Source organism: Patescibacteria group bacterium, assembly GCA_028692545.1.
Taxonomy (GTDB): Bacteria; Patescibacteriota; Patescibacteriia; order UBA1558; family S5-K13; genus STD2-204.
The window spans coordinates 1-57,671 of sequence record JAQUXC010000004.1 but is presented as its reverse complement, the minus strand read 5'-3'; the positions used below and the strand labels follow the sequence as shown (position 1 = coordinate 57,671).

Annotated in this window: 49 protein-coding genes and 3 tRNA genes (1 of these 52 running past the window's edge); 36 read left to right on the top strand and 16 right to left on the bottom strand. The window is 26.8% G+C overall.

Annotated features, from left to right (window positions below):
* From PHZ07_02525 to PHZ07_02490, 8 genes are all read left to right on the top strand, one after another.
* Positions 1-1,058: the 3' portion of a glycosyltransferase family 4 protein gene (locus PHZ07_02525; protein MDD3284445.1), read on the top strand. Its footprint begins 64 nt before the window's first position; 1,058 of the gene's 1,122 nt are visible here — the last part of the coding sequence; its start codon lies beyond the left edge, outside the window; its stop codon occupies positions 1,056-1,058.
* Positions 1,055-2,146: a glycosyltransferase gene (locus PHZ07_02520; GenBank protein MDD3284444.1), complete on the top strand. Its 1,092-nt coding sequence runs from the start codon at positions 1,055-1,057 to the stop codon at positions 2,144-2,146. The genes PHZ07_02525 and PHZ07_02520 overlap by 4 nt, the downstream gene beginning before the upstream one ends.
* Positions 2,147-2,242: 96 nt before the next feature.
* Entirely contained in the window at positions 2,243-3,292 is a 1,050-nt protein-coding gene (locus PHZ07_02515) for a glycosyltransferase family 4 protein (protein ID MDD3284443.1), read from the top strand.
* On the top strand, positions 3,289-3,897 hold the full coding sequence (locus PHZ07_02510) for a methyltransferase domain-containing protein (GenBank protein MDD3284442.1): 609 nt from the start codon (positions 3,289-3,291) through the stop codon (positions 3,895-3,897). The genes PHZ07_02515 and PHZ07_02510 overlap by 4 nt, the downstream gene beginning before the upstream one ends.
* A 3-nt stretch (positions 3,898-3,900) precedes the next feature.
* Positions 3,901-5,748 (top strand): asparagine synthase (glutamine-hydrolyzing), encoded by a 1,848-nt coding sequence (asnB, locus tag PHZ07_02505; GenBank protein MDD3284441.1) that lies wholly within the window; start codon positions 3,901-3,903, stop codon positions 5,746-5,748.
* Positions 5,749-5,764: 16 nt separating this feature from the next.
* A complete protein-coding gene (locus PHZ07_02500; protein MDD3284440.1) occupies positions 5,765-6,886 on the top strand; it encodes a glycosyltransferase in 1,122 nt (373 codons plus the stop codon).
* On the top strand, positions 6,879-7,688 hold the full coding sequence (locus PHZ07_02495) for an FkbM family methyltransferase (protein MDD3284439.1): 810 nt from the start codon (positions 6,879-6,881) through the stop codon (positions 7,686-7,688). The genes PHZ07_02500 and PHZ07_02495 overlap by 8 nt, the downstream gene beginning before the upstream one ends.
* A gap of 6 nt (positions 7,689-7,694) precedes the next feature.
* Entirely contained in the window at positions 7,695-8,189 is a 495-nt protein-coding gene (locus PHZ07_02490) for an acyltransferase (GenBank protein ID MDD3284438.1), read from the top strand.
* Here PHZ07_02490 and PHZ07_02485 read toward each other — a convergent pair.
* The 3 genes from PHZ07_02485 to PHZ07_02475 are packed head-to-tail and all read right to left on the bottom strand — an operon-like array spanning position 8,176 to position 11,762.
* Positions 8,176-9,438, bottom strand: a complete 1,263-nt coding sequence (locus tag PHZ07_02485) for an oligosaccharide flippase family protein (protein MDD3284437.1) — start codon at positions 9,436-9,438, stop codon at positions 8,176-8,178. The two genes, PHZ07_02490 and PHZ07_02485, sit on opposite strands and share 14 nt — an antisense overlap.
* Positions 9,428-10,384 (bottom strand): NAD-dependent epimerase/dehydratase family protein, encoded by a 957-nt coding sequence (locus tag PHZ07_02480; GenBank protein ID MDD3284436.1) that lies wholly within the window; start codon positions 10,382-10,384, stop codon positions 9,428-9,430. Before PHZ07_02480 ends, PHZ07_02485 begins: the two co-directional genes overlap by 11 nt.
* Before the next feature lies 1 nt (position 10,385).
* Positions 10,386-11,762: a sugar transferase gene (locus tag PHZ07_02475; GenBank protein ID MDD3284435.1), complete on the bottom strand. Its 1,377-nt coding sequence runs from the start codon at positions 11,760-11,762 to the stop codon at positions 10,386-10,388.
* A gap of 185 nt (positions 11,763-11,947) precedes the next feature.
* On the opposite strand from PHZ07_02475, the gene PHZ07_02470 reads away from it, so the two are divergent.
* From PHZ07_02470 to PHZ07_02460, 3 genes are all read left to right on the top strand, one after another.
* Entirely contained in the window at positions 11,948-13,261 is a 1,314-nt protein-coding gene (locus tag PHZ07_02470; GenBank protein MDD3284434.1) for a fibronectin type III domain-containing protein, read from the top strand.
* Positions 13,262-13,309: 48 nt separating this feature from the next.
* Positions 13,310-13,780 (top strand): septal ring lytic transglycosylase RlpA family protein, encoded by a 471-nt coding sequence (locus PHZ07_02465; protein ID MDD3284433.1) that lies wholly within the window; start codon positions 13,310-13,312, stop codon positions 13,778-13,780.
* A gap of 64 nt (positions 13,781-13,844) precedes the next feature.
* Positions 13,845-13,919, top strand: a tRNA-Glu gene (locus PHZ07_02460).
* Positions 13,920-13,927: 8 nt separating this feature from the next.
* On the opposite strand, the gene PHZ07_02455 is transcribed toward PHZ07_02460, so the two are convergent.
* The 4 genes from PHZ07_02455 to PHZ07_02440 form a co-directional block, all read right to left on the bottom strand.
* Positions 13,928-14,944 carry a tRNA-dihydrouridine synthase gene (locus PHZ07_02455; GenBank protein MDD3284432.1) on the bottom strand — a complete coding sequence of 339 codons (1,017 nt, stop codon included), beginning with the start codon at positions 14,942-14,944 and terminating at the stop codon, positions 13,928-13,930.
* A 93-nt stretch (positions 14,945-15,037) separates the two neighbouring features.
* Positions 15,038-16,150: a hypothetical protein gene (locus PHZ07_02450; protein MDD3284431.1), complete on the bottom strand. Its 1,113-nt coding sequence runs from the start codon at positions 16,148-16,150 to the stop codon at positions 15,038-15,040.
* Between the two features lie 5 nt (positions 16,151-16,155).
* Entirely contained in the window at positions 16,156-17,583 is a 1,428-nt protein-coding gene (gene cysS / locus PHZ07_02445; protein MDD3284430.1) for a cysteine--tRNA ligase, read from the bottom strand.
* 193 nt (positions 17,584-17,776) lie between these two features.
* Positions 17,777-18,700, bottom strand: coding sequence for a magnesium transporter CorA family protein (locus PHZ07_02440; GenBank protein MDD3284429.1), 924 nt, complete (start codon positions 18,698-18,700; stop codon positions 17,777-17,779).
* Between the two features lie 131 nt (positions 18,701-18,831).
* On the opposite strand from PHZ07_02440, the gene PHZ07_02435 reads away from it, so the two are divergent.
* The 7 genes from PHZ07_02435 to amrB all read left to right on the top strand — a co-directional run bounded on the left by PHZ07_02435 (position 18,832) and on the right by amrB (position 29,463).
* The gene (locus PHZ07_02435; protein ID MDD3284428.1) at positions 18,832-19,344 is read left to right on the top strand and encodes a hypothetical protein; all 513 of its coding nucleotides are present in this window, start codon (positions 18,832-18,834) and stop codon (positions 19,342-19,344) included.
* Positions 19,345-21,864, top strand: a complete 2,520-nt coding sequence (locus PHZ07_02430) for a type IV secretion system DNA-binding domain-containing protein (GenBank protein MDD3284427.1) — start codon at positions 19,345-19,347, stop codon at positions 21,862-21,864. It abuts the gene before it with no gap.
* 84 nt (positions 21,865-21,948) lie between these two features.
* Positions 21,949-22,611, top strand: a complete 663-nt coding sequence (locus PHZ07_02425) for a hypothetical protein (protein ID MDD3284426.1) — start codon at positions 21,949-21,951, stop codon at positions 22,609-22,611.
* Positions 22,612-22,675: 64 nt separating this feature from the next.
* On the top strand, positions 22,676-24,277 hold the full coding sequence (dnaX, locus tag PHZ07_02420; protein MDD3284425.1) for a DNA polymerase III subunit gamma/tau: 1,602 nt from the start codon (positions 22,676-22,678) through the stop codon (positions 24,275-24,277).
* 54 nt (positions 24,278-24,331) lie between these two features.
* Entirely contained in the window at positions 24,332-25,696 is a 1,365-nt protein-coding gene (locus PHZ07_02415; protein MDD3284424.1) for a hypothetical protein, read from the top strand.
* Between the two features lie 132 nt (positions 25,697-25,828).
* Positions 25,829-27,634 (top strand): hypothetical protein, encoded by a 1,806-nt coding sequence (locus tag PHZ07_02410; protein ID MDD3284423.1) that lies wholly within the window; start codon positions 25,829-25,831, stop codon positions 27,632-27,634.
* A 5-nt stretch (positions 27,635-27,639) separates the two neighbouring features.
* Complete coding sequence (amrB, locus tag PHZ07_02405; protein ID MDD3284422.1) at positions 27,640-29,463, top strand: AmmeMemoRadiSam system protein B; 1,824 nt, start codon at positions 27,640-27,642, stop codon at positions 29,461-29,463.
* Between the two features lie 67 nt (positions 29,464-29,530).
* Here amrB and PHZ07_02400 read toward each other — a convergent pair whose 3' ends face one another.
* Both PHZ07_02400 and trpB read right to left on the bottom strand, forming a co-directional pair.
* Positions 29,531-30,832, bottom strand: coding sequence for a DEAD/DEAH box helicase (locus PHZ07_02400; GenBank protein MDD3284421.1), 1,302 nt, complete (start codon positions 30,830-30,832; stop codon positions 29,531-29,533).
* Between the two features lie 257 nt (positions 30,833-31,089).
* Positions 31,090-32,310, bottom strand: a complete 1,221-nt coding sequence (gene trpB, locus PHZ07_02395; protein ID MDD3284420.1) for a tryptophan synthase subunit beta — start codon at positions 32,308-32,310, stop codon at positions 31,090-31,092.
* Positions 32,311-32,751: 441 nt separating this feature from the next.
* Here trpB and typA point away from each other — a divergent pair, with 441 nt between their 5' ends.
* Positions 32,752-34,548, top strand: coding sequence for a translational GTPase TypA (gene typA, locus PHZ07_02390; protein MDD3284419.1), 1,797 nt, complete (start codon positions 32,752-32,754; stop codon positions 34,546-34,548).
* A gap of 79 nt (positions 34,549-34,627) precedes the next feature.
* On the opposite strand, the gene PHZ07_02385 is transcribed toward typA, so the two are convergent.
* Positions 34,628-34,701, bottom strand: a tRNA-Gln gene (locus PHZ07_02385).
* 8 nt (positions 34,702-34,709) lie between these two features.
* Complete coding sequence (locus tag PHZ07_02380; protein MDD3284418.1) at positions 34,710-34,958, bottom strand: GIY-YIG nuclease family protein; 249 nt, start codon at positions 34,956-34,958, stop codon at positions 34,710-34,712.
* A gap of 253 nt (positions 34,959-35,211) precedes the next feature.
* Between PHZ07_02380 and PHZ07_02375 the strand changes: the two genes are divergently transcribed.
* From PHZ07_02375 to PHZ07_02365, 3 genes are all read left to right on the top strand, one after another.
* Positions 35,212-35,286: transfer RNA gene (locus tag PHZ07_02375), tRNA-Asn, on the top strand.
* Between the two features lie 200 nt (positions 35,287-35,486).
* The gene (locus tag PHZ07_02370) at positions 35,487-36,335 is read left to right on the top strand and encodes a hypothetical protein (GenBank protein ID MDD3284417.1); all 849 of its coding nucleotides are present in this window, start codon (positions 35,487-35,489) and stop codon (positions 36,333-36,335) included.
* Between the two features lie 258 nt (positions 36,336-36,593).
* Positions 36,594-39,110 (top strand): cation-transporting P-type ATPase, encoded by a 2,517-nt coding sequence (locus PHZ07_02365; protein MDD3284416.1) that lies wholly within the window; start codon positions 36,594-36,596, stop codon positions 39,108-39,110.
* Positions 39,111-39,151: 41 nt separating this feature from the next.
* Here the strand turns inward: PHZ07_02365 and PHZ07_02360 are convergent, their stop codons facing one another.
* Positions 39,152-39,796 (bottom strand): class I SAM-dependent methyltransferase, encoded by a 645-nt coding sequence (locus PHZ07_02360; GenBank protein MDD3284415.1) that lies wholly within the window; start codon positions 39,794-39,796, stop codon positions 39,152-39,154.
* A gap of 298 nt (positions 39,797-40,094) precedes the next feature.
* Here PHZ07_02360 and ppdK point away from each other — a divergent pair, with 298 nt between their 5' ends.
* From ppdK to PHZ07_02325, 7 genes are all read left to right on the top strand, one after another.
* Positions 40,095-42,758, top strand: coding sequence for a pyruvate, phosphate dikinase (gene ppdK, locus PHZ07_02355; GenBank protein MDD3284414.1), 2,664 nt, complete (start codon positions 40,095-40,097; stop codon positions 42,756-42,758).
* A 99-nt stretch (positions 42,759-42,857) separates the two neighbouring features.
* On the top strand, positions 42,858-43,400 hold the full coding sequence (locus PHZ07_02350; protein ID MDD3284413.1) for an NYN domain-containing protein: 543 nt from the start codon (positions 42,858-42,860) through the stop codon (positions 43,398-43,400).
* A 212-nt stretch (positions 43,401-43,612) separates the two neighbouring features.
* Complete coding sequence (locus PHZ07_02345) at positions 43,613-43,999, top strand: NUDIX domain-containing protein (GenBank protein ID MDD3284412.1); 387 nt, start codon at positions 43,613-43,615, stop codon at positions 43,997-43,999.
* Between the two features lie 248 nt (positions 44,000-44,247).
* On the top strand, positions 44,248-44,598 hold the full coding sequence (locus PHZ07_02340; protein ID MDD3284411.1) for a hypothetical protein: 351 nt from the start codon (positions 44,248-44,250) through the stop codon (positions 44,596-44,598).
* Between the two features lie 2 nt (positions 44,599-44,600).
* On the top strand, positions 44,601-45,080 hold the full coding sequence (locus PHZ07_02335; GenBank protein ID MDD3284410.1) for an NUDIX hydrolase: 480 nt from the start codon (positions 44,601-44,603) through the stop codon (positions 45,078-45,080).
* Between the two features lie 60 nt (positions 45,081-45,140).
* The gene (locus tag PHZ07_02330; protein ID MDD3284409.1) at positions 45,141-45,395 is read left to right on the top strand and encodes a hypothetical protein; all 255 of its coding nucleotides are present in this window, start codon (positions 45,141-45,143) and stop codon (positions 45,393-45,395) included.
* Positions 45,396-45,437: 42 nt separating this feature from the next.
* The gene (locus PHZ07_02325; GenBank protein ID MDD3284408.1) at positions 45,438-46,262 is read left to right on the top strand and encodes a hypothetical protein; all 825 of its coding nucleotides are present in this window, start codon (positions 45,438-45,440) and stop codon (positions 46,260-46,262) included.
* A gap of 130 nt (positions 46,263-46,392) precedes the next feature.
* Here PHZ07_02325 and PHZ07_02320 read toward each other — a convergent pair whose 3' ends face one another.
* On the bottom strand, positions 46,393-47,088 hold the full coding sequence (locus tag PHZ07_02320) for a class I SAM-dependent methyltransferase (GenBank protein ID MDD3284407.1): 696 nt from the start codon (positions 47,086-47,088) through the stop codon (positions 46,393-46,395).
* A gap of 127 nt (positions 47,089-47,215) precedes the next feature.
* On the opposite strand from PHZ07_02320, the gene PHZ07_02315 reads away from it, so the two are divergent.
* The gene (locus PHZ07_02315; protein ID MDD3284406.1) at positions 47,216-47,608 is read left to right on the top strand and encodes a hypothetical protein; all 393 of its coding nucleotides are present in this window, start codon (positions 47,216-47,218) and stop codon (positions 47,606-47,608) included.
* Between the two features lie 156 nt (positions 47,609-47,764).
* Here the strand turns inward: PHZ07_02315 and PHZ07_02310 are convergent, their stop codons facing one another.
* Positions 47,765-48,418 (bottom strand): hypothetical protein, encoded by a 654-nt coding sequence (locus PHZ07_02310; GenBank protein ID MDD3284405.1) that lies wholly within the window; start codon positions 48,416-48,418, stop codon positions 47,765-47,767.
* A gap of 485 nt (positions 48,419-48,903) precedes the next feature.
* Between PHZ07_02310 and uvrB the strand changes: the two genes are divergently transcribed.
* The 5 genes from uvrB to PHZ07_02285 all read left to right on the top strand — a co-directional run bounded on the left by uvrB (position 48,904) and on the right by PHZ07_02285 (position 55,215).
* The gene (gene uvrB, locus PHZ07_02305) at positions 48,904-50,745 is read left to right on the top strand and encodes an excinuclease ABC subunit UvrB (protein MDD3284404.1); all 1,842 of its coding nucleotides are present in this window, start codon (positions 48,904-48,906) and stop codon (positions 50,743-50,745) included.
* Between the two features lie 93 nt (positions 50,746-50,838).
* Positions 50,839-53,355, top strand: coding sequence for an excinuclease ABC subunit UvrA (uvrA, locus tag PHZ07_02300; protein ID MDD3284403.1), 2,517 nt, complete (start codon positions 50,839-50,841; stop codon positions 53,353-53,355).
* Between the two features lie 55 nt (positions 53,356-53,410).
* Positions 53,411-53,677 (top strand): P-loop NTPase fold protein, encoded by a 267-nt coding sequence (locus tag PHZ07_02295; GenBank protein ID MDD3284402.1) that lies wholly within the window; start codon positions 53,411-53,413, stop codon positions 53,675-53,677.
* Between the two features lie 184 nt (positions 53,678-53,861).
* Entirely contained in the window at positions 53,862-54,923 is a 1,062-nt protein-coding gene (locus tag PHZ07_02290) for a Fic family protein (GenBank protein ID MDD3284401.1), read from the top strand.
* A 100-nt stretch (positions 54,924-55,023) separates the two neighbouring features.
* Positions 55,024-55,215: a hypothetical protein gene (locus tag PHZ07_02285; protein ID MDD3284400.1), complete on the top strand. Its 192-nt coding sequence runs from the start codon at positions 55,024-55,026 to the stop codon at positions 55,213-55,215.
* A 1-nt stretch (position 55,216) separates the two neighbouring features.
* On the opposite strand, the gene PHZ07_02280 is transcribed toward PHZ07_02285, so the two are convergent.
* On the bottom strand, positions 55,217-55,831 hold the full coding sequence (locus PHZ07_02280) for a transposase (GenBank protein ID MDD3284399.1): 615 nt from the start codon (positions 55,829-55,831) through the stop codon (positions 55,217-55,219).
* 124 nt (positions 55,832-55,955) lie between these two features.
* Here PHZ07_02280 and PHZ07_02275 point away from each other — a divergent pair, with 124 nt between their 5' ends.
* Positions 55,956-57,116 (top strand): GIY-YIG nuclease family protein, encoded by a 1,161-nt coding sequence (locus tag PHZ07_02275; GenBank protein MDD3284398.1) that lies wholly within the window; start codon positions 55,956-55,958, stop codon positions 57,114-57,116.
* Between the two features lie 223 nt (positions 57,117-57,339).
* On the opposite strand, the gene PHZ07_02270 is transcribed toward PHZ07_02275, so the two are convergent.
* On the bottom strand, positions 57,340-57,495 hold the full coding sequence (locus PHZ07_02270; GenBank protein ID MDD3284397.1) for a hypothetical protein: 156 nt from the start codon (positions 57,493-57,495) through the stop codon (positions 57,340-57,342).
* Between the last annotated feature and the right edge of the window lie 176 nt (positions 57,496-57,671).

Below are 57,671 nucleotides of genomic sequence, written 5' to 3'. Positions count from 1 at the left end.
ATTCAAAAGAATTAGCAAAAATACTAAAAGATCAATGGTATGATGTTTGTATTTTGACTTATTCAAATATAAATATTAGCGAATCGGACAAAGATTTAAAGTATAAATTAATAAGAATAAAAAGAACAAATAAATTATTAAATTATATAAAATATTTTATAGCACTTTGTAAAAATATAAATAATTATGATGTTGTTTATGCATTTGATTATTTTAGCGCTGGAATTCCATCGCTTATTGTTTCTAAATTGTTTGGAAAAAAAATAATGATAAGAATAGGTGGAGATTTTATTTGGGAAAGATATTTGAATATATCTTACACAGCAGAAACTTTGAAAAATTATTATGAATTAGGGCTTTATAAAAAAGATTTGTTTCGTTTTTTTATAATAAAATTTGTTTTGAAAAGTGCTGATAGATTGGTATTTACAACAAATTTTCAAAAACAAATCTTTGAAAAATATTATAATTTGAAAAGTGATAGAATTTCTGTAATAAATAATCCAGTTTTTTTTGATTCAAATATAGGTGATTTGGCAGATGATATAAAAAACAATGAAATAATTTGTCCAGGAAGAATGATAAATAAAAACAATTTAGAAAGATTGATTGATATTTTTTTGTCAATTAAACAAGATAATTTTGTTTTGAGATTAATTGGTGATGGACCTATGTTTGATAAATTAAAAGAAAAATCAGATAATAAAAAAATATTTATTGAAAATAGTAAAAATAGAAATGAATTAATGGGTATTTTGAAAAAATGTCGCGCTGTTGTTTTGCCTAGTTATACAGATATTAGTCCAAATACAGCAATAGAATGTTTATTTTTGCAAACTCCATTTGTCATTACAAAAGAGCATGGATTTGATTGGCTAAGAGGAAAAGTTTTGGAGTTTGATCCACTATATAATGAAGAAATAAAAAAAGCATTGGAAAATATAATGAATGAGGATTTTTATTTGGAATACTTAAAGAAAGTAAAGAATATAAATTATAATTATAAAAAAGAAGATATGCTACGAGATACAATTAAATTATTTGAAGAAATATTATGAAGATTTTTGTAATTGGAAATGACAAAAATATTTTTGATAAAGAGTCTAAATTATTTGGAAGAGTTGTTGAATATTCCCAGCTTGTAGAAAAGTATACAGTAGTTGTACCGAATAATAAAACGATTAATTTAAATGTGTCAGAACATTTGAATATATTTAGCTTTGGTGGTAAAAATAAATTTTTTCAAATTATAAAATTATTTTTTTCTTCTATAAAAATTTTTAAAAATGAAAAATTTGATGTTATAAGCGTTCAAGATCAATATTTTTTGGGTTTTGTTGCTTATTTGCTATCAAAAATGTTTAGAATTGGTACAGAGATACAGGTTCATGGATTTGAAAAATTTTATGGAATTAGGAAATTATTAGCAAAATATGTTTTGAAAAATGCAAATTCTATAAGAGTTGTAAGTGATAGATTGAAAAATCAACTTATAAGAGATTTTGGAGTTTTAGAAAATAAAATAACTATTGTACCTATTTATTCTGATTTAAAAAAAATAGACACATGTCTAAATGATAATAGTGAATTTATATTTATTACAATTTCCAGATTGGTAAAAGTAAAAAATATACAAATGCAAATAAAAGCATTTAAAAATGTAGTAAATTTTTTTGAGAACAATAGTCAAAAAAAAGTCAAGGATTTAAAACTGTGGATAATTGGTGGTGGTTTGTTAGAAACAAAATTAATATCTCAGGTTAATAATTTAAATCTTGATAAAAAGGTTGAATTTTTTGGTTGGAGAAATAATTTAGATGATTTTTACAAGAAAGCAGATGTGTTTTTACTTACATCAAATTATGAAGGATGGGGAATAGTAATTATTGAAGCTGCAAATTATGGATTGCCAATTATTATGACTGATGTTGGATGTGCTGGAGAATTTATTACAAACAATGAAAATGGAATTGTAATTCCTATTGGAGATCAAAAAGCATTGGAGTATAAAATGATTGATTTAATAGAAAACAATGATTTGAGAACAAAATTATCAGAAAATGTAAAAAAATCTATTTCTAAATTATTAACGAAAGAAGAAACATTTAATTTGTATAAAAAATCTTGGGAAAAGGCAGTTTTGTGAATTACATTAGATATATAGAATAATTGCAAATATATATTTAAAGGAAATATTTATAACTAATTAAATAAAATAATTTAAAATAAAATATCTAACGGAATGAAATTATTAATTTGTACACAAAAGGTAGATAAAAATGATGGAGTATTGGGCTTTTTTCATAACTGGATTATTGAATTTACAAAACATTGTGAAAAAGTTGTAGTAATTTGTTTATTTCAAGGGGAATATGATTTTCCAAAAAATGTAGAAGTTTTATCTTTAGGAAAAGAGAATGGAGAAAGTAGATTAAAATATATTTTTAGATTTTATAAATATATTTGGAAATATAGAAAAGAATACGACAATGTCTTTGTACATATGAATTCAGAATATGTGATTTTGGGTGGAATATTTTGGAAATTTTTAAACAAAAAAATATATTTGTGGTATGTACATAAATCAAAAAATATTTATTTAAGAATCGTAAATATTTTTGTAAAAAATATATTTACTAGTTCCAAAGAATCGTGCCTCATAAAATCAAAAAAAATTATTTTTTTGGGACATGGAGTAGATTTAAATATATTTAGAAAAATTAATATAGAAAAAGACAAGAATTTATACAAATTACTTTATGTTGGAAGAATATCTCCTATAAAAAATTTAGATATTTTAATTGAAGTATTTAATATATTAAAAAAAGATTCTTTAATTAATAATTTATCATTGACTATAGTTGGAGATGTAGTTTATGAATCAGATAGAGGATATTTAAATAATATAAAAAAGAAAATCAATGATTATAAATTAAATAATTATATTAGTTTTCTTGGAAATATTCCTATTGATAAAATGTCTGATATTTACAATAACCATGATTTGAGTATAAATTTATCACCAACTGGTGGAATGGATAAAACTGTTTTGGAATCTTTTGTTTGTGGTGTTCCTTGTATAGTTTTTAATAAAGCATTTAAAGATGTATTTGGTGAATATGGAGATGTTTTTATTTTAGATAATTTAGATACAAAAGAATTATCTACGAAAATTTATAATATTTATAGAAATAGTAACTTAGAAGATACAAAAAGATTATTAGATTTGATACAAAAAGATTATAATTTAAGTCAGTTGATAACTAATATTTCTAATAAAATTAATTTATGAATAATAAATATAAATTTGGAATATATGATAATATATCTAGATGGAATAGTTATTTTCATCAAATAGATGAAATATTAAAACTAAAACAAAATAATATTTTGGAAATTGGAATTGGTAATAGTTTTTTGAAAAATTATTTTGATAATAATTTCAAAAATATTTCCTTCAAAACTTTGGATATAAATCCAGATTTAAACCCAGATTATGTTTCCAGTGTTGATAATATAAATTTGGATGATAATTTGTTTGATATTGTTTGTGCATTTGAAGTTTTGGAACATTTACCTTTTGAAAAATTAGAACAATGTTTAAAATCTCTTCATAGAGTTAGTAAAAAATATTGTATTATAAGTGTTCCACATTGGGGAAGAAATTTTGGTTTTAAAATTATTTTGCCATATTTTCATGAAATAAAAGTTCATTTTAAATTACCATTTTTGGCAAAAAAACATATTTTTAACGGAGAACATTATTGGGAAATAGGTAAAAAGGGTTTTAAATTAAATAAAATAAAAAAAATCATTGATAATTATTTTGATATAAAAAAGGATTTTGTTTCTTTTGAAAATCCGTATCATCATTTTTTTATTTTGGAAAAGAGATAATTTATGTGTGGAATAAATGGATTTAATTTCTCTGATCAAAATTTAATAGAGAAAATGAACAAGAAAATAGAATATCGAGGTCCAGATGATACTGGTATTTTTGTTGATAATGAAATATCTTTGGGTCATAATAGACTTTCTATAATAGATTTATCACAGCGTGGTCATCAACCAATGGAAAGTGATGATAAAAATTATATAATTACATACAACGGAGAACTTTATAATTTTAAAGAAATAAAAAAAGATTTAGAGAATAATGGATTTCATTTTCATTCAGATACTGACACAGAAGTAATTTTGAATTCTTATATAGCCTATGGAGAAAAATGTTTAGAAAAATTCAATGGTATTTTTGTTTTTGCTATTTGGGATAAAAAAAATAAAAAATTATTTATTGCTCGAGATAATTTTGGTGTAAAGCCATTGTTTTATTATTTTAAAGATAATAAATTTATATTTTCTTCAGAGATAAAAGGAATTTTGGAGCATGATATTGATAAACAAATAAGTATTGATGCGCTAAATTTATATTTTAGATTTTTGTATATTGCTGGACCTATAACAATTTTTGAATATATTAAAAAATTACAACCAGGGCATTTTTTAATTTTTAAAGAAAATAAAATAGAGATAAAAAAGTATCATAATTTACCAACTGAGCAAAATGAATGTTCTTATGAAGAAGCAAAAAATATTATTAGAAAAAAATTTGATAAAGCAGTAGAAGGACAATTAATTTCTGATAGACCGCTTGGAATTTTTTTGAGCGGCGGAATAGATTCAACAGCTATTTTAGGATCAATGTCTAAAATTGTTAAAAACAAAATAAAAACTTTTACAGTAAAATTTGACGTTGATACTCAAGAAGAAAAATTTAATATGGATAGTATTTTGGCCAGAAAAAATAGTGAATTTTATAATACAGAGCATCATGAACTTTTGATAACTGCGCAAGATGTGACAGAAAATTTAGAAAAAGTAGTGTATCATATGGATGACTTAGTTTCTAATCATATACAAGTAGCAACATATTTATTGTCAAAAGAAGCTAAAAAATATGTTGATGTAGTTTTGGGTGGAGATGGAGGAGATGAAATATTTGGAGGTTATGATAGATATTATTATTATAATTTAGTTGATAAATGGCAAAATATACCAAAATTAATCAGAGACAATAAATTTACATATAATGTAGCAAAAATATTTGGTAAGGAAAGTGAATATTATAAACTTAATTCTCAAAGTGGTATTGATTTGTTTTGGCAGTTCAGTGCACAAAAAGAAAATATTATAAAAAGATTTTTAAAACATGATGTTAATAATCTAAATAAAAGTAAGGAAATAATTAATAATAATTATTTTGATTTACTATTTAAAAATTATGCTAATTATTTAATGAAAGTAGATTTTTGTACATGGCTTACAGATGAATCTCTTTCTAGATCAGATAAAATGTCTATGGCTTTTGCACTTGAAGAAAGAGTGCCAATTCTGGATAAAGAATTAGTAGATTTTGCATTTTCTATTCCAATATCTTATAAATTAGGAAATAAACATCAAGGTAAAAAAATTTTTAAAGAGGCAATAAAAGATTATTTACCAGATTATATATATAATAAACAAAAAACTGGATGGTTTTCGCCAACATCTAAATGGCTCAGAACTGATTTGAAAGAAATAGCTTATGAAATATTGTCGCCAAATTATAATCCAGATACAAAACAATTTTTTGATTTTTATGAAATAAAAAAAATATTAGATAATCATATAAATTATAAAGAATATGCATTAAATACAATTTGGTCATTGATTACTTTTCAGATTTGGTATAAACAAAATTTTAAATAATAAAAATTTATAAAATATGAAATTAATTTATATAACAAATTCTAGAATTCCTACAGAAAAAGCTCATGGATATCAAATATGCAAAATGTGTGAGGCATTTATCGAAAATAATATTGAATTAAAATTAATAATTCCGAGAAGATTTAATGAAATAAAACAAGATGTATTTCAATATTATGATATAAAAAATAAATTTGATATTATAAAAATTCCATGTTTAGATTTTTCTCAATTTGGTATAATGGGTTTTTGGATTCAAACATTAAGTTTTTTATTATTTTCAAAAATATATTTGTTTTTTATTAATTATGATATTTTGTATACAAGAGATAAGTTCTTGGGTTTATTTTATAAAAATTATATTTTGGAATTACATGAATTGCCAAAAAATATAAATAATGTAATTTTGTATTTATTGAAAAAGGCAAAAAAATTAATTGTTTTAACAAGTTATTTGAAAATTGATTTGATAAATCGTGGTATTTTAGAAAATCGAATTATTGTTTCTGCAGATGCTGTGGATTTAAAAGATTTTGATATAAGTAAAGATAAGAATGAAATTAGAAAAATATTAAAACTACCAAAAGACAAGAAAATTATTTTATATACTGGAAGCTTTTATCTTTATGATTGGAAAGGAGTAGATTTATTTATAGAATCTTCTAAATATTTTGATAATAATTATTTATTTATATTAATTGGTGGAAATAATAATGAAATTGTTGAAATGAAAAATAAATACAAAAATTATTCAAACATTTTATTTTTAGAAAAAAAAGAGCATAAATATATCCCATTATTTTTAAAAGCAGCAGATATATTGGTTTTACCAAACAAAAAAGGTAATAAAACATCTGAATTCTACACATCGCCATTAAAATTATTTGAATATATGGCGAGTGGAACACCTACTGTTGCATCAGATTTGCCCTCTATAAAAGAAATATTAAATGATAATAATTCTATACTTTTTTCAGCTAATAATATTAATTCTTTAGTTGATAGTATTAAAAAGATAATAGATAATGTGGGTTTTGCAGAAAAAATATCTTTGGAGGCAAAAAAAAATGTTTATATAAATACTTGGAATTTAAGAGTAAAGAATATTATAAACTTTATTAATAAAAAAAATGAATAAAATATCAAATAGGATAATTGAAAAAATAAAATTTGCACATAATATAAGTGCTAATAGGGTTGAATTTATAAAAATACTTTTTGTGATTTCGTTCTTTTCTTTGAAAAAAAAGATCTCTTTATTACCACAAATTAGAGTTAAGTTATGTTTAAAGTTTGTGGATGGATATGATATAAAATATTTTAATTTTTATCCTATGAGTAACTGTGATTTTGCTATTTTTGATGAAATTTTTATAAATAAAGAATATAAATTTGATTCAAAAAATGTAGCAAATATTATATTTGATATTGGTTCAAATGTTGGTTTATCTGTTATTTATTTTAAATTAAAATTTCCTCAAGCAATAATTTATTGTTTTGAGCCAGACAAAAAAGTATTCGATTTTTTAAAATTAAATACATCACAATTTAAAGATGTGATTTGTGAAAATATGGCTATCACTAAATCAACTGGAAAAATAAAATTTTATCCATATCCAAATAGTAGTATGTCTTCTAGTATGATACAGAGATTAAAAAATCAAAATTTTATAGAAGTTAATTCCTTTTCTATAGATGATTATATGTTTAAAAATAATATAGATTTTGTGGATATTTTAAAATTTGATGTTGAGGGTGCGGAATTTGAAATTTTTCAAAATATAAAATCAATAAATTCTATATGTGAAATAATAGGAGAATTTCATGCGGATTTAACAGGCAAATCTATTAATGATTTTATGGCATTATTTGATAAAAGTAGAAATATAAGTTTAAGGGAAATTAGAAAAGAACAACGCTATATAATTTTAATACAATAAATATTTATGATGAATAAAAATGGTATTATAAAAACTATTATAAAATTTATTTTTATAAAAAGAGAATGTATTTTATTGAAAACAAGAAATTTTTATTATAGTAATTTATTTTCTAATTTTGGAAAAAATAGTAATATATTTGGCTCTATAAATGTGATTAATTCAGAAAATATAAATTTTGGTAATAATTCTACTATAAATGAAAGTGGGTTTTTGAATGCAAGAGAAAAAATTATAATTGGTGATTATGTTCATATTTCGCCTTATGTGATTATAAATTCTGGTGGATTAGATTATAAAAAGAAAATGGGTGATAGAATTCATATTGCTAAGCCAATAAATATTGAACATGGGGTATGGATTGGATCTGGTGTAATAATAAATCCAGGAGTTACAATTGGAACAAATTCTGTTGTTGGTACTGGATCTGTTGTAACAAAAGATATTCCATCAAATGTAGTTGTTGCTGGTGTTCCAGCGGAGATAATTAAAAATATTTAAGACTTCTTAATTTTAGTAGGTAAACAATGCCAATAATAACTCTGGTGATTATTCTTGCTATTATAAGTCCTATTAACCCATAGAAATAAGTTGCAAATAATATTAATACAATTTGTATTATAGAATTGAAAATATTTATTTTATACAATTCTTTTGTAAGTCTATGAGATTGAAGAATTGGTAATCCAATAAAAGCGATTGGAATATTTATAAGTCCAAGTGAAAACAATTGACTATAAAAAAGACTATCCAAATATTTAGGGAAAAGAATTTTGAAAATTATAGGAGATAGAAGCCAATATGTTGCAATAATTAAAATTACAATAATAAAAAGTTTTCCTATTTTTTTGTAAATATTTTTTCTTATTTCCTCTTTTGATTTTTCGGCAAATTTTGGAAATGCCAATGTATTTATATTTCCCAAAAATCCTTTTATTTGTTCTGGCATAGCAATTGCTATTGAGTATATTGCGAGTTCTGCTGAACCAATAAATTGCCAGACTACTATTTTGTCAATTTGATTTGATATCAAAACTATTACATTCATTAAGCTCAAATGTTTTCCATAAGAAATTGTGTCAGACTCTATTTTGAAATTGAGATTTTCTTTTTTTATAGTTAATTTTAAAAATATAAGCCTTAAACTTGTATAAGATATAAAATAAATTAATAACAATAAAAATATATTTTTTGAAATTATTAATATTAAAATCATCAAAATTGATGAAATTACTTGAGTTATAATATTGTATTTTGTAGCTAATTTAAAATCTTTTTTGCCATTTAGAATTGCAATATGAATATTGAAAGAATCCATAAATGGTAAAAATATAGTTGTAATAATAAAACAAATTGTTAAAACAAAATTTCCATTCAAATAATAATAAATTGATATTCCAAGAGATATTATACTTCCAATTGAACCCCATTTTATTTTTTCCCTTAAGGCAAGTTTTAGAGAACCATCAAAACCTCTAGCCACTGAACGAGTCAAAGATGTATTTATACCAGATAATGTAAAAATAGATAATATTCCTAATATAGATAAAATATATTTATAAGTTCCATAAATTTCTTTTGGTAATAAGTTTGCAAAAGCTATTGCTAATAAAAATGAAGATATTGAAGATATAATTTGGCCCAATGTAAGCCAAAATCCATTCTTTGCAACATATATCATATCTGTTTGAAAAAATTTTTCAGATTTTTTTAGAATTTTGTAAATAAAATTTTGTGAATTATTTAACATTGTAATATTTGATATACCAGTTAATAAAATTTTTTATTCCTGTATTCATATCTATTTTTGGATTAAAATCTAACATTTTTTTTGCTTTGTCTATATTTGCGCATGTTTTTATAACATCTCCATCTTGAAGTGGCATCATTTTTTGTATAGATTTTTTATCTAAACATTTTTCTATTATTTCAACAAAATTTAATAATTTTATAGGATTATTGTTTCCTAAATTAAATATTTCATAAGGATAACATTTTTCTAAAGCATTTATTATTCCCAATACTATATCATCAATATAAGTAAAATCTCTCATCATTTCTCCATTGTTGTATATTTCTATTTCTTTTTTTTCTAAAATATTTTTTGTAAATTTGAAATATGCCATATCTGGACGTCCCCATGGGCCATATGCAGTAAAAAATCTAAGACCAGTGCAATTTATATTATATAAATGATGATATGTATAAGCATATAGCTCATTTGTTTTTTTTGTAGCAGCATATAGTGATATTGGCTTATCAACATTATCTATTTCGGAGAATATTTCAGAATCATTTCCACCATAAACAGAGGATGATGATGCATAAATAAAATTTTTTATATTAAATTTTTTACAGAGTTCAAGTAAATTTAATGTTCCTAGATTATTTGTATGTTCATATACAAATGGATTTTCTATTGAATATCTCACTCCTGCTTGAGCTGCCAAATGACAAATTTTATCTATTTTATTTTCAGAAAATACATTTTTTAAATTATTAAACTCAGATATATCTATTTCATAAATCTTAAAATTTCCAAATTTTTTTAATTCAAATATTCTATCTCTTTTTAGTTTAATATCATAATAATCATTGAAATTATCAATTATTATTATATTTTCATTATTTTCTAATAATTTTTTGCAAAGATGAAAACCAATAAACCCAGCGCCTCCAGTCACAAGTATATTCATATCACAATTCCTTTCCAATTAATTTTTTTGTAATAGTGTGTATTGTTTTTAGTATTATGGATAAGTCCAATATCAAACTTCTATTTTTTACATAATATAAATCATATTGCAATTTTTCATAAGCATCTTCTACTGAACTTCCATATGGATAATTTATTTGAGCCCAGCCAGTGAGTCCTGGTTTTACAAGTAATCTTTGATCATAAAAATCTATTTTTTCTCTTAATTCTTTTACAAATTCGGGTCGCTCTGGTCTTGGCCCAATAAGAGACATTTCGCCTTTTAATATATTTATAAACTGAGGAATTTCATCTAGCCTTGAAATTCTCAAAAAATTTCCTATTTTTGTAACTCTCGGGTCATTATTTTTTGACCATTGAGGACCATCTTTTTCAGCATCAATATTCATAGTTCTAAATTTCATAGCCATGAATTTTTTGTTGTTTTTTCCAGTTCTAATTTGTCTAAAGAGTACAGGACCGCGAGAATCTATTTTTATAAGTAAAATTATAAATGGAGATAGTAGAATCGAAATTATTATAAATATTATACTTAATATTTTGTCTAGTACATTTTTTATAAAATCAGAAAAATATTTAGCATTTTCATTTAGATTACTTATAAACCAAAGTTGATTGATATTAGATATTGACACCTTTCCCAAAAATTTTTCATAGAAGTCACTTGCCTTTATTATTTCAAGGCGCAATTTAATACATTCAAATAATTGATCTGCAGTTCTTTTTGATTCAAGTAATGCATCATCAATGATTATAGTCTGTATATTATTCTGTTTGATATAATAATTTATATTATTTAATTGTATTTTTTCTATTTCAGAATTGTTTATTTCATCACTTGGGTTTACATAAGTTTTTACATTAAGTTCTAATTCTAGATTTTTTGCCACATCTTTTATTAATTCGGTATTATTTGTTATCAATAAGCAATTTTTGGATTTTGAACCTTTGTAAATAATTTTGTTTATAAGTATTCTCCAAATATAGAATATTGCAGCAAAAACAAATATATTTATTATAAGTACGGTTTTTGGTGTTATAACTACATTTGGTTTTATATAAAAATACAATACACTTATAAAGAAATTGATTATTGAAAAGTTTAATATATTTATGGCAAGAGTAGTTGTTTTTGTAATAGGTTTATTTGCTTCATAGAGTCTAAAGCTGAATATCATTATTATCCAAAAAATATACAGAATACTAAAATTATATATATGTTCTTTTAATAATTCATATGTATAATTATTTTTAAATCTTAATAATAATGTTAAAAAAAGAGAAAAATATAAAAAAAACATATCCCCAATTAGTAATATTATTTTTTTGAAACGAATTTTGTTTATATTTGTAAACATTTATATGTATTAATTTATATGAAAATTCTATCAAATTTAAACCATAAAAACAATCATTGACTGGTAATTTGTTTATTTTTTAATTTTTTTGTATTGTGTTATTATAAAAGAGATAAATATTATTGATTGACATTATTAATATAATATGTTATTTTAATAATATATTTAATAAATTAATTATTATTATGAAAAAAATATTTTTTTTATTGTTATTTTTAATGTTTTTATGTGTTATTAATACAAAAACAATTCAAGCATCTGATATATTTAACAAATTTGAAATTTCAAATTTAAAAAATGGTTCTGTCAATTTAGAATGGAATACAAATATTACCGTAAAAGGTACTGTATATTATGGTACAGATCCTGAAAATATGGATAAAAGTATGGGATATGGCGTATATACAATGTTTCACAATAGTACTTTAACAGGTCTTTCTGGTGATGAATCTTATTATTATAAAATAGTAGCAATAGACAATGCTGATAATGAATATGAATCTACAATACGTACTTTTTCAACAGATGATATGATAGATGAAAATCCACCTAGATTTATTGATTATAAAATAATACAAGCAACAAATGATGCTGTTTTAATAAAATGGACAACAGATGAAGAAACAAAAGCCAATATTTATTATGATGAAAATCAAGAATTAATGTTAAATAGCGTGACTTATGGTTCTTACGACACAGAACATGTAAAATTTATTACAAAACTTAAACCATCCTTAAAATATTATATAAAAATATCTGCAATAGATAGGGATAAAAATGAATCTTCTGTAGTAATGAATTTTAGAACAACTTCCCAAGAAGGAGATTTGAATGTGAAAAATGTAAAACCAGGTAGTTTTAATAGTGATGAAGTTTCTCAGACAGAGGCAAATATTTCATGGGGTAGTACATTAGCTTCGAAGAGTCTTATTTATTATGGTACTGATCCAAAAAAAGTAAATAAAAAAGTAGATGTAAGTACTTTTTATGAATTAGAGCACTATATTACCTTAAAAGAATTAGAACCAAATACGATATATTATTACAAAATAAAGTTATATAATAGTTTTGGAAATAAGAGTTATACAAGTGGTATAATGAGTTTCAAAACAAAAGCACTCGGAAATCAATTATCTTCTGGGGATTTAGCTAAAGGATCAAATAATAAAGTATATTTTATAGATGGAACAAAAAAATCTTGGATAGAAGATGAAGAGGCATTTAATAAATTAGGTTTTAAATGGGAATGGATAAAAGTAGTTGATGATTCTGTTTTGAACAATTATAGAGAAATGAAAAGTCTTACAAAAAAAAGTAAACATCCAACGGGAACTCTTATAAGATATGAAGGTGAAAATGCAATTTATATGTTAGATAATAGTAAAAAAAGACCATTTTTTACAGAAGAAGCTTTTATAAGAAGAGGACTTGATTGGAATAAAGTTATAACAGTTTCAAGTAAAGATTGGAAATATACAACAGGGGATGACTTATATTAACTTTTGATATATAATAAAATAGATTTTATTATTTTCTAAAAAAATTGTATGAAAAAAAAATATAAATATTTAATATGTTTTTTGTTTAGTTTTTTTATTTTGTTTCCGAGTTATTTGCTTGCAAAGATAGAGGATACAAAATCTACCATAAATACATTAGGAATTCCAGAAAATCAAAAGCCAAAAAAAGTTTATACTGGAAAAGCTATGTGGTATGGAAAAGCATTTCATGGTAAAAAAATGGCAAATGGAGAAAAGTTTGATATGTACAATGAAAATACTGCTGCTCATAGAAGATATAAATTTGGTACAAAATTAAAAGTTACAAATATGGCAAATGGTAAATATGTTTATGTTGTTGTAAAAGATCGTGGACCATTTTCATATAAATCTGTAGAAAATAGTTCTGGAGAAAAGATTAAGAAATATAGTGCAGAACTAGATTTATCATATGCTGGAGCAAAAGCTATTGGAATTGATAAAGCTGGAATAGGGGATGTGAAAATAGAAGTTTATTAATTAAGCTTAGTCTAATTAGCTTTTAGTAGTCAGAGTTTTTATAGATTTAATAATGTGTGATTTTGCCGTCATCGTCTAACGGCTAGGACGCCAGGTTCTCATCCTGGTAATCGGAGTTCGATTCTCCGTGACGGTACCATAGTAAAATTAGTATTTATCAAATACTTTTTTTATTTCTGATATTGTTTTTACATTTACCAGTTCTCTTCTCATTTCTTTTGCAAACTTTTGATTTTTTGTATAAAAGAGTAAATGTTTGCGCATTTCTACTATTCCATAATCACTTTTAATTTCAAAATTTAATTTAGCATGAGTAAGTGCTATTTTTTTTATCTGAGCCCAAGTTTTTTCTTTGTATTTATTAGTTTCCAAATAATCTTTACATTGCTTAAAAATCCATGGTTTTCCATATACTCCACGAGCAATTCCAATACCATCAGCCCCTGTCAATTCTAAGGTCTTTTTTGCCATCTCTGGAGTGTTTATATTACCATTTGCTAGAATTATACCTTTGAAGTGTTTTCTGACATTTTTGATGTAATTATAATCAATTTCACCACTAAATCCCTGCTCATAAGTTCGTGAGTGGATCATTATTGTGGAAATTCTCAAGTTTTTTATTTTTTTTATCAAATCGAGTGATGTAATAATTTCTTTATTGCTTTCAACTTTTAATTTTTTAATCTTACAACTATTTGCAGTTATTGATTTTCTTACTTTTATAGAAACTGGTAGATCTGTATTATCACAAACTGATTTTATAATTTTGTAACACAAATTTAAATCTCGCATCAAAGTTGCACCACCACCATGGCCCGCTACTTTTTTTGCTGGACAACCAAAATTTATATCAATTCCAGAAAATCCTAATTTTGTAACAATTTGAGTTGCACGTACAAATTTCTCAGGATCTTTTCCAAAAAGTTGTACCACAACAGGTTTTTCACCTTTTAGAATTTTTAACATATTACCAGTTTTTTTGGAATTGTAATTTAAGCCATCCGCAGAAATCATTTCAGTATAAACTACATCAGCTCCGTTTTTGCGACAAATTGTACAATATGCGCTGTCAGTAATTCCTGCCATAGGTGCCAAAGCTAAAATTGGCTTTCTAAGTGAAAGCCAGAAATTCTTTGTTTTATAATTTTTTATTATTTTAGGCATTTATTGTTTCGGTAATGTTGGACGGCTACGATGCTCGTAAAGTATTACGTTTTACGAAACTGGTTTCGAAGCCGTAAGCTGATAAACAAGTAACTATTTTTTCCTTATCAAATTTTTCTCTAAACATATTTGGAAAAAAGAACCATTTATTTCATAAACACTATCCTTTTCGTTTAATCTGACAAAAGTTGTATCAATAAGTGGTTGAATAATTTTCTTATCAATATCTGATATAGGAATTTGTTTTTTTGTAATTAAAAGATCAATGATATCTCTTTCTTCTTGACTCAATGATTTTAAATATATTGCTTCATAGTTGTATACTACATTACTAATATCACTATATAAATCATGATAATTATTTATTGCTTTTTCTATATCACTTTTTTCATAATTTAATTTTTGATTACTACTCTCTGAATTATCACTCATTATTGCGTGACACAAATTATTTATTTCATATGGTCTTCCACCACTGAATTCAAGAATTTTTTTTATTGCATCATTTGAAAAAGTAATAGGAGTATCTTTTAGTGGAGCTAAAACAAGTTTTTTTGCTTCATCAAAAGAAAGTGGTTTTACAAAATGAGTTTCGAAACCATCAAATATTTTTTTAAAATCTTCTTCAAAAGAATGAAATCTATGTAATACTATAGCGAGTTTAATTTGGCTGACATTTTTTAAGCTAGCTAAATATTTTAATGCTTCTGGATTTTTTTGGGCAAGAGAAATTACTTCATCTATTTCTAAAAAAATATTCTCTTCACTATTTTGTTCTAAATATTGAATTAAGTATTCAATAGGTGTTTTTCCACTATTTTTTATTTGTTCTTCTACTTTATTTTCGTCTTGATTTGTTTTTTGTGATATAAAATCTATTATTTGATATTTTCCAAATATTTTTTTGAATTCCTCAAGAGAATATGAGGATAACACTGCAACGTCAATAAATATAGAATTTTCTTTACCAAATTTATGATTTTCAAGAGATTTGAGCATGCTTGTTTTTCCGGCTCGCCAATTTCCTCTTATAAGAATAGATTTGTTGTTTTCAAGATCTTCATAAATTTCTTCTTCTTGATCAAGTCTTACTATACTATCTTCAATAGGCCTGTGTTTTTCATATTTATATGATAAAGAGTTAAATAATTCTTTATTTGACTCATTTAATTCTTGATTTATTTCGTTTGGTTTTTCTATGGTCATAAAATTTATTTTTTCTTCAAATTATATCCATCACCAGTATCTTCGATTTCATATCCAAATTTATTTATTTCATTTCTTAACCTATCCGATTCACTCCAGTTTTTTTCAGTTCTTACTTTTGATCTTTGTTCTGCTAATAATTTAATATCTTCAGGAATAATTTGTCTTTTAGCTTTAATATCTTTTAAATTTAGACCAATAATTTCGTCCATTTTTAATGCTAAATATAAACTTTTTTCAGGATTATTATGATTTCTAATTACATCATAAAATTCACTAAAAGCAATAGCCATGTTCATATCATTATTTATTGCATTTTCAAAATTTATCATTTCTCTATTCTTGATAAATTCAACTAATTTTTTTTCATCTTTCAAAATCTTAGATACTGGTTTATTAACCTCATTTAATAGTTGTAAGTAATTATTTTTAATTGTAATAAAAACATCATTAAAATGTTGTAATGCTATATTGCTATATGTTAAAGATTTTCTGTAATGAGTTGTTAGGCACATTAATCGAAAAGCTAATGGATTTATATTTTTATCAATCAAAGATTGTATTCTCAAGAAGTTTCCTTCACTTTTTGCCATTTTGTCACCAGATGCAATGTTTAAAAATTCTCCATGAATCCAAAAATTGAAAAATGGTTTTCTTGTTGCAGCTTCTGATTGTGCAATTTCATTACTGTGATGAATATTTATATGATCTACACCACCACAATGAATGTCCAAATTATTTTTCAAATATTTCATACTCATTGCAGAACACTCTATATGCCAACCAGGAAATCCAATTCCCCAAGGAGAATTCCACTCCATTTGCCTTTTTTCATCATAAGGCGAAAATTTCCATAAAGCAAAGTCAGTTGGATTTTTTTTCTCAGTATTTTTTTCAACTCTTGCCCCTTCTTGTAGATTTTCTAATTTTTGATGTGACAATTTATTATAAGCAGGAAATTTTGAAGTATCAAAATAAATTCCATCACTTGTTTTGTATGTAAATCCTTTTTTTTCTAAAGTTTCTACCAATTTTATTTGTTCTTTTATATGATCTGTAGCTTTGCACCAAATATTTGGTTCTATTATATTTAAATCTTTTAAATTCTTTTTAAATTCTTCTGTATAAAATTTTGCTATATCCCAAGCTGATTTGTTTTCAAGTTTTGCTTCTTTTTCAAGTTTGTCTTCACCCATATCACGATCACCAGTCAAATGTCCAACATCAGTAATATTCATTACATGTTTTACTTTATATTCGTTGTATTTTAAAACTCTTTTTAAAATATCTTCAAAAATATATGTTCTCAAATTTCCAATATGAGCATAATTGTAAACAGTCGGACCGCATGTATATAGCCCAACAAAACCCTTTTTAATAGATTTAAATTCTTGTTTTTCTCTTGTGAGTGTATTGTATAAAAACATACTAATATACTAATTTACTAATAATACTAATATACTTGTCTCGCTGAAACTTTCTAGTCCACTGAAGTTTTAATGAAGGTGGAAATGAAGGCAAACTAATTTTACTAATTATACTAATTTAATACTAATATACTAATTTTATGTAAATAATACAAATGAAATTCGTATAATTAGTGTCATTCGTATATTGGCATATTTATTAGTCTAGCCAGTCCTTTTTTTTGAAATAAAGAAATAATATTATCATACAAATTGTTATTACAGTTATTGCGCCTAAAAAACCGTATTGTGATGCTTGAAATGGGATTATAAAGTTCATTCCAAACATTGAAGAAATAAGTGTTGCAGGAAATACAAGTACAGAAATTATTGTAAGGGCTTTCATTATAGTGTTTAATTTAAAAGAGATAAGTGATTCATTTGTTCCGTGTAGTGCATCTACTATTTCTTTTTCATTTTCTATTGTTTCCCATATTTCTTTTGATTGTTCTAAGACATTTGCAAAATATATATCTAAATCATCTTTTACAAAATCTTTATAACTCATTTTTCCAAGTTTTTTTATAACGTTTTTATGTGACTGAACACTTTTTCTAAAATTTACTATATTTCTCTTTATGATAAGTATTTCTCTTACCATTTCCTTTTCTTCATTGTTAAATATTCGATTTTCTACATTGTCTAAATCTTGATCTATATGACTTAGTATTGGGAGACAATATTGTTGTAAATTATCTATTATTTGATATAAAAGAAATGTTGTATCATCATTTAAATATTTTGTCCTCTCAATTTGATTTATTTGGCAATTATCAAATATTTTTTTAATTGGTTCTAATTGCCCATCATTTATTGTGATGAGATAATCTTTTCCTATAAATATATCTAATTCAGAAAGTGATATTTTTCTAGTTTTTCTATCAAATATAGGGAAATTCATTATTATGAACAAATGATCATCAAAATCATCTAATTTAGCTCTTGGTGATGGATTTATACAGTCTTCTAATTCTAATGGGTGAAATTTAAAATTTTGTCTTAAATATTCTATAGAACCAGCATTTGGTTTTGCTATATTTATCCAATCAAATTTTTTTGTTTTTATTTTATTTATAAGACTCATATTATTAGTTTTTAGCCATTAGTTTTCAGCTTCTAGCAAAATATTATTTATTATTGGATATATTATATCATTGTATGTTAATGATTGTAAAATGTGTTATAATATATTTAATTATTTATTAATTTATTAGTATGGTAGAAAAAGAAAAAATAGAGATTGGTTCTCAAGAAAAAATAAATATAGATCTTGGAAAAATATTGGAACATGATTCTAATATAGACAATATAATCGAAAAAGAACAAGAAAAAACAAGAGAAGAAAATAAAGAAAAACCAAATGTTAGCAAGAATGTATCAGATGATTTATCTACAACCGTTCTAGTACAAGATATAAAAGTTTATGATGAGGTTCTATCAAAGAAAATAGAAAATATATTAGAAGAAGGTTTGTCTGAGTTTTATATGAATATGCCAGAAGATAAAAAATTGGAATTCAAAGAAAAGGGAGAAGAAACTGCTAATAAAATATCTATACTTTTGAAAGATGTTAAGGTAAAAGTAAAAAAAATTATAGGATTAATTATTGATTGGCTAAATGTTGTTCCAAAAGTAAATAAATTTTTTGTGAAACAGACTGCAAAAATAAAAACAGATAAAATATTAGAATTAAACAACTTGCCAGTATGCAAGGAAAACAAAAAATAAATGTATTTACAAATAGGTGATATCACAATTTCTATATATATTTTTTTAATCTTTTTGGTATTATTTTTTACTATAATATTTTTTATTATAAAAAAAATAAATAAATCTCAAATAGATAATGCATTTAAATTAAAATTATTGAAATTAAGAGTTCCTAAGTTTTGTTCAGATGATGGAAAAAAAGAAAATATACAAAATTTTCAACAAAAAACACAAGAAAGAATTTCGGTAATAGAAAATTTGTATAGTACCCTAGGTGGAATGAAGGCTCAGAGAGGTATAAATTCCATTATTGGTAAAAGAACTGATCATTTTTCATTGGAGGTTGTGCTTCTAGATGGACTTATATATTTTTATATTGGATTACCAGAGAATTCTATAAATTTTTTTAAAGAAAGAATACAGTCTGTTTATCCTGATGTAGAGATAGAACCAGTCGAAGATTATAATATTTTTAATCCAGATGGAGTTGTACTTGGTTCTTCTATAAGACTAAAGAATCATTACATATTTCCTATAAAGACTTATAAAAAAATAGAGCTCGATCCATTTGACTCTATAACAAACTCTCTTACAAAATTAGAAATAGGTGATTCAGCAGCTATTCAAATTATAGCAAGAAGTTCATATAAAAGATGGCACAAAAAAAGTAGTAGATTTACTAGAAAAGTTTCAAAGACAGGAGATTTGCTTTCCGCAAGAAGATTACTTGGAAGAGGAATTACTATGAATTTATTTTTTCAATTTATAAATTTGTTGCTTGATGTATTCAAGTCGGAATCATCAAAAAATGCGATGAAAGATCCAAATCAGACACCAAAATTATCTCAAATGGAACAAGAAACATTGAAAGGTATTGAGGAAAAAAATTCAAAAGCTGGATTGGATTTAAATATTAGAATAATAGTAAGTGCAAAAACTGAAGGTACGGCAAAAATATATTTAGATAATATTTCAAATTCTTTCAGTCAATACAATATGTATGAATATGGAAATTCTTTTTTTGCATCAAAAGTAAATCAAAATACATTAATATCTGATTTTATATACAGAAAATTTAATGATTCACAGAGAATCATATTAAATACAGAAGAATTAGCTAGTATATATCACCTTCCTTTGTCATCAACATCTACTCCAAACATATCTTGGCTTGAAGCAAAAAAATCAGGAGCTCCTAATAATATTCCAAGCGTAGGTATTTCACTTGGAAGAAATATATATAGAGATAAAGAAACTATTATAAAAATAAAAGAAGATGATAGAAGTAGGCATATGTATATAATTGGAAAGTCTGGTACGGGAAAATCTTATTATCAAGTTAATATGGCTATTCAAGATATAAAAAATGGTGAGGGTATTTGTGTTATAGATCCTCACGGAGATTTGATAGAAGAAATTTTGAAATATATACCAAAAGAAAGAATAGAAGATGTAATTCTTTTTGATCCATCTGACACAGAGAGACCACTTGGGGTAAACATGCTTGAATTTGACACGCAAGATCAGAAAACTTTTGTTATAAATGAAATGATAAAGATTTTTGATAAATTATATGATCTAAAGGCTACTGGTGGACCAATGTTTGAACAATATATGAGAAATGCAATGCTTCTTGTAATGGAGGATCCTGAATCAGGTTCTACACTTTTGGAAATTCCTAGAGTACTTGCTGATGAGGATTTTAGAAAATACAAATTATCAAAATGTAAAGATTATTTAGTAAGAGATTTTTGGGAAAAACAAGCACAAAAAGCAGGCGGAGAAGCAGCACTTGCAAATATGGTACCATATATTACTAGTAAACTTACACCATTTATTACAAACGATGTTATGCGTCCTATTATTTCTCAACAAAAAAGTTCATTTAATTTTAGAAAAATAATAGATGAAAAAAAGATTTTACTAATAAATCTTTCAAAAGGTAAAATTGGCGAACTTAATAGTAGTTTGATAGGTATGGTTTTTGTTGGAAAAATTTTAATGTCAGCACTTTCGAGAGTTGATACTTCTGAAGAAAATCGTCATAATTTTTATTTATATATAGATGAGTTCCAGAATTTTATTACAGATAGTATTGCTGTAATATTGTCTGAAGCTAGGAAATATAAATTAAATCTTGTTATAGCTCATCAGTACATAACGCAACTTATAGAAAAGGGCGATGAGAGAATAAAAGATGCTGTTTTTGGAAACGTAGGAACATTTGTGAGTTTTAGAATAGGTGTGAAAGATGCAGAAATTGTGGCAAAACAATTTGCTCCTATTTTTAGTGAATATGACCTTGTAAATGTTCCAGCTTATAATGCATATATAAAGCTTTTGATAGATAATTATAATCCACCTGCATTTTCTATGATGACTATAAAAAGAGATGAACCAAAAGAACAATTTGTTAAAGAAATAAAAGAATTATCAAGATTAAAATATGGAAGAGATAGAGTAATTATAGAAAATGAAATTAAAAATAGAATAATGACAATAGGTGGATCTATTTCAAGTGACATGGATGTTGCTTAAATATTCATTTCTTTTTTTAATAAACTATTGTATAATTATTCTATTAAAATAAAATAAAATAAAAATCATTAAATAAAAATAAAAATGTTTAACAAATTTGAAGAATTGAGAAATATAATAGCTAAAATAGAGTTAGAAATTAATAAAGCAAAATCACTTTTTAATGAAATAGGAGTGGATATAAATGATGATGTTGATTTCAATAATTTTAGTGAAAAAGCAAAAACTTTTGGATCTGAAACAATGGAAGGTACGAGTAAGGTTATAGAAGGTGTTTTTGATGGACAGCAAATGATTGGACCAGATGGTAAAAAATATTCCATTCCAGCAAACTATTGTTCAAAATCAAAATTGGTAGAAGGAGATATATTAAAATTAGTAATAAAAGAAGATGGAAGTTTTGTTTATAAACAAATAGGTCCAATAGATAGAAAAAGAGTAAAAGGTAGATTGGTTCAAGATTTAATAACTGGTGATTATAAAGTAATAACAGGAAGTGATAGAGAATATAACGTTATAAAGGCAAGTGTCACTTATTTTCATGGTAATAATGGTGATGATGTTATAATACTTGTTCCAAAAGACGGAGAATCAATATGGGCTGCTGTTGAAAATATTATAAATGCAAATAATCAAAATCAAATTAATTCTATAAATTATTCAATTGATAATTCGGATTTTGAAAAAGTTGATGAAGTAGAAGATGATTCAGAAGATAAAATATTTGATAATGTAGATTTAATATAATATCAAATAAAAATTATCATCATCCATCAGCTTTGCTGGTGGTTTTTAATTAAATTTCAAATAAATGTCAAAAACTTTATATAGAAAATATAGACCAAATACATTCTCTGAGGTAATAGGTCAGGAACATATAAAAATAACTTTAGAAAATGAAATTCTAAATGACAAAATATCTCATGCTTATTTATTCTCTGGACCAAGAGGAATAGGAAAAACAACAATAGCAAGAATTTTAGCCAAATCTGTAAATTGCACAAATAGAAAAGATTTTGAACCATGTAATGAATGTGAAAATTGTATATCAGTCATAAATGGTAATAATTTGGATTTGATAGAAATAGATGCTGCTTCAAATAGAGGTATAAATGAAATAAGAGAGCTTCGTGAAATGGTGAGATATTCTCCCTCAAAAAATAAATATAAAATATTTATAATAGATGAGGTACATATGCTTACAGTAGAAGCTTTTAATGCACTACTAAAAACATTAGAAGAACCTCCAAAACATGTTATTTTTATTCTAGCTACAACAGAATTTCATAAACTACCACTAACTATAATATCAAGATGTCAAAAATTTGATTTCAAAGTAATACCTATTGAAAAATTAAAAACTCACTTAAAAGATGTTTGTGTAAAAGAAAATATAAAAGTAGATAATGATATAATAGAAAAAATAGCAAGGAGAAGTGGTGGTTATGCAAGAGATGCACTTTCAATACTTGGGCAAATTTTATCTCTTTCAGAAAACAATGAAGTAAATTCTGACACTGCTAGTTTGATATTGCCAAAATCAGATTTTGAATCTATTACCCATCTTGTCGATGATATAATTTCTCAAAAATTCGATTTTGCAATAAAGGTTTTAGATTCACTTGTCTCAGATGGAGTAAATTTGAATTATTTTACAGAAGAACTTATAAATTATATTAGAAAAGTAATACTTGTAAAAATGTCTGGAGTATCAGAAAAATATTTGTGGGATGTAGATAAAAATATAGAAGAAAAAATTATAGAACAATCTCAAAAATTAGATCTCAAAATTTGGTATGGAATATTAAAAGAATTTTTTTCTGTTTTTAATGAATTAAATAATGACAGATTTAAACAACTCCCACTTGAAATGGCAATAGTATCTATAAAAAATAAATTTTTTGATAATGCAGATTATGAATCAAAAGTTATAAGTTTTAAAAAAGAAGAAGTTATAAAACCTATCACAAAAAAACAATCTTTTATAGAATCAAGTATAAAGGAATCAAATGATGAAAATGATATTGTCTTCAAAGAAACAAAAAACAATAAAAATATAAATATAGAAGATATAACAAAAGCTTGGCCACAATTACTTATAAATTTAAAAGATTGTAATCATTCTCTATCAGCTTTTGTAAAGTCAGGACATCCTATATGTTTGGAAAATAATAAATTAACTATAGGATTTCAGTTCAAATTTCATTTGGATAGAATAATGAGCTTCAAACAAGTGATAGAGGATACACTTTCTGGTATAGTTGGTACAAAAGTTTTTATAGATGGAGATATAGATAAGGATTATGAAGAAAATCGCAAAAAAATAATAAAAGATATTTATACAGATACAAGCATGGAAGATAATAATAATTTAAATAATTTACTTGATAATTTTGGAGGGGAGCTTGTATAATAAATAAGTAATTAACAAATAATTAATCTTATCTTTTGGGATAAGTATAATGTTATGAAAAAAATATTTTTTGTAAGTTTGGTAGTAATTTTACTCGGTATAACTTTTGTTTCTGCGACAAATTATGATCAAGCATTAACAAACAAACTAAAAGGGAAATTACTTTTAGCTGTTGAAGACAAGGGAAGAATTTGGTACGTAAATCAAACAGATGGAAAAAGATATGAAGTAACTTTTGAAAATGCATTATCATTATTTCAAAGATTTTCGCTAGGAATTAATAATGCTGATTTAGAAAGTATGCCATTACCAAATTCAAAAACACCTATTCATAATTTAGCAAAAAGATTAAGTGGAAAATTTTTACTTCAAGTACAAGACAAGGGAAGAATTTGGTATGTATCTCCTTCTGATTATAAAAGACATGAGGTAACTTGGGTAAATTTGATGGATTTATTTAGAAAATTATCTTTAGGAGTAACAAATGAAAATCTTAATAAGATTGAAATGGGGGAAAATATATATAAAAATTCAGATAAATTTTCATTTGTTTGTCCAGGTGGATGGACCTTATCTGAAAATAAAGATTATGGAGGAAACGTTCTTGTAGGTCAGTGTGGCAAGGTATATTCTAGACAATATGCGTTAGATGATGGAATTAATATTAATTTTGGATTTGTGCCACAAAATTTAGCTAATACCTATAGTTATAGTGAAGTACAAGGAAAATATTCGGAAATGATTTTTAATGAAATAAAAAATGAATCTAATGCTCAGTTATATGAAAATGGTAGTTTTTCTGGATGGATTTCTATGAAAAATCAAAAACATACAATGCGTATAATTGCAAGATATCAGGTTGAAGATGGTTATTATGAGGTCAGGGCAAATGCATCAGGAAATACAAAAACTGATCAAGAATTCAAAAAAATGATAGATGATATTATTGAAACTTTTTATATAAAATTGGAACCATTTACATATACAAATAATAATGAGCTTTTTGATAAAGTTTCCAAACAAGAATTTAAAGTCTTGGAAAAATTTACTGCCGATGAATTATATTCCAATAGGTGTGATACAGATAAAACTAAGGAATATTTTCAAAATGTTTTATCTAGATATTCTAATGAAGATTTAGGCATAGAGTACATATTTGAATATAATGGTATAACTCAAGAACCTGGTGTTTGGGTTGTTAGAGTAATACAAAACAAATTTGATTATGAAAATATGGATGATTTTCAAAAAGATTTTGGTGTTTGCTCGGCGGGTGAAGAAAAATATCCATTATTATTTTCAGGAAAATATCTTTTATTTATGTCCAGTTGTGGTAGTGGATTCGATGATGGTTCTGGACGTCCACATGGTTGTGATTTAATTCAAGAGTTTGTTCAACCTACGATTAGGATTAAATAAAATATGTAATAATTTTAATGAGTACCTTTGATGAATCATCAAAATTAATAATTGATAAAATACTTTCTACTGTTCAATTCACATACTAATTTTAATTAAATAATCCAGTCATAAAGACTGAACAAGAAAAATATGTACGAAGAAGAAAATAATTTAGAACAAAATACATCTCTCGATCCTGATCGAGAAATGAAACCAAATAATAATTTTACGAAGTATATACTTATTATTGTTGTATCTCTTTTATTTATTGGTAATGCAGGTGCTTTTTATTATATTTTCAAAAATGTAAAAGAAAAGAGAATTGATGAGAGTATAAAGAAAGTAGAAAATATAATCCAAGAAGAAAATCTTAATAATATTGATAACTCAACTACTACAACAGAAGAGGTTGCATTGAAAGATGGAGAAATTTTAATTGAATGGAGTGAATGGCCTGCCTCAAAAACTGGATGGGATATATTTAATTACCAAAAAATGCAGGATTTTTTAAAAGATGATGAATTTTTCAAAAATACAGACGAAAATATAAGTAATCTTATAAGTAGTTTTAGTGTACTCAAGGTTGGTAAAATTATAGAAGGTAGTTATACTGGAAATGATTTGTATATTGTTACATTTCAGCCAGAGGGACCTATAAGAGTGCAAATGCTTAGAGTTATAAAAGATAATGATGATTTAATAGTTATTGGTAAGAATTCTGATCAATTAGATGAATTTTATCAGAAATTTTTTATTGTAAATAATAATATTAGTATTGCCAATTTTGGAGTTTTGGAAACTATAAATATTCCTGATTCAAGTTTTGTTTTGAAAAAAACAGATAGTGAACCATTTAAATTAATGACGAGTTATGATAATCCAGAAAAACTTTTCAAATATAATGATAAGGATTATATTTACAAAGATAAAACCAGTAATTGTTTTATAGCACGTGCTAATGACGGAACTGTAAGAGAATATTCATTTGACTTAAAATTTTTAGGTCAAAAGGGTGACAGTCAACCAGCACATGCTATCCCTTATAAATTGGACATTACATGGACTAATAGTTCAAAAAATACAAATGAATATATTTTTAAAGCTATGACTGGTTGCGGTGCAAGTGGATGTTATAATTATGTAAATTATATAAGTGATAATGATATTAAAGAAATAGGAAAAACTTCAACGGGTGATTCTATTTATGGGTTAAGAGATTCTAATTTTAAGGATATATTAAAAGTAATGTATGACCAGTATTATCCTGGCTATAATTCACAAACTCAGACACAGAATGAGAAAATATCTTTTGAAGAATTTTTGAGCAATAGACCACTTATATTTTGGAAAGATCCATTTGGAAAATTCATAGAATTTCGTGATGCAAAATATTTACCAGCAGTAGAATGTGGAAAACCAGTTATATATTTGTATCCTACAAAAACTACAAATGTATCAGTAAAAGTAGCTCCAACCGGAGGATTTACTATAACAGAACCAGATTATAATAATGGTTGGTATGTGAGAGCAACAAAAGATAGTGAATTGTATAATTATAGTGACAAAACGGTTTATCCATATTTGTTTTGGGAAGGTCATGGTATGAATTATGAAAGACCAAAAACTGGATTTGTAGTAGCAAAAGCAAATGTAGAACAATTCTTAAAAGATAAATTATCACAATTTGGTCTTATAGAAAAAGAATATAATGAATTTATAGAATTTTGGCTTCCAAAAATGGAAGAAAAAAATTATTATTTTATAACATTTGTTCCACAAGAACAGTTTGATAAATTGGCTCCACTTAGTATAGAACCAAAACCAGATACAATAATAAGAGTGTTTATGGATTTTGAAGGATTAGATAATTATGTAAATATTGCACCTCAAACTATAAAAAATACTGTAAGAAGAGGATTTACTGTTGTAGAGTGGGGCGGAGCTTTGCATAAATAATAATTATGTCAAAAATAAAAAAAATTATTTTTATATTATTAACCCTGTTTGTTGTACAAACAGGGTTAATATTTATATTATCTAAAAATGTAAGTAGTATTGATTTGACTAAAACTTTTAAAAATATAGATAATTTTGATTTGGAAAAACATTATTCGTATTTTATGAATAAGGATTTTTTTGATGAAGCTTATAACAATGCAAAAGATCAAACAAAAAATCCTGAAACTAAGGTTTATGGTGGAATTATTCCACATCACTTAATAGTAAAAGATAAAATTGCAAGTTTTTTTGAAGGAATAAAAAATGAAAATTACAAAACTATTATTCTTGTTGGACCGAATCATTTTGATAATGGAAAAAATAATATTATAGCTTCGAATGCTATGTGGATTACTCCTTATGGAAATATAGAACCAGACTCAAAACTAATAAAAAAATTGAATTTGGAAATAAGTGAGAGTCCATTTGATAGTGAACATTCTATTTCAGGACTTGTATCATTCATAAAATATTCTTTTCCAAATACAAAAATAGTCCCAATAATAGTAAAATTAGGTACAACTGAAGAAGAACTAACGCAACTAGCCACAACTATCACAAATAGCGTAAACATAGATGAAGTGCTGTTTATATCCAGTATTGACTTTTCGCATTACCAGAGCTCAAATACAGCCAATTTTCACGATACTAGAAGCAATTCTATAATAAGTAGCTTTGATTTTGATAGAATTTATCAAATGGAAATAGATTCACCACCATCAGCATATTTGCTTTTGAAATATTTGGAATTAAACAAATTACAAAAATCAGAATTATTATTTTCTACAGATTCAGGAACTTTGATAGGAAAAAAATATGTAGAGACTACAAGTCATAATATTTTTTATTTTATGCGTGGTGAAAAATTAAATAACAATGTTTTAAACTTTTTGTTTTTTGGAGATGTGATGCTTGATAGAAATGTAAAAACAAAAATAAAAAATTCTGATTTAGATTATATATTAAAAGATTTTTCTGGTGGTGAAGAAAATAGATTTTTTAAAGGATTGGATTTTGTATCTTTGAATTTGGAAGGCGCTGTTACTGATAACGGAAATCATTATAGTCCTACAGTTGCATATGATTTTGCATTTGATCCAAATTTGGTAAACAAATTGCATGATTATAATTTCAATTTTTTTAATATTTCAAATAATCACATTACAGATCAAGGTAGAATTGGACTCGAAGAAACTTACAAAAATTTAGATAAGTTGAATTTCAATTATTCTGGTTGTCCTGACAAAGAAGCTACAAATTGTTCAAAAATTATAAATATAGGAAATTGCAAAATAGGAACAGCTGGTTTTAGTATGGTGTATGGAACATTTGATAGTGCAAAAGCAATTGAGGAAATAAAAAATCTAAAAAGTAATTCTGATATTGTAATAGTAAATGTACATTGGGGTACAGAATATACTCATATAAATAGTGCGTTGCAACAACAGATTGCACATTCTTTTATTGACAATGGTGCAGATATGATAATTGGTCATCATCCACATGTAGTACAGGGCATGGAAATATACAAAAATAAACCAATATTTTATTCACTTGGAAATTTTATATTTGATCAATATTTTTCATACGACACTCAAGAGGGATTATCAGTTGGAATTTCAATAGATTTAAAAAACCTTGATGATTATAAAATATATTTGTTTCCATTTATTTCAAATGCAAATAAATTAAGACATATGAATGAATCTGAAATAAATAAATTTTTTGATAAATTTATTGATTGGTCAGATTTGGAAAATAAATATAAGGAACAAATTAATATATAAAATATTATCATATATATAAAAGCCCTGATTTTAGTCAGAGCTTTTATAAATCTATAAATTTCTTAGTTTACATTACAGATTCTACAAATGTAAGAGCTTTGCCTTTACTTGTGCCACGGCCAGTTCTTCCAATTCTATGAATATAATCATTGTAGGTTTGTGGAATTGTGTAATTTATAACGTGAGAAATATCTTTTATATCAAGACCACGAGCTGCAACATCAGTTGCAACCAAAACATCAACATAACTATTTTTGAATTGCGTAAGAGCACGTTGTCTTTGACCTTGTCTTTTATCTCCATGAATTGAATCAGCACGAAATCCTTTTGAAATCAAATTTTGAGTCAATCTTTCAACTTCTATTTTTGTTTCAATAAATATCAAAACTTTTACAAATTCATCTTGTTTTAATATTTCTTGAAGTTTTTCAAATTTCAAACCTTTATCGCGACTAGATCTTACAATGTCTTGCTCAACATTTGAGGCTGTTTCGCCAGTTGTAGTTTCAATGGTTATAGGATTTTTCATAAAAGTGTTTATAAGCTCTTTTATTTTTGTAGGAATTGTAGCTGAGAAAAATAAAGATTGTCTTTTTTCTGGTAAAGTATTTAATATTTCTTTTATTTCATCTACAAAACCCATATCAAGCATACGGTCGACTTCGTCAAGGACAACATTTGTAAATGTTTCAAATTTTATCAAATTTCTTTTGCTAAGATCTTTTATTCTTCCTGGGGTTCCAATTACGAAGTTTGGATTTCTTTTCAAACTTTCAATTTGTTTGTATAGCGGAGCTCCACCAACACAAATTGCAGAAAATATTCTCATACCATTTGAAAATTCTCTAAATTCATTTTCAATCTGAACAGCTAATTCTCTTGTAGGAGCAATTATCAAAACTTTTTCATTTCTGTTTTGAAAAACTTTGTCTATAAGTGGAAGCAAAAATGCCCCAGTTTTTCCTGTACCAGTATTTGCAAGTCCTACAATATCAGATCCATTTATAATAAGTTCTATTGTTTGATCTTGAATAGGGGTTGGAGTAATATAATTTTTTCTTTTCAAATTATTTTCTATGTCTTTACAAAATTTGAAATCAGAAAAGGAATGTTTTATTTCCACTATTTTTATTTCAGAAGATACAACAGATTTTTGAACAAATTTCATAATGTCAATATTTTCTCCACGTCTTTTGCCTTTTGCACGGTTTCCAAAAGTTCTTCTTTGTCCGCCAAAAGAGGAGTGTTGAGTATTTCTATTTGCAAAAGAATTACCAGAACTAAATGGTTTTGGAGTACTTTCGCTTGATTTTTTAGGGCTTTCCTCACGTTTAGAAAAACCATTTGAATTAAATGATTTGTAGTTCATTTTCCTTTTTTTACTTGTAGAAGTAAATGACGGAGAAAACGCTCTCCCTGATGTGTTTTTTTGCATAAAATGTTTTCCAAATGCACCAAAAATCATATTTTGATGCAAAATAATTAATAAATTCCGAATTGCTGTATAGAGCTTCGAAATTTATATTATTTCTTGGAAAATCTATAGAACAATCTTTAATTCAAATATGATAACACAAATAATTAATAATTGCAAGGGGTAGTGGAGGAGTAGGGGATATAGGAAATTTAATATTGTGAATTATTCTTTGAAAGTTCTAATCTATCTGCCACATAATCAATATCTTTATCGCCCCTACCAGACAAATTGACAATAATAATTTCATTTTTATTTAATCTAGGGGCTATTTTTATAGCATGTGCTAGTGCATGAGAACTTTCTAATGCAGGAATTATACCTTCAGATTTAGTTAAAATTTGAAATGCATCAAGTGCTTCTATGTCATTTATAGTTTTATAGATTACTCTTCCTTTATCTTTCAAGTCAGAGTGAATTGGTCCAACCCCTGGATAATCTAATCCTGAAGCAATGGAATGGACTGGCAATGGTTCTCCGTTATCATCTTGTAGTAAATAAGTAAACATACCATGAATATTTCCTGGTCTTCCTAATGTTAGTGTGGCTGCATTATCTCCTGGTTTGAAACTTCGTCCACTAGGTTCAACTCCTATCATTTTTACATTTGTATCATCTAAAAATTCGTGAAACAATCCAATTGCATTTGAACCACCTCCAACACAGGCTATTAGATAATCTGGCAATCTCTTTTCTTGTTCTAAAATTTGACCCTTTGTTTCTTTTCCAATTATTGATTGAAAATTTCTGACTATCATAGGAAATGGATGTGGGCCTACAATTGAGCCAATGCCAAAGAAAATATTCTTTGAATCTTTTACAAAAGCATCAAAAGCACTATCAACTGCATCTTTTAGACACCTTCCACCAGATTTTACTGTGACAACTTTTGCACCTAATAATTGCATGCGAATAACATTTGGATGTTGTTTTAAAACATCTATTTCACCCATATGAATTTCACATTTTATTCCAACAAGCGCTGCTGCTGTAGCCAGTGCTACACCATGTTGACCAGCTCCTGTTTCTGCTAATAATGTTGTCTTTCCCATTTTTTTAGCAAGTAATGCTTCACCAAGAGTGTGATTTATTTTGTGTGCTCCTGTGTGATTTAAATCTTCACGTTTTAGATATATTTTTGCACCACCAAATTTTTCTGATAGATTTTTAGCATAATATAGTGGTGATGGTCGCCCTACATAGTTTTTTAGTAGGTTTTGATATTCTTTTTGAAAATTAGAATCATGCTGAGCATTTCTGTAAGCTACTGCAATATTATCAAATATTGGTTTTAAAATGTCAGGAATAATTTGTCCGCCATATTTTCCAAAGTAGCCAAATCGATCAGGGGACATTTTTAATGAATTTTTCATATAATTTTTAAGTTTAAATAATTAATAAATAACACTAGACATATTTATCGCCAAGGTTGAGTTGATTTGTTATAAAAATAGTAATGCATAATAATTTTTGATAAATAAAAAAACTACCCAATTGAAACAATATTGAGTAGTTTTCTAAAAATTTTAAAACAAAATATCTCTACCCAATATTATAGGTAGTCCACCAAGATTTATTTGTATTCTGAAATTTGTTTAATGTCATATTTTTGAATATATTTATGGTAGCATTATTTAGGAAATAATCAAGATATGAATTTAAAAAATAAGACTTTTAAAAATACCACTCTGGGATTACGTCACCCCCCGGAGTGGGTATTTGCATAATATAAATTATCATCTATTAACATTGACAATACAAAAAAATTATTATATTCTTTAAAGCACTTTTAATATTATATATTTTACTAATATATGGAAATAAGAAATATAGCAATTATTGCTCATGTTGACCATGGAAAAACAACTATTACAGACATGCTGATGCGTCAGACTGGAATGAGTAATAGTGATGTAAGTATGGACAGCAATGACTTAGAAAAAGAAAGAGGAATTACAATTTACTCAAAAAATACTTCTATCTATTACAAAGATACAAAGATAAATATTGTAGACACTCCTGGACACGTTGACTTTGGATCTGAAGTTGAGCGAGTTTTGCGATCTATTGACTCTGTAGTTTTGGTTGTTGATGCGCAAGAAGGGCCAATGCCTCAGACAAAATTTGTTTTGAAAAAATCTTTGAATTTGGGACTCAAACCAATTGTTGTAATAAATAAAATTGATAAACCAGCTGCAAATCCTGACGAAGTAAAGGAAATGATTTTTGAATTATTTCTAGACCTTGGGGCAAGCGATGAACAATTAGATTTTACCACAATATATGCAATTGCACGTGATGGAGTTGCAAAACACAAAATGCATGATGATGCAAAAGATTTTGCACCACTTCTTGATATAATTTTGGAAAAAGTTCCTGTTGCATCGAGCGAAGAATTAGATAATATGCCACTTTTGGTTCAACCATTTAATTTGGCTTATGATAATTTTTTGGGAAGACTTGCGGTTACTAGAGTTTATGAAGGAACAATAAGTCAAGGACAAAATGTTTTTATAAAAGATGTCCATGGAAATGTTAGAAAAGGGAAAATTGGAAAATTGTTTACTTTTGAGGGTTTGAATAGAAAAGAAGTGGAAACTGCTGTCTCTGGTGATATTGTAATGATAGCAGGACTTCCTGATATATATATTGGAGAAACAATTTATGAAAATGAAAATCAAGAAGCACTTCCAAATATAAATATAGATGAACCAACAATATGTTTGAATTTTCTTGTAAATAATTCTCCATTTGCCGGTCGTGATGGAAAATTTGTAACAAGCAGACAATTAAAAGAAAGATTAGAAAAAGAATTGGAAGTAAATGTAGGACTCAAAATTGATTTTACCTCAAAAGAATTTTACAAAGTTTATGGTAGAGGTGAGATGCATATTGCAATTTTATTGGAAAATTTAAGAAGAGAAGGATATGAACTCCAAATTTCTCAACCACATGTAATTATAAAAGAGCAAGATGGAATAAAATTAGAACCATTTGAAGAGGTAACTATAAATGTTCCACAAGAAATGTCTGGAACTATAATTCAAAAACTTTCAATGCGTTGTGGTGTAATGACAGAAATGAAACCAGAGCACGGACATACAAGAATAGTTTTTGAAATTCCAACTCGTGGACTTTTGGGGTATAAAAATGAATTTATTGTTGATACAAGAGGTGAAGGAATATTGTATTCTCGTGTAATAGGATTCAAAAAATATGCTGGAAAAATAGAAAAAACAAAACTTGGTTCAATGGTTTCTATGGCAACAGGAAAAGCACTTGGTTTTTCACTTTTCAATTTACAAGAAAGGGGAGCACTTTATATAAAAGCAAATATAGAAGTATATGAAGGAATGATTGTAGGAAATACTGCAAAAGGAATGGATATGGTAGTAAACCCAATAAAAGGAAAAGCACTTACAAACATGAGATCTTCAAATGCTGATGATGCAATAAAACTTGTAACCCCAATAGAAATTACTCTTGAAAGTGGAATGAGTATTATGAATTCTGATGAATATTTAGAAATTACTCCAAAAAATATAAGACTTAGAAAAAAACATCTAACTGAAATTGAAAGAGTTAGACATAGTAGAAAAAGAAATATCTAATTTTAAATTAAACAAAAAAGATTTCTTTATTAATACCATCATAAACAAAAAAACACTGATTATATCAATGCTTTCTCGATGGCTCGGGGACTAGGAATCGAACCCAGATTGACGGGACCAGAACCCGCTGTCCTACCATTAGACGATCCCCGAATGGTATTTTATTTTAAATTACTCAACCTTCTATTTAAGTAAGTTCTTCCAAAACCAGTTTTTAATTGCTTTTCTCTTTTTATAGCATCTTTTTTAACTAAACATGCTTCAAAATATATTATTTCAAATGGCTTTCTATTCCTAGTTGAAAAAACTAATCCATTATTATGCTCTTTGAATCTATTATCTAAATCTTTAGTATAACCAATATATAGTTTATCATCTTTTTTACTTTTTAAAACATATGTATAATACATAATTTTGTCCTACCCCGCTCGCAACGCTTCGCGTAGCGATGCGGGCGAGCATTAGACGATCCCCGAAGGATAAAAATAATTATAATATATAAATATATAATAGTAAATATGTGTATTGCATTTATTTATTTTTGTGTTATTATATTTATATGATAATAAAAATAGCAAAACTAAATAATAATAACAATCTCGGATAAGTTGCGAGCTATTTTTGTTTTACAATATCAGCTCGCAAAGCTGATTTTTATTTTATTGTCGGGTAGTTCAATGGTAGAACGCTACGCTGTTAACGTAGATGTTGTAGGTTCGAGTCCTGCCCCGACAGCCAATTGGTGGGGTGAAAGTTATGCCCCCGGAGCTAAACTAGTATATGTTTCGAGTAATCAACTTACCAGGATTGATTAAAGCATTAAAGTATTTTTTATTAAGATATTGTTTTGATCTTTTATCTATAATGTGAGAAAATATATATAGGTTTTTATATTTAATCAACTAATAATTCCCGTTATTCAACGGGACAAGAAAAATATGGAAAATGAATCATTTCAACCAGATTCTTATATTGATTCAGAGGAAAAGGCTATGATTGGTGCTAATAAAGAAAATAATATAAGGGATTTATCTAAAGGTATAGATATTACCCATGAAGAAGAGGAATCTTTGATCAAAATTGCTGAAAAGCAAGCAGAAAAAACAATGCAAGAATATGATATTGAAAAAGAAAAAAATCCAGTTGAAAGATTAATTAATCGTTTAAATGAAATTGTCCAAAATATGAAAGAAATGGGATTAGAGCAAGATTATGAAATAGTTTCAAAAATACAAAGAAGAATAGAGCGCTATATCGAAGCTTTTAAAAAATACAAGGAAGAGTATGAAGACCGTACTAATAAAAGATTATCAGTAGAGATTTTTTTACAAAATTTTAATAATCAATATGAGAGACATTTTGTAAAATTTGCTAAAGGCATTCCAGTTACGCATCAAATTGATCAAGATGGAGGTTGGGTTTATGGTACATCTGGTACTCAAGCCGGTGGCTGGTTTAAAAATTATTCTCAAATAGAAGAAAATAAAAAAATAATTGAAGATAATGGAATGGAAGCTATTAATTATAGTTTTTCAAAAAATGGATCAACGGAATTTTGTAAATCTATGGGGGCATTAGAAGATGATCAGGAATTTATTGATATTCCAAATATTTATGAGAATTTATCTAAGGACAAAATAGATCCTTTGAATTATACTGTTAAACTCCCAACAGATATAGAAGGAATTTCATTAAAAATTGTTCGCGAAAAGCGCCCTGATAATCTAGAAGAAAAAAGTATCCATATAACATTTGATGATGAATTTTTAAAAAAATTATTAACTTAATTTGTTTTTATAAAATTTAAAAGCAGGTTAGAATTCCCAACCTGCTTTTATAATAAATACATCACCATATTATCTTGGAGTGTACTTTAGTAAAGAATACAAAAACAGAGAATTCAAAAATAATATATTATATAAAAATATTTTGCTAAATTTTCATTAAAATAGGTTCCATGACCTATTTTTTTGAACCATTGTCATTTAAGTAAATTTATTTATGATATAATTAATTTGTATTTTAACTTGTTATGATACTTTTTTATGAACATATTTGAATATTCTATAAAAGAAAAAAAAGATATTTTAGATGAATTAAAAACATCTATCAAAAAAGGTCTTACAGAAAAAGATGTCAATTTAAAACTTTTAAAAAATGGATACAATGAAATAGATTCATTGAAGCTCAATGGATTTAAAATTTTTATCCGTCAATTTAAGTCAGCTTTTGTTTATTTGTTAATTGCAGCAATAATAATAACTATAATTCTTGGGCAAAGATTAGATACATTAATGATATTTATTTTTTTAGCTGTGAATACTTTTTTGGGTTTTTATCAAGAGTATAGATCTGAAAAAACTGTTCAACTTTTGAATAAGTACACAATGCCAAAAACAAAAGTTTTAAGAGATGAGAATATAATTTCAATTCCATCAAAAAATTTGGTAATAGGGGATATTATAATTTTGAAAACAGGAGACAAAGTACCTGCTGATGTGCGTATTTTGGAACAAAATAATTTAACTATAAATGAATCTGTACTTACTGGGGAGTCAGTCTCAGTAAAAAAAATAGATGGAGTATTAAAAGAACAAGCAAAATCATATTATGAAGCAAATAATTTGGCATTTTCTGGAACAGATGTATTGAGTGGTAAGATGATTGCTGTAGTTTTAGCTGTTGGAAAAGAAACTGTTTTTGGAAATATTGCAAAACTTTCAACTGAAACAAAAAGAGTTAGTGATTTTGAAAAAGGTATATCACATTTTTCGAATTTTATTTTGAAATTAGTTGCTATAACTCTTGTTGTAATTCTGTTGGCAAATATAATTATAAAAAAAGGTAAATTGGATTATATAGAACTTATTATTTTTGCAATTGCACTTACTGTAAGTGTAATACCAGAAGCACTTCCACTTGTTACTACATTTTCTCTTTCAAAAGGAGCAAGAAGTCTTGCAAAACATGATGTCATAGTAAAAAGATTGTCAGCTATTCAGGATTTGGGCGGAATAGAAATACTGTGCTCTGATAAAACAGGAACACTTACAAAAAATGAATTAAAGGTTGCAAATATTTATTCTGATTTTAGAGATGAAATACTTATTTGTGCTAATTTAGCTGGAGAATGTGATGAAAAATGCAAACTAGAACCATTTGATATAGCATTATGGAAAGCAATAAAAAAAGATCAAAAAAAGATTATAGAAAATAGTAAAATATTAGAAGAAGAGCCATTTAATCCAAATACAAAAAGAAATATAGTTCTTGTAAAAAGTGCTTCTAAAATAGAAATTATAACTCGTGGTGCAATAGAGGAAATTTTAGATAAAAGTATAATATCAAAAGATGAAAGATTAAATATTGAAAAATGGATTTCTATGGAGGGTATACAGGGACATCGTACACTAGCTATTGCAAGAAAAATAATAAAAAATAAATCAATAGAAAATATAGATTTGATAAAAGAAAAAGATTTTGAATTTTTGGGTGTAATATCATTTGTAGATCCTATAAAAGATAGTTCTTATGAAATTGTAAAAAAAGCCAACAGTTTGGGTGTAAAAATAAAAATAATTACAGGGGATAGTATTGAAGTGGCTGGAGCAGTAGCTCATCAAATAGGACTAATAGATTCTCCAGAAAAAGTAATACTTGGTTCTACTTGGGAAAATATGACAAGAGACAGAAAATTAGACGCGCTTGAAGAATATTCTGTTTTCGCAAGAGTTTCACCAGAACAAAAATATAAGATAATAGAACTTTTGCGAGAAGATAAAATGATAGGATTTTTGGGTGAAGGTATAAATGATGCACCAGCTTTGAAGATTGCTGGAGTTTCTATTGTGGTAAATAGTGCATCTGACATAGCAAGAGAATCGACTGATATAATATTATTACAAAAAAATCTTACAGTAATACTTGATGGAATAAAAGAAGGTAGAACTGTTTTTGCAAATATTACAAAATATATAAAAGCAACACTTGCATCTAATTTTGGTAATTTTTTTGCAGTTGCAAGTACATCTCTTCTTGTAGATTTTTTACCAATGTTGCCAGTACAGATTCTTTTGATAAATTTACTATCAGACACTCCTATGATATCTATTTACACAGATACAGCAGACAAAAAAGAATTAATGCTTCCTAAAAAATATGAAGTAAAAGAAATAGTTCTTTTTTCAATAGTTTTGGGAATTGTAAGTACTATTTTTGATTTTATATTTTTTGGTTTGTTTTATCGTATATCTCCAGAAGTTTTGCAAACAAATTGGTTCATTGGAAGTATTCTTACGGAACTTATCCTAATATTTTCTGTCCGTAGTAAAGCATTATTTATAAAAGCTTCAAAACCATCTACATCTTTGAGTGTTCTTACAATATTAGCAATAATTTTGACAATTATGATTCCATATACAAGTTTTGGACAAAATACATTCCATTTTGTAAAACCAGCTACTTCTCACATGATTATTATACTGGCGATAGTGTTTATATATTTTATATGTTCAGAAACAGTCAAACTTATGTTTTATAAAAAAATGAACAATAATATTTAATTATAAAAATTCAAAAGCAGGTTAGAATTCCCAACCTGCTTTTATAATAAATACATTATCATATTATCTTCTATGTAAAAACCTTGATTGAGTTTTACATTCAAAGCTTCGACTATAGAAATAATGGTCACTTTTTTGTCTCCATTGAGACATATCTTCCAAAAATCTATTGCATTTTGAAAGTGCATAATATTCGGAAGAATACCTATATTGATAGGAGACAAAGAATTCAAAATTTCAGATGTTTTAGATACTTTTTTAAATTCATCCTCTATTATAGAAGGATTTATTTTATTTATGACATTAAAAAACTGGGTTGTAATATCTCTTTCAATAATTAAAACATTTCCATTGCTCTGAGTAACTATTTTTTTTGCTTTCATAATTAGTTCTTCTTGATTTTCCATTTCATGAAGACCTATTGAAAATATCACAAGATCAAATTGCCTTTCTCCTGGACTGAAATCCTCAAAACTCTTAGTCATAAATGCTGCTTTTGGAGCAACTTTTTTGGCTATTTCAATAGATTTTGTATTTGGATCAATTCCAAGTACAAAATTATCACCAGTGAGAAGTGATCTTGTTAGATGTCCACTTCCACATGCTACTTCTAAAATTTTCTTTTTTCGAAGACTGACAAATGACTGAATTATCATTTGTCTTTTAGAAACGATGAAATCAATCATTTTATCCTCCTTGATTGTAATAGAATAATATAACAGAATATTAGCATTAAAGCAACATTGAATATATAAATATACTCGTCTCGCCTAACGGCAAAGCCAAGGCGGACTAATTTATACCAATAATACTAATGTCATTTGTATAATTGGTATATCATTTGTACCTGCCTGCCCTGCCTACCGGCAGGCAGGCGGGCAGGCAGGTATTGGCATTGTATTTATTTGTATACTTGATTTTAATTCTAAAAAATGAGAGAATATAGCTACTATTTTTAATTAAAAACATAAAAAAATAAAATCTATGACAGATGTAAAGAAATATATCTATTCTTTTGAAGAAGGAAATAAGGACATGAAAGAAATTCTTGGTGGAAAAGGTGCAAACCTAGCTGAAATGTCAACACTCGGCATAAATGTTCCTCCTGGATTTACAATCACAACAGAAGTTTGTGATTTGTATTATAAAAGCAATAAAACAATCACTCAAGAAGTAAGAAGTGAAATTTTAAGGTATTTAGATGAGCTTCAGAAAAAAATGGGAAAAACATTGGGTGATGATATTGATCCACTTTTGGTTTCTGTGAGATCTGGTGCTGCTTCTTCTATGCCTGGAATGATGGATACAATTCTAAATTTAGGATTAAATGATAAATCAGTAATTGGTCTTTCTAACAAGTCAAACAATCCTAGATTCGCATGGGATTCTTATAGACGTCTTATACAAATGTTTGGAGACGTTGTGATGGAAGTAGAACACTCTGAATTTGAACATATTTTGGAAAATGTAAAAGATACAAAAGGTGCTAAATATGATACAGACCTTACAACAGAAGATTTACAAGAAATAACAAAAAGATACAAAGAAAAAATAAAAGGAATAAAAGGAATAGAATTTCCACAAGATCCTATTGAACAATTGTTTTTGGCAATAAATGCAGTATTTAGTTCTTGGAATAATAATAGAGCTATTCGTTATCGTGAACTAAATAGTATAAGAGGATTGATTGGAACTGCAGTAAATATTCAAAGTATGGTATTTGGAAATCTTGGAGAAGATAGTGGTACAGGAGTGTGTTTTACAAGAAATCCTTCCACAGGTGAAGCAAAATTTTATGGTGAATACTTAATGAATGCTCAAGGAGAAGATGTTGTAGCAGGAATTAGAACTCCAATGCCAGTTTCAGAGTTAGAAACTCAAAATCCAGAAATTTACAAAGAGCTTGTTGATACCTGTGATAAAGTTGAAAAACATTACAAAGACATGCAGGATATGGAATTTACCATTCAAAATAATAAATTATATATTTTGCAAGCTAGAAATGGAAAACGTACTGGAGCAGCAGCAATAAGAATTGCTGTTGAATTGGTTGAAGAAAAACTCATTACAAAAGAAGAAGCAATACTTCGAGTTGATCCAAATCAATTAAATCAATTGTTACATAAACAATTAGACCCAATAGCTTTGCAAAATGCAGAAGAAATTGCTCAAGGTTTGCCAGCATCTCCTGGTGCTGCTGTTGGTGAAGTTGTATTTACTGCAATAGAAGCATTTGAAAAAACAAATAGCGGATTAGATGTAATTTTGGTAAGAACAGAAACTTCGCCTGAAGATATTGATGGAATGCATAGCGCAAAAGGAATTCTTACAGCTCGAGGTGGAATGACTAGTCATGCTGCAGTTGTAGCTCGTGGTATGGGAAAATGTTGTGTAGCAGGATGCAGTGACTTGTCAATTGATGAAAAAGCAAAAACACTTACAATAAAAAGCAAAAATATAATTTTGAAAGAAGGGGATTTTATTTCACTAGATGGATCAGTTGGAAAAGTCTACTTGAATAAAGTAGGAACTCAAGATCCAGAATTGTCCGGAACTTTTGGAACCCTTATGAGTTGGGCTGATGAATTTAGAAAATTAGATGTAAGAGCAAATGCTGATACTCCACATGATGCTTCAATTGCTATAAAATTTGGAGCAAAAGGAATAGGACTTTGCAGAACAGAACATATGTTTTTTGAAGGTGATAGAATAAAAGCTGTAAGAGAAATGATTTTGTCAGATAATCTAGAGGCAAGAGAAAAAGCACTTGCAAAATTATTACCATATCAAAAACAAGATTTTATTGGATTATTTCATGAAATGGATGAGTATGATACTACAATTAGATTACTTGATCCACCGCTTCATGAATTTTTACCAAGAGAAGAAAAAGATATTGCAGAATTAGCTGGAGAGATGAATGTTGATATCGCAACTATAAAATCAAAAATTGATGATTTGCATGAATTCAATCCAATGCTTGGTCATCGTGGATGTAGATTGGCAATAACATTTCCTGAGATTTGTGATATGCAAACAAGAGCTATTATAGAAGCAGCAATAGAAGTTGCTACAAAATGTCCAAAATGTGGTGCTAAACATGATGTAAAGCCAGAAATTATGATTCCACTTGTTGCAACTACAAAAGAATTTTCTATTTTGAAAGATAGGATTGTAAATATTGTTGAAAATAAGCTAAAAGAAGCTGGAATTGAAATTGAGTACAAAGTTGGAACAATGATAGAAGTTCCTCGTGCAGCATTAGTAGCAGATAAGATTGTTGAAGCTGGTGCTGAATTTTTCTCATTTGGTACAAATGATTTGACTCAAATGGGTGCAGGACTTTCTCGTGACGATGCTGGAAAATTCTTGAAAGAATATGTAAATCAAGGAATATTTGAAGATGATCCATTTGAAGTACTTGATCAAGAAGGTATTGGCGAGCTAATAAAAATTGCAGTAGAAAAAGGTAGAAGCGCAAACAAAGATTTGAAGATTGGAATTTGCGGAGAGCACGGTGGCGAGCCAAAATCAGTTGAATTCTGTCACAGAAATGGATTTAATTATGTATCTTGTTCACCATTTAGAGTGCCAATTGCTCGTCTTGCAGCAGCTCAAGCAGCAGTAAGAGACTTATTGAAGAAATAAATATAAATATTGTATTTTAAAATAAAAGTTGTAAGATAATAAAAGGGTCGCAGAAGCGACTTTTTTATTTTATAAAAACATATAAAGAAAGTGATTTTTATGAAAAATAATAATTATGCATTTATAGATAGTCAAAATCTTCATTTGGGGATATTAAATGATATTTACAAAAATAATATAAAAATATATTCGGGTTGGAAACTTGACTATAGACGTTTTAGAACTTACTTAAAGGATAAATATAATATTCAAAAAGCCTTTTTATTTATAGGATACAAACCTGGTAATCAAATACTATATACACAACTACAAGAATCTGGATATATTTGTATTTTCAAGCCCACTCTAGAATTAAAAAATGGAATTGTTAAAGGAAATGTTGATGCTGAATTGGTATTACATGCAATAATAGAGTTTAATAATTACAACAAAGCTTTAATTATTTCTGGTGATGGTGATTTTCATTGTCTTGTTGAATATTTAATTAATAAAAATAAATTAAAAAAAGTATTAATCCCAAATAAATTTAGTTATTCTTGTCTATTAGATAAATTGAGTACTCCTCAAAATAATATTTTAGATTTTATTAATGATTTGAGAAATAAACTTGAATATAAAGAAAAAAGCTCTCGTCGGGACTAACCCCTTAGAGAACTTAATTCATCGTAATGATAAATTCATTATATTATATATATAAAATAAGTCAATAGATAATAAAAAAACTATTTAATTTGTTACAAGTAGTTTTTTTGTTTTACTTTTTAATAATAAGGTGAGAAAATATAAGGGAAGTTATAAAGTTCTAAGTATAAAGTTGAAAGTTATAGAATATAAAATATATAATTTAAATTAATATGGATTACGGATCAGTAAGTTCAATAATTATAAGAAATATTGATAATAAGATTTTTATTGCAAAACGTAGTAAAAACAAAGAGTTTTCTCCTGAATTATGGGAAACTGTTGGAGGTCATATTGAAGAAAACGAAAATCCAGAACAAGCACTTAAAAGAGAAATAAAAGAAGAATTGAATTGTGAAATAGAAATATTGGAATTTTTCAAAACTTATCATTTCAACAACAGATTTTTTAAAACATTTATAGTAAAATTTAAATCGAAACCAATTCCAAACAAAGAAGATTTTGATGATTTTGGTTGGTTTGATGAGGAAGAAATAAATAAATTGGACTTTGCAATAGATTGCAAAGAAAGAATAATAGAATATTTTAGTAGTAAATAAAAAATATGAGTAAAACATTTAAAACATTGTTAATGATAATTCCCATAATATTTATATTTTTTATGCTACGATTTTATTTTAATCTTAATTATTTACAATCTTATTTATTTTTAATTCCATTTTTATTAATTTTTGCAATTTTTTATAATATTAAACATAAAAATTCGCTCTTCATATTTTTTAGAGCACTATTAATAATATTATCCCCACTATTTTTATTAATGGTGTTTCTTTTTATGAATTTTTTTATGAGAGATATTAAAATATTTATAGAAATAACTATAACAATAAGATATTTTATAGTTATATTTTTATATTTAATTATTCTTGGTCTTTATCTAAAAAAGAAATTTTGGGTTTTATTTTATATAAATTTAGCAATATGTCTTTATTGGGGATATACTACATTTATTAATATCAAACTTTGTAGTGAAAGCTCTAATTGTATATACGGTGGATATATATTATATCCAATGATTTTGCTATTTGGAATGATGCTTATTTTTATGATATCTATAATTTTAGAAATTATTTATAAAAAGGAACAAGACAAACTAAATCCTCAACAAGTAATTAATAATCAAAATAATCAACAATAATTATGATAAATTGTGAATTTGAAGATGGAAATAAAACAAGTTTACGCCATGTAACTGTAAATGCAATTGTTGTGCGCGATAATAAAGTTTTAATGGGTAAAAGAGGGCCTGTTAGTGTTTTAGAAATTGGAAAATGGGGATTACCAGGAGGGTTTATGGAAAGAGATGAAACGTTAAAACAAACTATTAAAAGAGAAACACAAGAAGAAACTGGCTGGATAATAAAAAATTTAGAACTTCTTACAATAATTGATAACCCTAATAGACCAGCGGAGGATAGACAGAATCTTAGTTTTGTATATATTGCTCAAGCTGATAAGAAAGTTTCTGAAATTGATGGAGAAAATTTAGAAATACGATGGTTTGATCTGGATAGTTTACCAGAAAAAGAATTAATCGCTTTTGATTTTTATGAAAATTTACAATTATACAAAAAATATCTAAAAGAAAAGTTTACTTTGCCAATTTTAGAAAATAAATAATTTGTTTGACAAAAAAAATTATTGTTTTATTATAAATATATAATTAATAAGTAAAAAAATATGCCAAATTTTGAACAAATTCCAACGCCAAATACAAGTGAAGAAGATAGTGATATTAGAGAAAGAATTAAATTATTCTATTCAATTGACAATGAAAATGCTCTCTCAGAACAAGTAGAAGCATATAAAAAAATTATGCAACTTCCTGAAGATGCGAAACTTTTTGCCGAAAAAATGATAGGACCTAGATACGAAGATCTTTCTCCTATTGATGCTTTAAAAGCAGCTTTAGAAAATATGAAAAAGGCATCATAATATATACTTTAAATAATTAAAAAATATGAATAAACAAAAAATATGAATTTTGAAAACCCAACAATAAATTCAAATGAAGATGATGATGGAAAACAAGAAGATGAGGTAGAAATACCTAAAAAAGATGAATCAAGATACGAAACCTTATTAAGGGTTTATAGTGAAAATAATATAGACAAAGATACAGTAGATGAACTTAAAAAATTACCAGATGATTTAAAACTCGTTGCTGAAAAACATTTTAATAGAGATGATTATGATATGAAAACCATATTAGAAATAGTTAGAGCTCAACAGGAAATTGATAATTTACCAGAAGATTTAAGAAATTCCATTAATAGTTCAGCAATAGATCAAAATCCATTGTTAGCTTTAACTGAGTTTAAAGCAGACCAAGAGGCTGATAAAATACCTGATGAATTCAAAGATTTAAGACATAAAATAAAGATAATAGATTTTTTTCATGCTCACGTAGTTGAACTTCAGCATATTGCTGAAACATTAAAAGGTATTAATGATCTTCCTCCAAAATTAAGAAATTTTGCCTACACTAATCTACAAAATTCAAAAGACAGATCTCTTGAATTTGAATTAAAAGAAGCCATTGCTTTTGGTGAAATAGATAAATTACCAGAAGATTTAAAATCTATTGCTAATGAATATAAAGAACAATACAAATCTTATAATTCTGCATTGAAATCTACAATTGCAAGAGATAAAATTAATAAATTACCAGAAAATCTCAGGGTTATTGCTGAAAAATATTTAAACACAGAACACGTGGTTGGTTATTATAAAGATGATACTGAAAAATATAAGCCAGAAGAAGCTTTAGAACTTGCATTATTGCAAAATACAAAAAATTAAAGGAAAACTTATTTTAAATAACAAAATTCTGTGTTAATTCACAGTTTTTTGTTTTATTAATTGATATTAAATTTATAAAAATAATAGCAGACCGTTTCCGGTCTGCTATATACTTAATAATGTCCATTTATTATGAAATTAGATACATATTCATTACCTCTTTCAAACAAAATGGTTTTTCACCTGCATAAACTGATGTAGCTTCTTTTATTGCTAATACTACAATACTTTTAAATAATTGATCAGGTTTTGTCTCGTGAAGCTCTCTAATACAGAAATCTTCCACATTTTTAAACTCAATCGTAGTTCTTAAGACGCATAACTCATATTTTGTGTTCATGACACATTTTTGAGCTCTTGAAACTTTTTCAATTTCCAAGTTTTCTGCTCTTTCTTTGAATGGATCGTAGTTATGAATTTTAAATAATTGAGACTTCAGACTTTCCTCAATTATCAAAATTTTGCCGTTTGGATTGAGTAGATGTTTTGATTTTATCAGAGCTTCTTCAAGGCTTATTCCTTGTAATTCATGAAAGCTCTTGTAGAATACAATAAGATCAAAACTATATCCATGAGTCATGTGTTGTAAGCCACATGCTCTAAATTGAGCGTTTCTTGGAAAATTACGAGTCATTATTTCTTTGATATCTTCTTCGCATGGATCTATTCCAAGCAAAAAATTATCTTCTGTTAACAAAATCTCCGTACAGTATCCCTTACCACACCCCACTTCCAATATTACCTTCTCATGAATTCCTACAAATCCATGAATCATTCTTCTCTTATGCAGTTTTTCTGTCCTGAAATCTCGACAAAATACATTCATTTTTACTCCTATATTCAATTTTAGAATTTATTATTATATAATAAAAATAATGATAAGTCAATATTTTCAAATTGATTTTGTATACACAATTTGTTAAACTAACCATATAATTAATAATACAAAAAAGATGAATAATTTTGAAAATTTAAGTCTAGATAATATTCCACCAGAAATAAAAAAACAATATGATGAACTTTCAGATGATTTAAAAAAGATTTTTGATGAATTTTTAGATCCAGATTGGGAACACACTCCAGAACAAGCCATGGAAGAAGTTCGTGCTATGCAGGAAATCAATAATCTTACAGATAATTATAAAGAAATTGCTTTGGATTATTTAAGAAAACCACATCCTGCATATAGCCCAAAAAGAGCTTTAGAGGAGATTGAAGCATTGAAAGAATTATCTTCCTTACCAGATAATTTACAAAAAGAGGCAACTAATCTTATGATGAATTCTGACCTTATGTATAAACCAACAAAAGCCCTGGAAGAGATTAGGAAAAAATTACAAAGATAATATTATTTATAAAAAAATCATCAAGTTTAACCCATCGATTTTTTATGAAACTAGTTTTATCTATATTTTCTACTATAAAATATATTCATAATACGCACTTATTGTATTAAAAAACGCCAGACCTCGCCTGACGTTTTATTTTTTATTATTAGTGTATTATATCTTTTTATAGAATTCCCTTTGTTCTTTGGGAAGTGCTATGTCACTGAACCAAGTATGATATTTTTTAATCATCTCTACTCCGAAGGTATGTTCTTTGTTTTGTTCTTCCCTGTATTTTTCATGTTCTTGAATTTTTTCAAAAACATAATCAGCGACGATTTTGTTGAATTCAATTTCTGAATTTGCTGGACCTCCTAAATACTGAAGCAGTTTTATATTGGACAAAATAAATTCCAAATCCATAAAATGAATATAATTCTTTACTAGATAATGTTTTATAAAAAACTTATCTTCATAAGATTCTATTTCTGGGAATCCATGTTGTATGCAAAAATACATTCCCATTACAAAGTTTTCTTTATGATATGATTTTTGATATTTAATCCATCTGGTTATTTTTTTTGTAAAATATCCTTTGCGGGATATTTTATTTTTAACCCTACTCAATATCCAGCCAAGAATAAAAGCTATAAAAAACCATGGAATAATTCCCCATCCCCAACTATAAATATTCAAAATATTACTCATAATAACAAAGATAAGAATCACACAATACGAAAAAACATTAAAAAATAAGCGCTCTCTGAATAATTTCCCAGCAAAGTTTATTGTCTCTAAAAGATTTGGTACCAATATTTGGTTTGTCATTATTTCCTCCCGAAAATTTAGTTTTGATTAAATAATCTAACACATTAAATTAACGTTGTCAAAAACGCATTTTTTTGTTATAATTCACATTAATTAAATTATTCATACAACCCCTATACATCAATAGGTGGTTGGTTTCGTTGTATGATATATGTCTACGATGGTAGTTTCGTTAAACGTAAGACGTCTTACGTTAACTTCTAAACTGCACAATTTAATCTAAAATTGTATCTGATTTTATTTGCGAGCTTATGAAAATTTTATTAAAATTTGAGTGTAGTCAAGCGTAAAAAAACTTCAAGTTACCGATAGGTAACATTTGAAGTTTTAGCTTGACGAAATGATAAATTTAAAAATTTTTATGTGCTCGCGACTTTTAGGCTACACCCTTTTCTAGAAAAGGGTGGAATAGAAAAAAACTACAAAAAATAAAAAATATAAAACGTATAGTTTTATGAATCGTAATAATGTTACCGAAAATAAATATGGCAAAACTATTTAAATTAAAATCTTCATTTAAGCCAGCTGGCGATCAACCAGAGGCAATTATGAAACTCAAAAAGGGACTTGAGAAAGGTTTTGATTTTGAAACACTTATGGGTGTCACAGGATCTGGTAAAACATTTACAGTCGCAAATATTATCTCTGGTATTGATAAACCCGTTCTTGTAATTGCACCAAACAAATCATTAGCAGCACAATTATACAGAGAATATAAAAACTTTTTCCCTGAAAACGCAGTTCATTATTTTGTTTCTTATTATGATTATTATCAACCAGAAGCATATTTGCCAATTACTGATACCTATATTGATAAAGAAGCAATGATAAATCAGGAGATTGATAAACTTCGCCATGGTGCTACAACTGCATTATCAACAAGGCGAGATGTAATAGTTGTTGCATCTGTTTCATGTATTTATAATTTAGGAGTTCCGGAAAATTATCAAGAATCATCAATTCATTTAGAAAAAGATCAAGAAATTGTAAGAGCTGATTTAATAACACAATTTGTAAGAATTCAATTTGAAAGAACGAGCGGAGTTTTGACTCGTGGACAATTTAGAATAAGAGGTGATGTGTTTGAATTAAAACCAATGGACCAAGATATTACTTATAGAATTGAATTAAAAGATCAAAAAATAGAAAGTATTGATGTTGTAGATAATGTTACCCAAAATATTTTAGAAAATTTAAGAGAGATATTAATTTTTCCTCCGAAGCATTTTATATCAAACGCACCTCAGATAAAAATTGCTTTGAAAAATATAAAAGCAGAATTGAAAGAAAGATTATCTTATTTTAAAAAAAATAAATTGTATTTAGAAGCTGAAAGATTAGAGAGACGTACTAAATATGATATGGAAATGATTAGATCAATTGGATATTGTCATGGAATAGAAAATTACTCAAGACATTTGTCAGGAAAATTAGCCGGAGAATCACCCGACTCATTACTCGCATATTTTCCTGTAAAAAATGGCAAACCAGATTTTTTAACAATTATAGATGAATCACATATTGCAGTTCCACAAATTGGTGGAATGTATGAAGGTGATAGAAGTAGAAAACAAGCGCTTGTAAAATATGGTTGGAGATTGCCATCTGCACTTGATAATAGACCACTGAGATTTGAAGAATTTAAAAAAAGAATTGGGCAAGTAATTTTTACAACTGCAACTCCTGGAAAGTTCGAATATGAGCATTCTAAGGCCATTGTAGAGCAAATTATACGTCCTACAGGCCTCATTGACCCAGAAGTGGAAATTAGACCAGTGTTCGATAAAAAAACCAACAGAAGCCAAATAAATGACATAATGGATGAGATTGAAAGACTTGCAAAAATACATGAGAGAGTAATTGTAAATACTTTAACAAAAAAACAAGCTGAGGATTTGCATGCGTATTTAACTGAACATAAATTTAGATCTAATTATGTACACTCTGATGTAAAAACTTTTGAAAGAAATGAAATACTAAAAAACTTTCGTCTTGGAAAATTTGATGTTTTGATCGGTGTAAATTTACTTCGTGAAGGATTGGATTTACCAGAAGTAACTCTTGTTGCAATACTTGATGCTGATCGTGAAGGATTTTTAAGAAGTGAGACATCGCTTATGCAAACAATGGGTCGTGCAGCGCGAAATGTAAAAGGAAAAATAATTCTTTATGCTGATAAAACAACTGACTCAATGAAAAAGGCAATAAAAGAAGTAGAAAGACGTAGAAAAAAGCAAATTGAATATAATAAAAAGAATAACATTGTTCCAAAAACTATAATAAAGGATATAGAAGATTTCTTGGATATTGCCAATAATAACGAGTAAATATAATACTAATATACAAATTTATACCAATAATACGAATGTCATTTGTATAATTGGTATGTCATTTGTATATTGGCATAAAAAAATTAGTATATGGAAGAAAAAATAATTATACATGGTGCGAGAATGCATAATCTAAAAAACATAGATTTAGAAATTCCGCACAACAAATTAACAGTAATAACAGGACTTTCTGGAAGTGGGAAATCGTCTCTTGCTTTTGATACAATTTTTGCTGAAGGTCAGCGTCAATATGTTGAGTCACTTTCACCATACATGAGACAATTTTTGGGACAAAAAAAACCCGCTGATGTTGATGAAATAATTGGACTTGCTCCATCAATTTCTATTGACCAAAAAGCTCTATCACATAATCCAAGGTCTACAGTTGGAACACTTACTGATATTTATGATTACTTAAGAATTCTTTATGCGAGAGTTGGTGAAGTATTTTGTCCACTTTGCGGAACAAAAATAGAAAAATTATCTCTTGAGGAAATGATAGATATTATTATTTCTAAAAAAGTAGGTGATAAGGACTTTGCAGTAATACTTTCACCAATTGTCATGGACAGAAAAGGTGAATATTATCAAATGCTTTATGATTATCTAAAACTTGGCTATGGAGAAGTTAGAGTTGATGGAAAAATGCATTCACTTCGAGAAAAAATTGTATTAGACCCAAAGAAAAAGCACAGCATTGATTTGGTAGTTGATAAGGTAATGCTAACTGATGAAACGAGATTATTTGAAGCAGTAGAAAGTTCACTAGCATATAGTAAAGGTCTTGTAGTTGTTCAAATAAACAAAGAAGAATTTTTATTATCGTCAAACTGGACTTGTCCAAATGATAGTTTTTCATTTCCAGAAGTAGAGCCAAGATTATTTTCATTTAATTCTCCTCATGGTGCATGTGAAAAATGTTCTGGTTTGGGAAAAATTGGTTTCAAAGGAAAAGTATGTGACAAATGTAATGGTAGAAGATTACGTGATGAAGCATTGTCAGTAAAAATAAACAAAAAGAATATTGCAGAAGTTTGTGATTTGTCTATTGATAAGGCAATTGAATTTTTCAAACACTTCCAAGACAAAATGACAAAGCGACAAAAGGCAATTGCTGATTTGGTAATTAATCAAATTATAAATAGATATGAGTTTTTATCAAAAGTTGGATTGAATTATTTATCACTTAGTCGTGAAGCAGAAACATTGTCAGGTGGAGAAGCACAACGTATAAGATTATCATCACAGATTGGATCTCAACTTTCTCGAACACTATATGTTTTAGATGAGCCAACAATTGGACTCCATGAAAGAGACACTGACAGATTAATTGAAACTCTAAAAGCATTACGCGATAAAAATAATACTGTAATAATTGTTGAGCACGACGAAAGAACTATTCTTGAATCAGATTATTTAGTAGATCTTGGACCTCTTGCTGGAGTTCACGGAGGGGAAGTCATGGCAATTGGAAATACTTTAGAATTACTTGATCCGACTTCGCCTTCGGCTACGTCGCGATCAAAATTCCAAAAATCTTTGACTTTGCAATATTTAAGAGGACAGAGAAAAATCGAAGTTCCTGCACACCGACGTGAGAAAAATAAAGGAGCTATAAAAATTATAGGTGCAAAAGCAAATAATCTAAAAGGAGTAAATGTAGAAATTCCTCTTGGCCGTATGGTTAGTATTACTGGAGTTTCAGGAAGTGGAAAATCATCTCTTATATATGATGTGTTATACAAAAATGTTTCAAAGATTATGAGTAGACCCGCAAAACCAAATTTAGAAAATGTAAAAGAAATAAAAGGATTAGAATATGTTGATAAATTAGTAATTATAAATCAATCACCAATTGGTCGAACTCCACGATCAAATCCAGCAACATATACTGGAATATTTTCACCAATTAGAGAATTTTTTGCAGAACTTCCAGAATCACGTGAAAGAGCATATACATTATCTCGTTTTTCATTCAATCGAGCAGGTGGAAGATGTGAAGCGTGTTCTGGAGCAGGATTTAACCTTATTGAAATGCATTTTTTACCACCAGTACTTGTGGAGTGTGAAGTATGTCATGGCAAAAGATTTAACAGAGAAACATTACAAGTAAAATACAAAAATCATAGTATTGCTGATGTGCTAGACCTCACAATTGATGAGGCATACAAACTTTTTGACGGAAATTACTTTATAACTGATAAATTAAAAGTTCTAATAGAAGTTGGACTTGGATATTTGAAGCTGGGACAATCAGCAACAACTCTTTCAGGTGGAGAAGCTCAGCGCATAAAACTCGCAAAAGAGCTTACAAACACACTTGGAAAACGCACATTGTATTTGTTGGATGAGCCCACAACAGGACTTCATTATCATGATATTGAATTGTTGCTCCACGTGTTAAACAAACTTGTAGAACGTGGAAACACAATTCTGATTATTGAGCATAATTTGCATGTTATAAAATCAATGGATTATATAATTGACTTGGGTCCTGATGGTGGAGAAAATGGTGGTCGTGTAATTGCTTATGGAACACCTGAAGATATTGTTAGAAATGAAAAAAGTGTGACTGGGGAATATTTGAAGAGTTATTTGAAGAAATAGGTAAATTAGAATATTATAAAGATTAGTATTAGATAAAATATGAATTAGTAAATATATGCAAATAAAAAGTAGAGAAAAATTTATAAAAAATGTTGTAGATATTATAGAAAAAAATTATGATAATATCCAAAATGAATCATTTATTTTTGGCATTTCTGGTAAATGGGGAGAAGGCAAGACAACATTTTTAGATAGTTTATCAAATGAATTAAAAATAAAAGGTTATGAATCCTTATTTGATTCAAAAATATATAATTATTTAAATATTGGTAATTACAAATATTGGATAATTGATAATATATTAAATAAAGCTAAAATTTAAAATAAGCCCACATGAAAACTAAAAAACTATTATATTTAATTCCATTAATACTATTCGGTATTTTTGTGTTTTTTTATGGCCTCGCCTTCGCCAAGGCTTCGGCGTAGCCCTGGGATTTGACTTTTTAGATACTTTCGTATATAATCGTATATAGTTAAATATATATGATTAAAACATTAAAAATATGGAAAAAGATAGATTTTACGATAGAATTAAATTAAATCAAGAAATACTAGGTAAAATAACTAAAATAGATGAATTTAAGGGTCTTTGGCGTGGAAGTTTGAAACTTAATCCACAAATTTTAGGTCGCCTGAAATCTTCTGTTATTATAACTTCCACTGGTGCTTCTACTCGTATTGAAGGATCAAAAATGACAGATGAAGAAGTGGCTAGATTGCTTCGCGGATTAAAACTCAATCCACCTAAAAATCGTGACGAAGAAGAGGTCGCTGGTTATGCTGACTTGCTTGGTAAAATTTTTGATAATTATAATACACTTAAATTAACAGAAAATAACATACTTCAATTTCATAGTATTCTTTTGCAATTTTCAAAGAAAGATCAATCTCATTTAGGGAAATATAAAAGTTCAGAAAATACAGTAATAATGAAAAATGAAACAGGAGAAGAAATTGTTTTATTTAATCCAACAAAACCTTATTTAGTAAAACCAGAAATGGAATCAATTATTTCTTGGACAAATGAACAATTTGATAAAAAAGAATTACATCCAATTTTGATTATTGCAAATTTTATATTTGAATTTTTAGCTATCCATCCTTTTCTTGATGGAAATGGTCGTTTAAGCAGAGCTCTTACAAATTTACTTTTACTTCGTAATAATTATGCATATGTTCCATATATTTCTATTGATGAAATAATAGAAGATAATAAAGATGATTATTATCTTTCACTTAGAGCTACTCAAAAAAACCATAAAACAAAGAATGAGGATATTACTCCATGGTTAAGTTTTTTTCTTGATAAATTATTCATACAAGCAGAAAAAGCAAAAGAATTAATGAACTTACAACAACCAGAAAAACTTTTGTCAGGAAAACAAGAGATAGTTTTTGAATTATTAAAAAATGGAGAAACTTTGAGTGTTTCAGAAATTAATGAAAAATTAAATAATTATATTCCACTAGTTACTATCAAACAAGCACTTAGAAAATTATTAACACTTAGATTAGTTGAAAGAATTGGTCAGGGAAGAAGCACAAGATATAAAATTATAAAATAATGTTGTTGTAAAATAAATTCTTAACAAACCTATATGAAAAATAATCCCGCGAAGCGGGATTTCGGAACAATTATAAATTATATTGAGGCGGGAATAATTTATGTTTAGAGATAAGAAAAAGAAAAATTATATGAAACTCAAAAAACTATTATATTTAATTCCATTAATACTGTTCGGTATTTTTATATTTGTTTATGGCGGATATGATGATAGTCCCGGCGCACAAGGATTGGGATTATTGTTCGTGATTTTTGGGGTTGTAAAAATAATTAAAAAACAGAAAAATAAATAAATTATTTGTTATTATTTCTGTCGCAATCCCAATTTATTGGATTGTTTTTTATATATTGTCGAATTCTATATAATGATTGTTCATTTCTGATTATGTATTCGTAATATGATTTTTGCCAACGAAAATATATTGCGTGATTTACCAAATTGATTTTTTTGGATGATTGCATTTTGAACCGTCCAATTATTTTTGATAATAACATTTTACGTCGTTGTTTTGTGTTGTGTTTGCATTTGGACGATTCACGTCGGACCCGTTGGGATGGTTCGCGTAGAGACGATTCATGAATCGTCTCTACAAATGCGTCGCGAACCATCCCAACGCGAACCGCATCTTTGATTTGTATTATCCCATGGAAATGATTCGGCATTATTACATATGAATCCACAATACAATTTTTATAATGATTTGGTAAATCACGACAACAATATTTCACAATATACCCATATATATTTAAAACCATTTTTCCATCAATGATTTCACCAAATATATTTTCTCTATCTTTTATACAAATGGTAATAAAATAAAAACCAGGATCAGAATAATCCCAATTTTTTAATCGAATTGATTCAATTCTATATTTATTTTTGAATAATAAGGCTTTATTTTTGTTCATAATCGCTTTTCAAATGATTATGTATATATCTTATTATTTCTAATTTATATGTCAATATATCCTGTGAGATAATATCATCTCACAGGATATAGTCAAAATTAGCTATTTATTATAATATTAATTCATGACAAAATTAAAAGATAAAATTAAAAAATTTCCTAAATCTAGCGGGGTATATTTTTTTATAGATAAAAATAAACACATTCTTTATGTTGGTCGTGCAACAAGTTTGAAAAACAGAGTTTCACAATACTTTCAAAAAAATATTGATATAAGAATTGCTGAAATGGTATCACTCGCATATGATATTAAATATATTGAAACAGATAATTTACTTGAAGCAATTATATTAGAAGCAAAAAATATCAAAAAATATTGGCCAAAATATAATATAAAAGACAAAGACAATAGATCTTTTATCTACATTGCAATTGATAAAAATAGTGATTTTCCAAAAGTTAAATTAATAAGAGAACGTGAATTGCACAAATTTCCTGTAAATAAATTTGCAGTATTTGGCCCTTATCAATCACTTTATCTTATTCAAAATGCACTAAAAATTATAAGACGAATATTTCCATATAGCACATGTGTTCCAAATAATGGAAAACCTTGTTTTGATTATCAAATTGGATTATGTCCAGGAACTTGTATTTCAGAAATATCAAAAAAAGATTACAAAAAGAATATTTCTAATATTATTTTGTTTCTGTCCGGAGAAAAAAAACGATTATTAAAAAAATTAATGGAAGAATCTCCTGAGAAAGCAAAATTTTTAAAACATATCCAAGATGTATCACTTCTTACAAACGAAGATGATATAAATGAGAAAATAAATAGAATAGAGGGCTATGATATTTCACATTTTGGAGGTCATGAATCATATGGATCAATGGTTGTTTTTGAAAATGGTGAGGCAAACAAAAATGAATACAGATTATTTAAAATAAAAACTGCACCAGCAGGGGATGATGAAAGAGCACTTGAAGAAGTAATTTCAAGAAGATTAAATCATAATGAATGGCAAAGACCCGATTTGATAATGATAGACGGTGGAAAACCACAAGTTGATTACATTTCTAAATTATTCAGGAAAATAAATATAAATATTCCAATTGTAGGAATTTCTAAATATGATAATGATAGGTTGGTATATGGAACAGGAATGAGTAAAAGTATCAAGGACTTGTGTGAGAATATTAAACCAACACTTCTAAAAACTCGTGAAGAAGCACATAGATTTGCAAATAGGGGAAGGAAGAGGAGTTTTGGAAAGAGAAGATAAAAAGGAGCGCGAAGCTCCTTTTGTAAATTACAAAGTCTATTATTGAAACACCTGTTTCAGTATTTCATATTGATTTTGAAACCGTTTTTTAACCTTATCAAAGAATTCTTTATTAAGACTATCTCCTATATAAGCATCTAATCCCGGAACAAAAAGAAAGTAATTTTCCCATACATATCCATCGCTTGGTACGTATTTTAGTTTTATAGGACGATTAATAATCTTATAAAGTTGACAAAGGAGTTGAAAGCTTTCTTCTTCTTACAGTTTCATGCACCAAAGAAATTCCAACATAATTTTTTCCACTACCTGTAAATGTAAGTAGTGTATATCCTTTGCAAACATAATCTTCTATTTGCTTTATAGTAAGAATTTTCATTTTTCCTCCATATATTCGATATATTGTAATACTTTTTTAATAAATTGCAATACAATGTACAGTTAACACTAATAGGTAACACTTGGTATACTTAGGGGTAACACTGTTAACTAATAAACAAATATATGCCTTTAAAACCAAGTTATCCAAAAGAAAAGCGAGTTTTATGGTATTTA

Coding starts and splice junctions, on each gene's coding strand:
- PHZ07_02520 (MDD3284444.1), top strand. CDS start 1,055: ATGAAGATTTTTGTAATTGGAAATGACAAAAATATTTTTGATAAAGAG.
- PHZ07_02515 (MDD3284443.1), top strand. CDS start 2,243: ATGAAATTATTAATTTGTACACAAAAGGTAGATAAAAATGATGGAGTA.
- PHZ07_02510 (MDD3284442.1), top strand. CDS start 3,289: ATGAATAATAAATATAAATTTGGAATATATGATAATATATCTAGATGG.
- asnB (MDD3284441.1), top strand. CDS start 3,901: ATGTGTGGAATAAATGGATTTAATTTCTCTGATCAAAATTTAATAGAG.
- PHZ07_02500 (MDD3284440.1), top strand. CDS start 5,765: ATGAAATTAATTTATATAACAAATTCTAGAATTCCTACAGAAAAAGCT.
- PHZ07_02495 (MDD3284439.1), top strand. CDS start 6,879: ATGAATAAAATATCAAATAGGATAATTGAAAAAATAAAATTTGCACAT.
- PHZ07_02490 (MDD3284438.1), top strand. CDS start 7,695: ATGATGAATAAAAATGGTATTATAAAAACTATTATAAAATTTATTTTT.
- PHZ07_02485 (MDD3284437.1), bottom strand. CDS start 9,438: ATGTTAAATAATTCACAAAATTTTATTTACAAAATTCTAAAAAAATCT.
- PHZ07_02480 (MDD3284436.1), bottom strand. CDS start 10,384: ATGAATATACTTGTGACTGGAGGCGCTGGGTTTATTGGTTTTCATCTT.
- PHZ07_02475 (MDD3284435.1), bottom strand. CDS start 11,762: ATGTTTACAAATATAAACAAAATTCGTTTCAAAAAAATAATATTACTA.
- PHZ07_02470 (MDD3284434.1), top strand. CDS start 11,948: ATGAAAAAAATATTTTTTTTATTGTTATTTTTAATGTTTTTATGTGTT.
- PHZ07_02465 (MDD3284433.1), top strand. CDS start 13,310: ATGAAAAAAAAATATAAATATTTAATATGTTTTTTGTTTAGTTTTTTT.
- PHZ07_02455 (MDD3284432.1), bottom strand. CDS start 14,944: ATGCCTAAAATAATAAAAAATTATAAAACAAAGAATTTCTGGCTTTCA.
- PHZ07_02450 (MDD3284431.1), bottom strand. CDS start 16,150: ATGACCATAGAAAAACCAAACGAAATAAATCAAGAATTAAATGAGTCA.
- PHZ07_02440 (MDD3284429.1), bottom strand. CDS start 18,700: ATGAGTCTTATAAATAAAATAAAAACAAAAAAATTTGATTGGATAAAT.
- PHZ07_02435 (MDD3284428.1), top strand. CDS start 18,832: ATGGTAGAAAAAGAAAAAATAGAGATTGGTTCTCAAGAAAAAATAAAT.
- PHZ07_02430 (MDD3284427.1), top strand. CDS start 19,345: ATGTATTTACAAATAGGTGATATCACAATTTCTATATATATTTTTTTA.
- PHZ07_02425 (MDD3284426.1), top strand. CDS start 21,949: ATGTTTAACAAATTTGAAGAATTGAGAAATATAATAGCTAAAATAGAG.
- dnaX (MDD3284425.1), top strand. CDS start 22,676: ATGTCAAAAACTTTATATAGAAAATATAGACCAAATACATTCTCTGAG.
- PHZ07_02415 (MDD3284424.1), top strand. CDS start 24,332: ATGAAAAAAATATTTTTTGTAAGTTTGGTAGTAATTTTACTCGGTATA.
- PHZ07_02410 (MDD3284423.1), top strand. CDS start 25,829: ATGTACGAAGAAGAAAATAATTTAGAACAAAATACATCTCTCGATCCT.
- amrB (MDD3284422.1), top strand. CDS start 27,640: ATGTCAAAAATAAAAAAAATTATTTTTATATTATTAACCCTGTTTGTT.
- PHZ07_02400 (MDD3284421.1), bottom strand. CDS start 30,832: ATGAACTACAAATCATTTAATTCAAATGGTTTTTCTAAACGTGAGGAA.
- trpB (MDD3284420.1), bottom strand. CDS start 32,310: ATGAAAAATTCATTAAAAATGTCCCCTGATCGATTTGGCTACTTTGGA.
- typA (MDD3284419.1), top strand. CDS start 32,752: ATGGAAATAAGAAATATAGCAATTATTGCTCATGTTGACCATGGAAAA.
- PHZ07_02380 (MDD3284418.1), bottom strand. CDS start 34,958: ATGTATTATACATATGTTTTAAAAAGTAAAAAAGATGATAAACTATAT.
- PHZ07_02370 (MDD3284417.1), top strand. CDS start 35,487: ATGGAAAATGAATCATTTCAACCAGATTCTTATATTGATTCAGAGGAA.
- PHZ07_02365 (MDD3284416.1), top strand. CDS start 36,594: ATGAACATATTTGAATATTCTATAAAAGAAAAAAAAGATATTTTAGAT.
- PHZ07_02360 (MDD3284415.1), bottom strand. CDS start 39,796: ATGATTGATTTCATCGTTTCTAAAAGACAAATGATAATTCAGTCATTT.
- ppdK (MDD3284414.1), top strand. CDS start 40,095: ATGACAGATGTAAAGAAATATATCTATTCTTTTGAAGAAGGAAATAAG.
- PHZ07_02350 (MDD3284413.1), top strand. CDS start 42,858: ATGAAAAATAATAATTATGCATTTATAGATAGTCAAAATCTTCATTTG.
- PHZ07_02345 (MDD3284412.1), top strand. CDS start 43,613: ATGGATTACGGATCAGTAAGTTCAATAATTATAAGAAATATTGATAAT.
- PHZ07_02340 (MDD3284411.1), top strand. CDS start 44,248: ATGAGAGATATTAAAATATTTATAGAAATAACTATAACAATAAGATAT.
- PHZ07_02335 (MDD3284410.1), top strand. CDS start 44,601: ATGATAAATTGTGAATTTGAAGATGGAAATAAAACAAGTTTACGCCAT.
- PHZ07_02330 (MDD3284409.1), top strand. CDS start 45,141: ATGCCAAATTTTGAACAAATTCCAACGCCAAATACAAGTGAAGAAGAT.
- PHZ07_02325 (MDD3284408.1), top strand. CDS start 45,438: ATGAATTTTGAAAACCCAACAATAAATTCAAATGAAGATGATGATGGA.
- PHZ07_02320 (MDD3284407.1), bottom strand. CDS start 47,088: ATGAATGTATTTTGTCGAGATTTCAGGACAGAAAAACTGCATAAGAGA.
- PHZ07_02315 (MDD3284406.1), top strand. CDS start 47,216: ATGAATAATTTTGAAAATTTAAGTCTAGATAATATTCCACCAGAAATA.
- PHZ07_02310 (MDD3284405.1), bottom strand. CDS start 48,418: ATGACAAACCAAATATTGGTACCAAATCTTTTAGAGACAATAAACTTT.
- uvrB (MDD3284404.1), top strand. CDS start 48,904: ATGGCAAAACTATTTAAATTAAAATCTTCATTTAAGCCAGCTGGCGAT.
- uvrA (MDD3284403.1), top strand. CDS start 50,839: ATGGAAGAAAAAATAATTATACATGGTGCGAGAATGCATAATCTAAAA.
- PHZ07_02295 (MDD3284402.1), top strand. CDS start 53,411: ATGCAAATAAAAAGTAGAGAAAAATTTATAAAAAATGTTGTAGATATT.
- PHZ07_02290 (MDD3284401.1), top strand. CDS start 53,862: ATGGAAAAAGATAGATTTTACGATAGAATTAAATTAAATCAAGAAATA.
- PHZ07_02285 (MDD3284400.1), top strand. CDS start 55,024: ATGTTTAGAGATAAGAAAAAGAAAAATTATATGAAACTCAAAAAACTA.
- PHZ07_02280 (MDD3284399.1), bottom strand. CDS start 55,831: ATGAACAAAAATAAAGCCTTATTATTCAAAAATAAATATAGAATTGAA.
- PHZ07_02275 (MDD3284398.1), top strand. CDS start 55,956: ATGACAAAATTAAAAGATAAAATTAAAAAATTTCCTAAATCTAGCGGG.
- PHZ07_02270 (MDD3284397.1), bottom strand. CDS start 57,495: ATGAAAATTCTTACTATAAAGCAAATAGAAGATTATGTTTGCAAAGGA.